Below are 57,012 nucleotides of genomic sequence, written 5' to 3'. Positions count from 1 at the left end.
GGCCCTCCGCCGCCATGGACGCGAGCCATGCCCTGAGGTCGGCGAGGGTCACGGTCGCGAGCGCATCGTCGATCTCCGCTCCCGCGACGTCCTCGGCGTCGGCGACGCCCAGTTGGCGAGTGGCGAGATGAAGGAGGTCACCTCGGTAGGCGCGCACGGTGTTCTCCGCGAGGCCGCGCTCGTGGCGCAAGTACCCCGCGAAGCGTGTGAGCAGACCGCTCACCTCATCTACTCCCGTGCCAGGCATGATGACACTCTGGCACTGTCACATTCGTCAAATCAACCCCTCCAGTCACATTTGTCACATCCGCATCGTGTTGGCGCGTCCTTTTGTCCGGTTTTATGATCATTTGACGGCGTGCAGGAGCCTCCCGAGGTGGGCGCCGTCAAGCCGTCGAGGCACCGTCACCACCCCGAGAAACGCCGCAAGGTGGCGAAGATCACACCCGAGGCTTCGTGACCCTTTGCCACGTTCCGGCCGCCTGCACCACGGCGCCGGAGAGCTCGAGGCGGCCCAGGCTCGTGAGCGCCTCCGTCACCGTCAGGCCGGCCCGTGAGGCCACCTCGTCGGCGCCGCCGCCACGCCCGCCCACCGCATCGAACGCGGCACGGTCGTGGGGGTGGGCAAAGTCGATGCCGTCGCCTGTCGACTCACGGTCGGCCTCGCCCAGGAGCGGCCCGGCGAGCTCGCGCACGTCGGTCGCGTCGCGCACCAGCACCGCGATGTTGTCCCGTAGCAGCTCGTGGCACCCGCCGGACGTCGACGCGGTAACGGGTCCGGGAACCGCCCCGAGAGGCCGGTAGAGCGCCGCCGCATGGCGGGCGGTCGACAACGCACCGGATCGTCGAGCCGCCTCCACCACGATGGTGGCCGCCGCGGCGGCGATGAGGCGGTTGCGCGACAGGAAGCGTGCACGGTACGGCGCGTGGCCTGGCGGCATCTCCGACACGACCGCGCCGGTGGCGGCGACGCGCGCGAGGAGGTCGGCGTTGCCAGCGGGATAGAACTGATCGATGCCGCCGGCGAGCACCGCGATGGTCGTGCCGCCCACGGCCAGCGCCGTGCGATGGGCGCGCGCGTCGATCCCGTAGGCCCCGCCCGAAACGATGGCCCGCGGTGCCGCTCCGTGCGTGCCCTCGGCGAGCCCGGCCGCGATGTCGGCGGTCACACCCTCGCCGTACGACGACGCGGAGCGCGAGCCCACGAGGGCGATGCCGCCGGCCCATGCCGCATCGAGATCCGCCTCTCCGCGCACCCAGAGGGCATACGGCTCCTGGGGGCCGAGGTCGGCCAGGGCGCGCGGCCATCCGTGATCCCCGCGCACCATGGCGTGCGCACCGCACACCTTCGCATTCCGGAGCATGGTTCCCGGGTCCGCGCGGTCGAGCCTGGCGGTCCATCGCGGCACCGCGGCGATGGCCTTGTCGATCAGTTCCGGTGGCGCGTGACGCGCGAGGTGCGCCGTGGCTGCCACCGGATTGGCCTGGGCCTCACCGGCCCAGGCGAAGGCGGCCGCCGGCCCGAGGGTGTCCACTAACCACGACGCGGCCTGGTCGCTGGCCTCGGCAAGCACGCTCCAGCGCAGCAGCGCTTCACGGTCTTCGTTCATGCGAGCTCCCTGGTGCGCAGGGCGAGGGCCTGGGCGACGTGCGCGGCATCCGGGGCAGGCTCACCGGCGAGGTCCGCGAGCGTCCACGCGACGCGAAGGGTCCTGTCCGCGCCGCGCACGCTGACCACGCCGTGGTCCAGTGCCCGCCACAGGTCCGTGCACGCGGCCCGCGGCGTGTGGTCGCGCAGCCACCGCCCGTGCGCCTGGGCATTGGATCCCCATCCGTGTTCGGCCAGGCGGGCGCGGGCCCTCTCACGCGCCTGCGCGACGCGCGCCGCCACCACTGCGGTCGACTCGGCCGGACCGTCGTCGACCCGCCTTACGGGCCTCACGTCAACGTGAAGGTCCACGCGGTCGAGTAGGGGCCCTGATAGTCGATGGAGATAGGTCCGCCGCACGTGCGGCGTGCAGGTGCACTCGGGATGGGGGCCGTAGTACTTCCCACAGGGACAGGGATTGGCGGCCATCACCAACTGGAAGCGTGCGGGATAGCGCGTCGCACCAAGCGCCCGGTGCAGCACCACCTCCCCGCGCTCAAGCGGCTGCCTGAGGGTTTGCAGCACCCGGGTGGGAAACTCGGGCGCCTCGTCGAGGAACAACACCCCTGCGTGGGCGCGTGAGATGGCGCCGGGGCGCGCGAGTGCCGCCCCGCCGCCCACGATCGCCGCCGCCGACGCGGAGTGGTGCGGCGCCTCGAACGGCGGTCGCGTGAGGAGCCCGACGGACGGGTCAAACGTGCCCGCGAGGGAATGCACCGAGGTGACCTCGACCGCGTCGGCCGGGGAGAGATCCGGCAGGAGCCCGGGCAGGCGTGTGGCCAGCATGGACTTGCCGACCCCGGGCGGGCCCGTCATGAGCAAGTGGTGCCCTCCGGCGGCCGCCACCTCGAGTGCGGCGCGCGCCTCGGCCTGACCGCGGACGTCCGCGAGGTCGGCCATGACGTCAGGGCTGGCACTCCCGGGCTCGGGCGCCAGCGGGGCCTGCGTGGCGAGCGCGGCAAGCTCGTGCGCGTCGGAGTTGCCGTAGGCGGCCAACAGCTGCGCGAGGCTACGCACTCCCCTGACCTCCACGCCGGGCACGAGCGCGGCCTCGGCGACGCACTCGTCTGGCACAACGACCACGCGCGCGCCAGCCTTGGCCGCGGCGGCGACGGCCGGCAGCACTCCCCTGACGGCCCGCACACGACCGTCGAGGCCCAACTCGCCCAGGTGGACGGCACTCATCCCTGCATCGGCACGGATGAGTCCCGCGGCGGCGAGTACCGCAACAGCGATCGCGAGATCGGTGCCGGCGCCGGACTTGGGAAGCGATGCTGGGGACAGGCTGACGGTGACCCGCCGCGCGGGCCAGGTCAGCCGCGAGGACGCGACGGCCGCACGCACCCGCTCGCGCGCCTCGCTCAGTGCCGTGTCGGGAAGGCCCACGAGGGTGAACGATGGGAGCCCAGGGGCGACGTGCGCCTCGACCTCGATCACGTGGCCCGCCAGGCCCGCGAGCACCACGCCCCGTGCGCGCCCGATCACTCGACGCCCCGGAGATGTTCGACGCTCGCGGCACCCACCCGTGCCAGCCGCACCGCGAGGACGTCGACGCGGACGTCGCTGTAGCGCCGGGGGTCGTCGGCGAGCCACGCCCCCGCGATGCGTCTGAGGCGCGCCACCTTGTCGCGGGTCACCGCCTCCTGCGGGCTGCCGAACGCGGCGGAGCGGCGCGTCTTCACCTCGACGATCACGAGTGCGGTGCCGTCGCGCACCACCAGGTCGGCCTCGCCCTGCGTGCACCGCCAGTTGCGCGCGAGGACCTCCCAGCCGCGTTCCTCACCCCAGCGCAGGGCGATGTCCTCGCCGTGGCGTCCCACTTCCCGTGTCGCTCCCATGAAGCACCTCCGCGCTCAGGCTCGCGCGTCGCGCCGTCGTCGCCGAGCGGTACGTGACGCGTCGGGGACACCGACTACCCCCGCGAGGGGCTGGGAACGACGGAAGCCGGCCACGGCATCGGCCATACACAAGGGCGCCCTCCCCCGCAGGGAAGGGCGCCCGAAAGCGATCCTGTTAGCGCGCGATGGCCTCGAGCTGCTCCTCGAGCTCGTCGGTGTGACCCGACTGTGCGAGAGTGGTCGCGAGGCGCGATTCCTTGACAAATGCGAGCAGGATGAACGAGCACACTGCGAGCGGCAGCAGCCACAGGTACACGGGCGTCAGGGCGTCGTTGTAGGAGCTCACGATGATGTCGTGCATCTGCGTCGGCAGTTCGCTGACCGCCTCGGGCGTCAGCGAGTTGAGGTCGTCCATCGAACCGCTCGCGGACGCGGGCAGGCGCTCACCGAGCAGGTCGATGAGGCGATCGGTGAACACCGAGCCCACCACCGCGGCGCCAAGCGAGGCACCGATCTGGCGGAAGTAGTTGTTCGCCGCAGTCGCCGTACCGACCATCGTGATCGGGAAGGTGTTCTGCACCACGAGGACCAGGATCTGCATCGTCATGCCGAGGCCGATGCCCATGAGGCCCAGGTAGATGCACGTCACCCAGATGGGCTGGGTCCAGGTCATGGTGGACAGCAGCACCATCGCCGCCCCCAGGAACATCGCACCCACCATGGGCAGCCACTTGTAGCGCCCCGTGCGGGTGACGTAGCGGCCGCTGATGATGGACGTGACGAGCATGCAGCCCATCATGGGGATCATGAGGAGGCCGGCCTCCGTCGCGCTCACGCCCGCCACCATCTGCAGGTAGGTGGGCATGTACGCCAGGGTGCCGAACATCACGATGCCGGTCAGCAGGCCCGCGGCGGTGGTGAGCACAAAGTTGCGCTTGGTGAACAGGTGCAGCGGCATGACCGGCTCGGCGGCGGAGCGCTCGACCAGGACGAACGCCAGGCCCGCAAGCACTGTGAGGGCGAACAGCCCGATGATCTGCCACGAGCCCCACGGGTAGGTGTGGCCGCCCCACGAGGAGGCGAGGACCAGCGCCGCCGAGGCGATGGCGAGCAGCAGCATGCCGGCGACATCGATGCGGGCCTTGGAGCGGTCAGGCGTGGGCAGCTTCAGGAACAGCGTCGCCGAGACCAGCGCGATGATGCCGAGCGGCACGTTGATCCACATGCACCACTGCCAGCCGATCGACTCCGTGAACCAGCCGCCCAGCAGCGGGCCGGCGACGGACGCGAGCGCGAACACGCCGCCCATCACACCCATGTAGCGGCCGCGTTCGCGCGCAGGCACGACGTCGGCGATGATCGCCTGCGACAGGATCATCAGGCCGCCGCCACCCAGGCCCTGGATGGCGCGTCCGACGATGAGTTCGGTCATGCCCTGCGACAGGGCGCCGACCACGGACCCCACCATGAACAGCGAGATCGCGATCATGAACAGGCTCTTGCGCCCGATGAGGTCGCCCATCTTGCCGTAGATGGGCATCATGATGGTCGCGGCCAGGATGTACGCAGTGGTGACCCACAGCATGTGGTCCACGCCGTTGAGGTCGCCCACGACTGTGGGTAGAGCGGTGGCGAAGATGGTCTGGTCGAGGGCCGCGAGCAGCATCGCGGTCATCAGGCCGATGAACATCAAGAGGATGTGGCGTCGGTCGGGCGCCTCGGTGGCCGGCGAGGACGCCGACACAGGGGTGTCAGTCATGGGGACTCCTTGGGACATGCGGCGCCGCCGGTGGGAGGCGCGTGGTTATGAGGCGTCGGCGGGCCGCGTGAGCCGGCGGACGCGAGGGAAAAGCTCGTGAATCAGCGCGGTGAGATCCGCGTCACGCGCGTCAGTCGAGGACATCCAGTCCTTCGCGATCGCCTGGATGGCACCCATCGCGATCGCCACCGTGAGCGTGGACTCGAGTTCGAGGTCGTGCTCGGTAAGGTGCGGGTAGTGCACCTCGAGCCGGCGCCGCACGAGCCCGGCAAAGTGTGTGCGGGACTCGGAGATGCGGCCGATGTTCACGCCCGCCAGCTCCGGGTTCGCGTCGATCACGGCACGGCGCAGACGGAATAGGTCGCGGTCAGGCTCGCTTGCGGCCCATGCCTGCGCCATCATCAGCGCGAAGGCCTCGACGTCCGAGCAGTCGTCCCGAGCGATGAAGACCTCGAGCGCCTCCTCTGTCGGTGTGGGCTTGGCCTCGCCGAGCAGCGCGGCCTCGCGCGACGGAAAGTAGTTGTAGAACGTGCGCGGCGAAATGCCCGCGCGGTCCGCGATCATCTCTACCGTGACGGCCGCATACCCATGCTCGGCGCACAGCTCGAGGCCCGCGCGCTGGGTGGCGAGCTTGGCCTCGCGCAACTTACGCTCGCGCCGACCCTCCGGCGCGGCGCACTGCTCGACTTCTTGCATAGCCTGCATTCTTGCACGTCATGCAATTTTGCACAACCTGCAACTATTGAGACAGGTGCTCCGTCGACGCACCCATCTGCCGTTCGAGCGCGGACACCTCGGCCACGGGCGCGGGGGGCGTCGCTGACGGAAGAGCACAACGGGCGCGGCGCCGATGAGGCCACGCCAGCGGCGCCGAGAGCGCCGTGCAGGGTGAAGCCCGGGTCAGCGGCCCCGGAGCTGACGAATATCCGGCATGGCGTCATCATTCGCGGACAGTTCCTCGATGTTGACGTCCTTGAACGTCACGACACGCACGGACTTCACCAGGCGCGCCGAACGGTACACGTCCCACACCCACGCATCGGTCATGGTGACCTCGAAGTAGACGTCTCCGCCCGAAGCCATCACCTGCATCTCCACCTTGTTGCACAGGTAGAAGCGGCGCTCGGTCTCCACCACGTACTGGAACAGGCCCACGACGTCGCGGTACTCGCGGTACAGGGCCAGCTCGGCCGCGGTCTCATAGTTTTCGAGGTCGTCACTGCTCACCGGACCATCATGGCCGCTTCGCGGTGGGCGTGCGAATCCGGCGCGCCGGAGTGGGGCCCGGGGTCAGGCGGGCTCGTGGGCCGGCAGGGACCACGACCGGCGGTGCAGGTCGCTGGGCCCGTGCATACGGATCGCGTCCAGGTGAGTGGCCGCGCCGTAGCCCTTGTTGCCGTCCCACCCGAAGTGCGGGTACTCGGCATGCGCGGCGACCATGATGGCGTCGCGCTCGACCTTGGCGAGCACGGAGCCCGCGGCGATCGACACGCACGCGTCGTCACCCTTGATCACCATCATCACCGGAGGGGTGCGGGGGGCCGATGCCGTGGCGGGGTCATCGAACAGGCTGGCCGTGGGTGGGGTGAGCCAGTCGTGCTTGCCGTCGAGCAGGATCGCCTCCACGACGATGCCCTCGGCCTCGATCGCCGCAAGGGCGCGGTTGCCCGCGAGGCGCAGCGCGCCCACGATGCCGAGCGCGTCGATCTCCTGAGGCGAGGCGTGCGCGACGGCGCGTGCGACGCCGAACCCCGCCAGCGCATCGGCCATCGCCTCGCGGCGCCGCGCGGTCAGGCGCTTGGAATCGGCAAGCCCCTCGGGCCAGCCGTCGCAGCGGCTCACCGCGCAGACGCCCACGGTGACGGGGCCGGCGAGCGCTCCCCTGCCGACCTCGTCGATGCCGGCGACCACGCGGGCACCGGCATCCCACAGGGCGCGCTCGTGATCGAAGGAGACGGCCACGGGCTCAGTACTGGGCGACGGCGGGGTCGTCGTACGGGTTGGTGAGGGTGTGGAAGTTTTCGAAGGGCCACACGGTAATAAAGGCCGTGCCGACGATCGAGGAAATGGGAATGGCGCCGCCACCGGGGTCGCCCATGTGTGCGCGCGAATCCGCGCTGTGGGGGCGGTTATCGCCCATGACCCAGACGTAGCCCTCGGGCACGGTGGTCTCGAAGTCCGTCAGCGACGGGTCGATGTCGGCGGGCAGGTAGTCCTCGTCGAGCGGCTCACCGTCGATCGTGATGTTGCCGTCAGCGTCGCAACACACCACGGTCTCGCCTGGAAGGCCCACGACACGCTTGACGAGGTGCTCTCCGGCGTCCTCGGGCAGCAGCCCCGTGAAGGTGAGGATGTTCTTACCGACGGACTCGAGCGGCGTGTCCTCGGTACCGGAAGCGGGTGTTCCGCCCAGCCAGTTGAAGGTGTCGTGGAAGACCACGATGTCGCCGCGGCGCAGGTCCAGCGGTTCCGGGCGCCATTTCGAGACGAGGATGCGGTCGCCCTCCTCAAGTGTGGGGATCATCGAGCCCGACGGGATCCAGAAGGACTGGAAGAAGAACGTCTTCAGGATCAACGACAGCGCGAGCGCGCTGAAGACAATGATCAGGACCTCTTTGGTCCATCCCCACAGACGACGACCGGCGGAGGGGGAAGCCCCCTCCGCCGGCGCGTCAGCGGTGTCGCTGATCTCAGTTCTCGCGCTTCTCGCGGATGCGGGCGGCCTTGCCGCGACGCTCACGCATGTAGTACAGCTTCGCGCGACGGACGTCGCCGCGGCTGACCAGCTCGATGTGGTCGATCGTGGGGGCGTGCACCGGGAAGGTGCGCTCGACGCCCACGCCGAACGAGATCTTGCGGACGGTGAAGGTCTCGCCGATGCCCTGGCCCTGACGGCCGAGGACGAAGCCCTGGAAGACCTGGATACGCGAGCGGTTACCCTCGACGACCTTCACGTGAACCTTCACGGTGTCACCCGGGCGGAAGTCCGGGACGTCGTCGCGGAGCTGGCCCGCGGTGATGCTGTCAAGCTTCTGCATGACTGTTTCTCCACACGCACGCCACAGGTCATACGTGGTTCTTGCCTGATGGCAATCGGTAGATGTCAGCGCGTCACGGTCGTTGCCCGGCCCCCTGTGGCAGACCTGGGCACCGCGCGCACCGAGGGACTATTCTGCCACACCCGCCCCGGGATCTGCCAAGAGATCGGGCCGACGCGCACGTGTGCGCTCGACCTGCTGCTCGTGACGCCATGCGGCGATCTTGCCGTGGTGGCCGCTCAGCAGCACCTCGGGCACGTCGAGTCCGCGCCAGCTGGCCGGACGCGTGAAGCTCGGGTATTCCAGCAGGCCGTTCTCGTGAGATTCCTCGACGAGCGACTGGGCGTTGCCCATGAACCCGGGAATGAGCCGCGTGATCGCCTCGATCATAGCGACGACCGCGACCTCTCCCCCGTTCAGCACGTAGTCGCCCAGAGAGATCTCGGAGACCGGGTGGCCCTTGTCGGCGTAGTGCTGGGCCACGCGCGCATCGATGCCCTCGTAGCGCCCGCATGCGAACACCAGCTGGTCCTCGTGGCTGAGCTGCGCGGCCCTCGCCTGAGTGAAGGGAACGCCTGCTGGGCTCGGGATCACCAGGTGGGCGCCCGGTTCCATGATGTCGTCGAGCGCCGCGCCCCACACGTCCGGCTTCATCACCATGCCGGCACCACCGCCAAAGGGGGCGTCATCGACCGTGCCGTGGACGTCGTGGGTCCAGTCGCGCAGGTCGTGGATGCGGGCGTCCACCAGTTCCTTGGCGCGCGCCTTGCCCAGCAGCGACAGATCCAGGACCGAGAAGAACTCGGGGAAGATCGTGACGACGTCGAGCCTCATCCGCGGGTCTCCCCCGTGTCTTCGGGCGTTTCCCCCGCGAGCAACCCATACGGCGGGGTCAGGGTGACGGTGCCGGCCTCGAGGTCGACCTCGACGACGAACTCCTCGACGAACGGGATCATCGCGCGGTGGCCGTTCGGCTCCTTCACTACGAGGACATCCTGGGCGGGCATGCTGAGCAGGTCGACGACCTCGCCGATCGCCTCGCCGCCGGCTCGCTGAGCCGTCAGTCCCACCAATTCGTGGACGTACCAGGCATCGTCCTCATCGGACTCGTCGCCGTCGATAACGAGCTCGACCCCGCGCGCCCCCTCCGCAGCCTCGCGCGTGGCGATCTCATCGAACTTGAGATACCAGCGACCCGCCTGCGTGCGGACGTTGGCGATGGTGAGCGGGCCGGCGCTAGCGGGCTCGGTCTCGTAGCTCTCGCCTGGCACCAGGCGGTCCTCGGGAATGTCGGTGCGGACCTCGACGGTCACCTCACCCTTGAGCCCATGGGCGCGGCCGATGCGCGCGACGGTCAACTTCATGGCTCCAGCGTACGGGGCGCCGCGAGGGCCGCAGCATCGGCGAGACCCCATCCCTTGAGGCTGCGATCGTCACGTGCGGCTCGGAGGTGACCATCACGGCCTCGACGAGGAATTCGTGGAGGGGCGTACGTCCCCGGGGAGGCGGGCCCGGAGCAAGCGCCTAGCCGGTTCCCAGGCCTCTCCCAGGGATGACTGGTGCAGTAGACGTCATCAGATCCCTGGAAAGGACCCCGCATGAAACTGCCCGCCGCCATCACCGCGAGCCTCCTCGCCGGTGCGCTCGTCCTCACCGGATGCTCCGTCAGCGACACGACGGATACCTCCGGCACGAGCGACACGACCGTCACCGAGGCGAACGACGCCGTCGCCACCGACTCCGCCACCGACTCGACCACCTCGGAGACCACCGCGACCGTTGCGAGCGAGGACGACGTCGACTGGGATGGCTTGCCCACGACGGATGTGACGCTCACAGATGAGGGCCTCACCATCACCGAGGCGGGCACCTACGTGCTCAGCGGAGAGTCGTCCGGCCAGGTCGTCGTCGACACCGACGGCGCCGTGCGGCTCGTCCTCGACGGCGTGGACATCGCGTCGGCGGACGGCGCCGCCATCCAGGTCGACAGCGCCGACCTCACCGTCATCGAGCTCGCCGACGGCTCCACGAACACCGTCACCGATGCCTCGACGCGCGCCGACGAGGAGATCGACGGCGCGATCTACTCCGCCGACGACCTGGTCATCACGGGCGACGGATCGCTCGACGTCACCGCCATCTTCGCCGACGGCATCGTGGGCAAGGACGACCTCACCGTCGAGTCAGGCAACGTCAGCGTCACCAGCGTCGACGACGGCATCCGCGGCAAAGACACGCTGACCATCACCGGCGGCACGGTGACGGTGGACGCCACGGGCGACGGCCTCAAGGCCTCCAACAGCACCGACCTGGGTGAAGGCGTGCTCACCATCGCCGGCGGCGACGTCACCGTCTCGTCGGGAGACGACGCCGTGAAGGCCGAGCAGCAGGTCTCCATCACGGGAGGCACGCTCGACATCGTCGAGTCGGTCGAGGGCATCGAGGCGCCCGTCATCGTCATCGACGACGGCACCATCACCCTCAACGCGAGCGACGACGGCATCAACGCCGCGACCTCGGACATCATCACAAGCGGCCTGAGCATCACGATCAACGGCGGCACCCTCGAGATCACGATGGGTTCGGGCGACACCGACGCCATCGACTCCAATGGCGACCTCACCATCACCGGGGGCACCCTCACCATCACCGCCCAGTCGGCGTTCGACTACGACGGTTCCGGCACCCTGTCAGGCGCCACGGTTACCGTCAACGGCGAGGCGGTCACCGAGATGACCAACCAGATGATGGGCGGTGACATGGGCGGCGAAGGCGGCGGCATGGGTGGCGGCCCCGGCCGCCGCTAACGCGCCTGGAGTAAGCGCCGCATCGGCCCCACCAACGACGACACCCCCGCCACCCTGATGGGTGACGGGGGTGTCGTGATGGAGTGAGGCGTTACGCGACGTCCACGATGTTGACCCGCACGTCATCGCGCGCGATGGCGTCGATAACGGTGCGGATCGAGGTCGCGGTGCGGCCGCGGCGGCCAATCACTCGGGGAAGGTCATCGGGGTGCACCACCACGTTGAGGGTGATGCCGCGACGGCCCGAGCGCTCGGTCACGGTGACATCGTCCGGGTTGCGGACAATGCTCTTGACCAGAAACTCGAGGGCGTCGACGACCACGATTACTTCTCCTCGGACTCAGCGGCCTCGTCGGCGGCGGGCTCCTCGGCGGGAACCTCAGCCTCGGCGGCCTCGGCCTTGGCGGCCTCCTCGGCCTCCTTCTTGGCCTTCTCCGCAGCGGCGGCCTTGTCGGCCTTCAGCTTCTCGGCGGCGTCGGCCTGAGCCTTGATCTGGTCCTCGGCGGAAGCCTTGCCAGCGGCAACCTTGACGGTGCTGGTGGCATCCTTCTCGCCCTTGAACTTGCCCCAGTCGCCGGTGAGCTTCAGCAGCGCGGCAACCTGCTCGGTGGGCTGGGCGCCCACGGACAGCCAGTACTGCGCACGCTCGGAGTCGATCTCGATGACCGAGGGCTCCTCGGTGGGGTGGTACTTGCCGATCTCCTCGATGGCGCGGCCGTCACGCTTGGTGCGCGAGTCCATCACCACGACGCGGTAGAACGGGGCGCGCTTCTTGCCGAAGCGCTTGAGGCGAATCTTCACAGCCATGGCTGTTCTCCTTTATTCGGTGTGAGCCGGCTCGCCGGTCCCGGGGAAATCGGGTCAGGTCCGCTAGCAAGACGAATAGCTGGCCGCGGGTAGAGGGCCGCGTCAGCCAACGCACTATTATGCCAGACGCGCGGCGCTGGCGGAAATGCGTTAGGCGACGTTCGTGGCCTCAGGCTCGATGACCTGGACAATCAGCCCGTCCTCGACGACGATCCACACGCCGGCCGACTCGCGCTCGCCGAGCTGCGTGCCCTGGGAGAGGGCGGTCTGCGCGTCGACGGGCCGCCAATCGAAGGTGGCAAGGTACGCGACCACGTCGGGACTCGTGGTGATCTGCACGCGGTGAACCACATCGTTCGTGACGACGTGGTTGGCCCAGTCCCCCTCGGCGCCCTCGCGGGCGACCTCCCATTGCTCGGAGCCCTCGCCGAACATGCACGCGATGTCCACCTCGGCGCCCTCAGCAGTGACATGGGAGACGAACACGTACCAGGTGCCGTCGGGAACCACATCATCTTCCTGGGGAGCGCACCCGGAGCCCATGGTGCCGTCGTCGTTTTGCGCGGCATTGAGCTTGATCAGGCGGGCGATGTCCGACTGGGTGTCGTCCGCGAGACCCACGGGGGCGGTGCCCGAGGCCGGGGTCGCGAGGTGTTCCGCGGGCGGGGACGCTGTCTCCACCACGGTGCTCGTCAGTGTCACGTCGCTCGCCATCGAGCTACAACCACCGAGCGCCAGCGCGCCCCCCAGCGCCAGAGCCGCGGCGGAAAGGATGCGCTGTGCCATCGTTCCCTCTCGCCAGGACCTGTGCCGGACACAGTAGCGCACGCCGGTGAACGGACGTCAGGAGCCTGTGGATCGCCAGCCCGCGGTGCGCGAGGCCCTCACGGCGCCCTCCACAATGCTGAGCGCCTGCACCTCGACCCCGTGACGCTGGGCGGCGCGGGCCGCGGCCTTGCCTCCCACGACGACAGCGGTGGCCCACGCATCGCAGCGCACCAGGTCCTCGCCGATGACGCTGGCCTGGGCGATCTGAGCGGCCGGCTGACCCGTCCGCGGGTCCCAGATGTGGCCACTGCGGTGCGCGAGACCCGACGTGGCGAGCGCATGCATGCCGGTGGCGGCGGGCCCGCCCGCGCCGAGCGTGACGACACCGACGACGGGAACGTCGGGCCCGGGGGCGTGGCGAGGGTCAGCGAGGCCGATGCGCCAGCCGGCCTCCGTAGGAGCCCGCCCCGCCACCGTGACGTCGCCCGAGCACGCCAGGCGCCAGCCATCCGCGCCCAGCAGGCTCAGGCGCCACCGCGAGCGCTCGAGGGCCCACGTCTTGACGATCCCGGTGGGGTCGATGCGCCCGTCGGGCGTGCGGGCATCGAACAGGCCGTCGGTTTCGTCGCGGAAGCTCTCGCACAGGTCGAGCACCTCCGCGAGCGCGGGCGGCGCGTCCGCAAGGCTCGCCTCGCCGCGGTTGATGCGGCTGATCCAGCTGTCCTCGCGGTAGGTGGAGAACACGCTGTCGACCCAGGCGAGGTCGGTCTCGAGGTGATGAGACAGGGCGTCGACGGTGGTGGGCTCCACGTCGCCGACGATCTCGAGGTCGACGTCCATGGCCATCGCGACGAAGTGGCGGCGCTCGCTCACCGGCCCGCCTCCGCGAAGGCCGCCTCGGCGGATTCGATCATGGCGGGCGACGTGTAGCTCGCACCGGAGACGTACTCGACGTCCCAGTCCTGCGCCGCGAGCATCTCTTCCTCGAGCACCGGCAGGGACTGCTCATTGATGACACGCGATTCGGGGGCGTCGGTGCCCGCGACGGGGAACGCGACGTCGACCAGCACGCCGTCCTCGAAGGTGAGGCTCACTTGGTAGTCGCCGCGAATGTTGGTCACGACGGGGCCGTCGAACGTGCCGGTGACGCCGGCCCCGGCGCCCGCGTCTGGGGTCGCGTCGCTGGACGCGCCGCCATCCGTGCCTGCGGGTGTGGGCGTCGCGTCGGTGTTACCGCCCTGCCCGGTGGCCGTGGGGTCGGCGTCACCGTCGAGCGCACCGATCATTTCCGGGGCGGCGACGACTCCGGCGGCGAGCATCACCGCTGACGCGCCTACCACCATCGCTCCTGCCGTGGTCCTCATCGGTTCACCATCCAAATTCTTCGCGGTGAATCGCATGGGCGGGAAGACCGCTCGCCGCGGCATCGGCCGCCACCTGCAGCGCCCATGCGCGCGGACCGCACACGTACACGTCGGTCGTGGCGGGCTCGTCGACGAGGTCACGCACCGCCAGGGGCTGCTCCGCCGTCCCCCACGTGGATCCTCGCGGCCCGAGCGCGACGATGAGTCGCGCCCCTCGCTCGCTCGCGAGCGCCTCGACCTCATCGAGAAGCGGCGCCTCCTCGCGCGAACGCGCGCGCACCACGACGGTGACGTCGTCGCCTGGCTCGCACCGCTCAAGCATCGCCCTGATGGGTGTGATGCCGATGCCCGCGGCGACGAGCACGAGCGACGATCCCGTCCTGGTGCCGTGGTGGAACACGCCCAGGGGTCCCTCGACCATCACGCGCGTGCCGGGGGTGAGGTGCGCGAGCGCCCGCGAGCCGTCGCCCGAGGCCTTGGCGGTGATACGCAGGCGCTCCCCCGGCGCCGCGGACAGCGAATAGGGGTGCTGCTGCGTCGCGAGCCCGTCGCCGAGGAACCGCCACAGGAAGAACTGGCCGGGCTGCGCGCCCAGCCGGTCGAGGTCGCGTCCGGTCATCGTGACCGTCGCGGAGCCGTCAGGCAGGCGCTCGACCGACTCGACGGTGAGGCCGTGGCGCGCCATGAGCACGAGGGGACGCGCGAGGCGCCACACCACGAACGAACCGATGGACACGGTCCATAGCGCCGCCCAGAACCACCAGGCGAGCCCGCCGGAGCGGAAGGTGGAGCCCTCGAGGAACTGGTGAGGCACCGCGAAGGCGACGCCCACATAGACGAGCATGTGCACCGCGTGCCACCGCTCGTACGGCCAGCGCAGACGGACTGCCGTCAGCGATGTCAGCAGCACCACGAGGAACGCGATGCCGGCCACGAGCGCGAGCAGCATCCACCAGCCGTATTGCGGCCAGGTCAGGACCTGCTCGAGCGCGGAGCGGCCGTCGTAGGAGGCCGTCACGGTCGTCATCAGCGTGAGGTGCACGAGCATGAGCACGATCGCCACCTTGCCCAGGCGGGTGTGGGTCGCGATGGCCCGATCATGGCCCATGGAGCGCTCGACGAACGGGGCGCGCGAGGCGAGCAGCACCTGGGCCATCATCAGCACCGCGGCCACAATGCCGAGCGCCCGGCCGAAGACATAGAGCCAGTCGGCGGCCGTCGACGCATACGCGAGGCCGCCCGAGGCGATCATCAGCGCGATGCCCGCCACGGCGGCAAGCCATACGGCGGCCTCGAGGGCATCGGCCCACCAGGCGCGGCGCGCGGTCATCCGTGCGCGGGCGGCGGTCTGCACCGTCGTCATGGTCCTCCTCGGTCGGGTGTCACCAGTATCCCGGGTGCGTGGCGCGCGGTCCACGTCCCCGACCTATTCCTCAGGACACCGCCATCTTTTGCGCAGCGCCTACCAGGCGAACACCTCGCGGTGGAAGCTGTCACGCGCCAGCCCGGCTGCCCGAGCATCGGCCTCCAGCGCATCGACCCAGCCTGTCGGGCCGCACGCGAACACGTCCGATGACGCGAGGCGTGGAATCAGGTGGCCGATGCCGGCGTCGCGTCCTGCGGGCGCCCATCCGTCGCCGCGAGGGCCCGTGAGCACGTACAGCGTGGCGTCTTTGGCGGCGGCGAAGCGACGGATCTCGTCGAGGTGAGGGATGTCGCGCTCCGTTGAGCCACGCACGATCACGGTGCAGCGACCGCCGTCGGGCGCATCCTCGAGCAGGCCGATGAGGGGCGTCACCCCCACCCCAGCACCCGCGAGCACCAGGTGACCGCCCCGCGCCCGGTCCGCGGTAAAGATCCCCAAGGGCCCCTCGACGATGACGCGGGTGCCCACCGGAACGGCCGCAGCGGCCCGCGACGCATCGCCCAACGGCTTGACGGTGACGCGCCACCAGTCGGGAAGCGGCGCACGCGACAGGGAGTACGGGTGCGCCTGGCCCCACATGCCCGGCGCGAGGAACCTCAGCAGCACGAACTGCCCGGGCCGCGCCTTCATCCGTGACAAGGCGCGGCCATGCAGGACGAGATCCACCGACCCGTCCCCGACGGGCTCGACGGCGGCGACGGTGGTGCGGTGGCGGGCGGCGCGCACGAGCGGACGGATCACGCGAAACACCAGGACTGCACCGACGGCGAGGGACCACAGCACGACCCAGTACCACCACGCGAGTCCCCGGGTGAGGAACGTCTCGCCGTCGGTGAGCTGATGTGGGAGGCTCAGGCCGATCGCGAGGTAGCTGAACACGTGGACCGCGTGCCAGTTCTCGTAGCGCCACCGCGAGCGCACCACCGCGTACGAGGTGACGACCACGGCGATGAGGACGGCCAGTCCGGCCCAGGCCATGAACAGGGGTCCTACTGAGCCGACCATCAGCTCCCAGGTTTGGGCGACGATTCCCTCATCGCCGCTGGCGGCGTAGCCCAGGACCGTGAGCGCCACGTGGGCGAGGATGATGAGAAATCCCAGGCGCCCCAGGCGGCCGTGCAGCACGGCGGCGCGGTCGTGGCCGAGCGTTTGCTCCACCAGGGGTACGCGGGCGATGAGGACCAACTGCACGAGGATCAGCGTGGAGGCGGCCATCCCGGTGACGCGGGCCGCGGCGATCAGCGCCCCCGCTGCCGTCGTCACGTCCACGCTGCCCGAGGCGAGCATGCACGCCACCGCGATGACGCCCACCAGCCACGCGGTGGCTTCCAGCGTGTCGCTGCGTCGCGAGCGGCGCCGCGCCACCCGGTCGCGGCTCGACGGCGCCGTCCTGACCATCACCGGCGCGCTCATGCGAGGCCGGCCTGCTCGAAGGCGGATTGCACGGCGTCCTCCACACCCTGCGAGGTGTAGCTCGCGCCCGAGATGTAGCCGACGTCGATGCTCTGCGCCTCGAGGATCGCTTCCACGAGGGCCGGCACGGCAGTGTCGTTGATGCGTTGCGAGTGCGGGTCGCTCTCGCCTTCCTGGAGCCAGGCGATGTCCGTCACGACGCCGTCCTCGACCGTGACGCGGGCTTGGAAAGCGCCGTAGCGGGTCTGAACCGCGGCGCCGTCGTAGGTCGCGGCGCCAGCCTCGGAGGTGCTCGCCTCCGTCGTCGCCTCGGCGGCGGTGCCGGAGCCTGTGGTGGCGGAGTCTGTCGTGGCGGAGCCGGTAGTGGCGGAGTCTGTGGTGGCGGGCGTGTCCGTGGCCGGGTCGGTTCCCATGACGGCCGCAGGCGAGGTGGCGGCGGCGCTCGCGCCGATCGTGGTCTCGGCCGTCGACAGAAAGCCGGTGCCGAGGACGGCACCGGTGGTGAGCATCGTGGCGGCGAGGCCCGTGACGATGATGCCGGAGGAGAGCTTCATGCCTCCCATCCCAGTCGCGAACGCTGGGAATGGCCCGCCCGTCGTCTGGGAGTTTCCTGGGAGTCAGGCCACGCGTGTGCCGCGCAGCACCACGGCGGCGGGACCCGCTAGCGCGCGGATGTCCTCGCGTGGGTCGGCGTCGTAGACCACGAGGTCCGCGCTCGCGGCCTCGGTCAGCGTGTCGACGCCGAGGAACGCGCGCGCCTTCCAGGTGGCGGCGGCCACGACGGCCGATGCGGGAATCGCCTTGGCCATCTCGCTCGCCTCGCGCGGCAGCAGGCCGTGGCCGAGCGTGCCGCCCGCGTCCGTCCCCACCAGCAGCGGCACCCCGGCGTCGTGCAGGTCACGCACGTGCTCGTAGCGGCGGGCGTGCATGCGGCGCATGCGTGCCGCGTAGGCGGGGAACTTCGGCTCCCCTGCGTCGGCGAAGCCCTGAAAGTTGTCGACCTGCAGCAGGGTGGGCACCACGGGGATGCCGCGCTTGGCGGCGGTCTCGATGTGCTCAGCGGTCATGCCGGTGCCGTGCTCGAGGCAGTCGATGCCCGCCTCGAGGAGCGGGCCGATCGCCTCGGTCGAGAATGTGTGAGCGGTGGCCCGCGCGCCGGCGGCGTGGACGCCAGCGAGTGCCTCGGCCAGGAGTGCGGGCTTCCACAGTGGCGTGAGGTCACCCGCGTCGCGGTCGATCCAGTCGGCGATGAGCTTGATCCAACCGTCGCCCTTGGCGGCCTCCTCGCGCGCGACGTTCGGCAGTTCCTGCGGCTCGATCTCGCGCGCATAGCCCCGGAGGTAACGCTTGGGACGCGCGATGAAGCGCGCGGAGCGGATCAGGCGTGGGAGGTCATCGCGTTCGTGCACAAAGGCCGTGTCGAGGGGGCTGCCGGCGTCGCGAATCAGGAGGGTACCGGCGTCGCGATCCACGCTTGCCTGCTTGACCGCGAGCTCACGGTCGGTGGCACCGCCGGAGTCGAGGCCGATGTGACAGTGGACGTCGACCAGCCCGGGAAGCACCCAGCCGTCGATGCGTACGGGCGTGCCGGAATGCATCGGCCGCTCGAAGGTGATGCGGCCGCCCACCACCCACGCCTCAGCGCGGACCGTGTCGTCGTCGACGAGGACCGGCCCGGTGAGGTGAAGAACGTCACCTCGCCCAGGCATCGGCCCCGCCCTCATGTGCCTTAGCGGCCCAAGTACTTGCCGAGGTCGGACTCGAGCTTGGACGGGTCGAAGTCCTCGGGCTGCTGGCTCAGGCCGAACGCGCTACCGGCGGGAGCCTGCGGCGCCGACGACTTGTTCCTGGCCGCCGCCTCCTGCTGGGCGCGCTTGGCGGGGTTGCCCGACTTGCCCTTGACCTTCTTCTGCGGCGCCTGCTTGCCCTTGGACTTCTTGCCGCCGGGCATGCCGCCCCACGCGCCCGGACCGCCACCCTGGCCGGGAAGCTGCGGCATGCCGCCGCCGCGGGCCATGGCACGCATCATCTGCTGGGCCTGCTCGAAGCGCTTGACCAGGGAGTTCACGTCGGCGACGGTGACGCCGGAGCCCTTCGCGATGCGCGCGCGGCGCGAGCCGTTCAGGACCTTGGGGTTGTCCCGCTCGAGCGGCGTCATGGACTGGACGATGGCCTCGGTGCGCACCAGCTCGCGCTCGTCGAAGTTCTCGATCTGCTCGCGCATGGCGCCCATGCCCGGCAGCATGCCGAGCATCTTCTTCATAGAACCCATGTTCTTGAGCTGCTGCATCTGCGCCAAGAAGTCGGTGAACGTGAAGTCTTCACCCTTGGTGACCTTGGCGGCCATGCGCTCGGCCTCGGCCTGGTCGAACTTCTTCTCCGCCTGCTCGATGAGCGTCATGATGTCGCCCATGTCGAGGATGCGGCTCGCCATGCGGTCCGGGTGGAAGACCTCGAATTCGTCGAGCTTCTCGCCGGTCGATGCGAAGAGAATCGGCTTGCCGGTCACCTCGCGCACCGACAGCGCGGCACCACCGCGGGTGTCGCCGTCGAGCTTGGTGAGGACCACACCGGTGATGTCCACGCCCTGGTCGAAGGCCTGCGCCGTGGCGACGGCGTCCTGACCGATCATCGCGTCGATGACGAACAGGACCTCGTCGGGCTCGATGGCCTTGCGGATGTCCGCGGCCTGCTTCATGAGCTCCTGGTCGATACCCAGGCGGCCGGCGGTGTCGACGATGACCACGGAGTGCTGGCGCTGCTCGGCCTCCTTGAGGCCCTTCTTCGCGACCTTGACGGGGTTGCCCTTGACGCGCTCGCCCTCGCGGGTCACACCCGGCTCCGGAGCGAACACCGGCACACCGGCGCGCTCGCCGACCACCTGGAGCTGGTTGACGGCGTTGGGGCGCTGAAGGTCGGCGGCGACCAGCAGCGGCGTCTGGCCGTTCTCCTTGAGGTGGTGCGCCAGCTTGCCCGCGAGGGTGGTCTTACCCGCACCCTGCAGACCGGCGAGCATGATGACCGTCGGGCCCGACTTGGCGAAGTTCAGGCGACGCGCCTCGCCACCCAGGATCGCGACGAGCTCCTCGTTGACGATCTTGACGACCTGCTGGCCAGGGTTCAGGGCTCCCGAGACCTCCGCGCCGAGCGCGCGCTCGCGGATGTTGCCGGTGAACGTGCGGACCACCGGAACGGCGACGTCGGCGTCCAACAGGGCGCGACGGATCTCGCGGATGGTGCCGTCGATATCCGCCTCGGTGAGGCGGCCCTTGCCCCGGAGGTTCCGGAACGTCGAGGTCAGGCGGTCGGAGAGGTTGGCGAACACAGGTGTCCCTTCGAAAACGTGCGGCCTCAAGCCTACCTGGGGTCGGCGACGGCGCTCCGCGTCCTGTCCCTCTCATGCCGCAAATGCGGCCATTACCGTCACGAAACGCACTCTGGAGCCGCAAATGCGGCCATTTGCGCATGGGCGGGGAGGGCGGCCGATGCCGTGGCTTAGGTCAGCGCGGCCCGCGCCTTCGCGGTGAGCGTGTCCGCCAGGCTCGCACGCCAGGTCGTCCACACCTTGGGGCCCGCCGCGTGCGAGTCCGCCTCCGTCAGCGCGCGCAGGGTCACCAGGAGGTCCTCGCGGTGGCCGAGCGCATCCAACAGCTCCCCGACGGTCGCGGGGTCCTCCGCGTCACGCGTGGTCGACAGGATCGACAGGAGCAGGTGGTGGCGCACCAGCGTTTCGACATCGGCCGTGAACTGCGGAGACCAGCCGAGCCGGGCGCCGATCGCCGGCACCAGGGCCGCACCGTCGATCGAGTGGTCCGTGGACCCCGCCCGCTTACCGATGTCGTGGACCCACGCGGTCGCGAACAGCAGGTCCTGGTCGGGGACGTCGCGGCGGTGTTTGGCGGCAATCACGACCGTCTCGATCATGTGGCGGTCGACCGTGTAGCGATGGATAGGACTGCGCTGAGGCCGGTTGCGCACCCCCGCCCACTCGGGCACCCACCGCACGGCGAGTCCGTGCAGGTCCAGCGCCTCCCACACCGCGACGAGGTGGTGGCTGCCGCGCAGCAGGTCGCGCAGGTGGGTGCGTGCGGCCTCCGGCCACGGCTCGGGAAGGTCGGGGGCATTCTGCATCGCGTCCAAGAGTCCCGGAGTGAAGGGCAGGCCCGTCGTCGCGGCGGTGGCCGCGGCGCGCAGCGGCAGCAACGGATCCGCCTTCGCGTCGGCGCTAGGCGCGAGCGCCAGTTCACCGTCGACATCGATCAGTCCCTCGGCCACGCTGACGTGCCGGGGCGCCTTCGACAACCGTCGCGCCTTCCACGCCACGGAGCCGATGCCGGAGCGTTCGAGCGAGCGGCGCGCCCCCCTTTCGGTCTGGTCGAGCGCGTAGGCGACGGTGCGGCCGGCGTCGGCAATCGACGCAAGCAGGTCGTCGGGGTCGCCGTAACCCAGGTGAGCGGCGACGTCGTCCGCGAGGTGGCGGCCCAGCACGTTGACGGGCCGGCCCGCGACGAGGTGGAGGGCGTCGCGCACATCGCGCAGGTGCTCCCCTGCGGCATCGACGACACCGTGCGGACGGTCGGTGAGCCACGTCGCGCTCAGCGCGGACAGGCTCGTGTAGTCGCGCAGGCCTCCCCTGGCCTCCTTGAGGTGCGGCTCGATGAGGTACGCGAGTTCGCCATGACGCTCGGCGCGAGCGCGCGAGGCGGCGAGAAGTTCGGGCAGGCGCTTGCGCGAGGCGGCGCGCCAGTCTTGATAGATGGCGGCGCGGGCCTGGGCGACGAGGGTGTCGTCGCCCGCGACCGGCTGGATGTCGAGAAGTCCGGCGGCCGCGGCGAGGTCCTTCGAGGCCACCTGGCGGCATTCGGTGAGGGAACGCATCGAATAGTCGAGCTCGAGCCCGGCATCCCAGATGGGGTACCACAGGCGCTGGGCGAGCTCCGCGAGGGCGTCCTTCGACTGGGTCTTGCCGTCGTGCAGCAGCACCAGGTCAAGGTCGGAGAGCGGGCCGGCATCGCCGCGGCCCAGCGATCCGACGGCGCCGAGCGCGATGCCTTCGGCGGGGCCGGCGGCCTCGTTCCAGTGCGCGACGAGCGCGCGCTTGACGAGGGCGGTGAGACGACGGCGACGTTCCGGCCCGGTGACGCCGTCGGACGTGAGCTGCGCCGCGGCATCGGCCCTCAGACGCTTGAGGTCCCGCACCCCGGAAGGGTGCGGGACCTCAGCGTCGGAGCCCTCAGCAGCGCTGGGGATGTGCTCCATTGGTGTGCGGCGGCTCCTTACAGAGCGTCGGCGCCGTGCTCACCCGTGCGGACACGGGCCACGTCGTCGACCGGAACCGTCCAGACCTTGCCGTCGCCGATCTTGCCGGTCTGCGCGGCCGAGACGATGGCCTCGGTCACGGTGGCGGCGTCGGCGTCGTCGACCAGCACCTCGAGGCGGGTCTTGGGCACCAGGTCCACGGTGTACTCGGCACCGCGGTAGACCTCGGTGTGGCCCTTCTGGCGGCCGTATCCGGCTGCCTCCGAGACCGTGACGCCCTTGACGCCGGCGGCCTCGAGTGCGGCGCGGACCTCGTCCGTGCGGTGCGGCTGAATGATCGCAGTGACCAGCTTCATTGCTACTTCGCCTCCTCGTAGGCGGTCTCACCGTGCTCGGCGAGGTCGATTCCGGAGACCTCGACCTCCTCGCTGACACGCAGACCGATGGTGTACTTGATGAGCAGTCCGATGATCAGCGTAGCGATCGCGGAGTAAACGATGGTGACACCAGCGGCCGCGGCCTGGACACCGAACAGGGTGATGCCGCCGCCGTAGAACAGGCCGGCGTCGCCGTTGATGGTGCCGTTGGCCAGCAGGCCGATCGCCAGGGTGCCCCAGAGGCCGGAGACCAGGTGGACACCGACGACGTCGAGCGAGTCGTCGTAGCCGAACTTGTACTTCAGGCCCACCGCGAGGGCGGACAGGGCACCGGCGAGGAAACCGACAATGGCGGCGCCGATGGGGTCAAGCGAGGCACAGGCGGGGGTGATGGCAACCAGACCGGCGACCACACCGGAGGCGGCACCGAGCGAGGTGGCCTTGCCGTCGCGGATCTTCTCGACGAGGATCCAGCCGAGGATCGCGATGCCGGTGGCAACGGTGGTGTTGACCCACGCGGTGGCGGCGAAGCCGTCAGCCGCGAAGGCGGAACCGGCGTTGAAGCCGAACCAGCCGAACCACAGGAGCGCGGCACCCAGCATGACGAAGGGCAGGTTGTGCGGTCGCATGGGCTCCTTGCCGAAGCCCTTGCGGACACCGAGCAGCAGGGCCATGACGAGACCGGCCACACCAGCGTTGATGTGAACGACGGTACCGCCGGCGAAGTCGTACGGGCCGGGCAGCGAGCCGAACCACGGGCCGTCGGGGCCGAGCAGGGCGGCGAAGCCGTCGCCCCACACCCAGTGCGAGACGGGCGCGTAGACGAGGATGACCCACAGGAAGGCGAAGAGCAGCCAGGAGCCGAACTTCATGCGGTCGGCGACCGAACCCGAGATCAGGGCGACCGTGATGATCGCGAAGGTCGCGCCGAAGCCGGCGGAGATGATGGCCATCGCGTCGCCACCCTCAAGGGTGTCGATGAGGCCGAAGTCGTACATCGGGTTGCCGATGATGTCGCCCATGGTGTCACCGGCGGAGATCGAGAATCCGAAGGTGATCCAGGCGAGCACGCCGACGGCCATGGCGCCGAAGCTCATCATCATCATGTTCAGCACCGACTTGCCGCGCGACATGCCACCGTAGAAGAACGCCAGACCAGGCGTCATCAGAAGCACGAGCGATGCAGAGGTCAGGAGCCAGGCAATGTTGCCGCTATCCATTCTGCTTCTCCTTAAGTCCCGCCCCTCGGCGAGTCGTAGACAGCCTGGCGAAGAAGTGTTGCCCCTGAAACACCGGCATGTTTCGCATCCGTTAACAGGGCCGCGCGGAGGTAAAACCCTTGTTGCGAGGGCCCCTGGCCGGGATCATCCTGCGGTCTTTGTCCGTTGTGGGCCGCGGATCCAGGCGCCGGCGAGACGCACGAACGCCGGTCCACCCTGGGGGCGGACCGGCGTCGGCTTCCGGAATCTGCGAGGGCCGTCAGGCGCCCAGCAGGCCGTCCACGAATTGCTCGGCGTCGAACGGGGCGAGGTCGTCGGCGCCCTCGCCCAGCCCGATGAGCTTGACCGGCACGCCCAACTCGCGCTGCACGGCGACGACGATGCCGCCCTTCGCGGTGCCGTCCATCTTGGTCAGCACGATGCCGGTGATGGGCGCGACCTCGGCGAAAACCTTGGCCTGCGTCATCCCGTTTTGGCCCGTGGTGGCGTCGAGCACCAGCAGCACCTCGACGGGCTCTGCGACCTTGGACGAGACGCGGATGATCTTGCCGAGCTGATCCATCAGTCCGGCCTTGTTCTGCAGCCGGCCGGCGGTGTCGATAAGGACCACGTCGGCCTGGTCGTCACGCGCACGCGAGGCGGCATCGAAGGCCACGGAGGCGGGGTCGGCCCCGTCGATCTCGGATCGCACCACGGGTACTCCGACCCGGGCGCCCCACGTCTCGAGCTGGTCGGCGGCCGCTGCGCGGAACGTGTCCGCGGCGCCCAGCACCACGCTGCGACCCTCGGCCACGAGCACGCGCGCGATCTTGCCGACCGACGTGGTCTTGCCGACTCCGTTGACGCCGACCACCACGATGGGTTCGTACTTCCCCTCCCCCGGCGCCGCGAGCCTCAGTTCACGGTCGAGGGTCGGGTCGACGATCTCGAGGAGGACGGCGCGCAGGGTCGCGCGCGGGTCGGCCTCGGGGTCGGCCTTCAGGCGCGCGCGCAGGGCATCCAGGATGTCGTCCGTGGCGGCGGCACCCACGTCGGCGAGCAGGAGCGTCTCCTCGAGCTCGTCCCAGTCGTCCTGACCGAGCGAGCCGCGCGAGAAGATCGCCAACAGGCTCGCACCTAGTCCGCCCGCGAGGCGTCCACGCAGGCGCGCAAGACGGGTGTCGGCGGACTCGGGAGCCTCGGTGACGACGGCCGCCTCGGCGGGCAGCGTGCGGGTCGGCGCCTCGGTAGGCGCGTCGCCCGCGTCCTCGTCTGCGGTCGGTGTGGCCGTCGGCGCGGTCGGCGACGCTGGGGCCTGCGACTGCGCACGGTGGGCGCCCTTGGAGCGGCGGCTGACGCCGAAGATGCCGCCAATGACTGCGACGGCGGCGATGATGACGACGACGAGGTCGGCGTCTCCGGGAATCCAGGTCACATCCATGGCACCAGTGTGTCAGGTCGCCGGGCAGGGGCCGCGAAGGGTGGGCCTAGTGGCGGTGCAGCGCGATCTCGCCGGTGGTGGCGGCCGCCTCGACGTCGCTCGCGCGAAGCGCCTGGATGCGGTCGCGGGCCGTCAGCGCCGCCTCCTTGGCCTCTGCCGCGGCCTCGCGGGCCCACGCCGCGGCGCGCTCGCTGCCGGAGACGGCCTCGGGCTCGGAGTCGATGCCGTGAAGGAGGTCCCAGGCGTTGTCCTCGCGCTCGATGTCGTCGTACACGTGCTCCATGCCGCGACGCTCGTCCACCCGCAGCACGATGCGCATCAGGTGCTGGCCGCGTCCCTCGGCAAAGGCTGCGATCACGAACACCACGGCAGCCAGCACGACCGCAATGACGAGGCCAGAGATGAGGGAGGACGGCATGGAGACTCTCCTGAGCACAGAAGCGGACAAGACGGACATTCAGCGTGAACGGCCGACGGTAACAACGCAAGGACCGAGGCGGCGATTCCCACGGCCGTCTGCCATCAATGGACCCTCACGCGCACGGTGTGGACGGGCTCGGATCGGTCGGGGGTTTGTCGCCTCGGCGGGACCCAGGGTCGACCGCACGGACGGTGGCAACGCTGCCATCGGCAGTGTAACCGGTGCACGTTCACAGGTCGCTGAGAGCCCCGGCACCGTCGGCCGCTGTGCGACGGCCCCGAGGCCGGCTCACCGTTACGCCGCGTCCCCGTCGCGCAGGCGCTGCGAGATGACGGTGGTGACGCCGTCGCCGCGCATGGTGACGCCGTAGAGGGCGTCCGCGATCTCCATGGTGCGCTTCTGGTGCGTGATGACGATCAGCTGCGAGTCCTCCTGGAGCTCGCGGAAGATCTCCAGCAGGCGACCCAGGTTCACGTCGTCCAGCGCGGCCTCGACCTCGTCCATCACGTAGAAAGGGCTGGGGCGGGCCTTGAAGATCGACACCAGCAGCGCGACCGCGGTGAGCGATCGCTCGCCGCCGGACAACAGCGACAGCCGCTTGACCTTCTTGCCCGCGGGGCGTGCCTCCACCTCGATACCCGTGGTGAGCATGTTCTTGGGGTCGGTCAGCACCAGTTTGCCCTCGCCGCCGGGGAACAGGCGCGGGAAGACGCGGTCAAACTGCGCCTTGGTGTCCTCGAAGGCCTGGGCAAAGATCTGCTCGACGCGCTCGTCGATCTCGCGCACGATCTCGAGGAGGTCCTCGCGCGACTTCTTGATGTCGCTCAGCTGGTCCTGAAGGAACTTGTGGCGCTCCTCGAGCGCGGCGAACTCCTCGAGGGCGAGCGGGTTGACCTTGCCCAAGTGGTTCATGGCACGCTCGGCGGCGCGCAGGCGCTTCTCCTGGCGCTCGCGCACGTACGGCTCGGTGCGTTCGCCGGCTTCGCCCCCGGCCTCGCCGTCCGTGTCGCCGTCCGTCTGTCCGGCCGATGCCGTGGCCGAGTCGTCGCGCACCGGCACCGGCAGGTGGGGGCCAAACTCCTCGATCAGCTGGGCCGGGTCCATGCCGAGCTCGTCGACGGCGCGCTGCTCGAGCTGTTCGAGGCGCACCGACAGCTGGGCGCGCGCCACCTCGTCGCGATGGGCGTCGTCGGTGAGGCGGCGGTGCTCGTCGGCGTGGGCCTCGACCAGCTGACGCACGTCGCCCAGCTCTCCCGAGCGCTCGGCGCGAGCCTGCTCGGCGGCGGCGCGCTGGTCGTCGGCCGCGGCGACGGCGATGTCGATGGCGGCGAGCGCGTCGGCGCAGCCGGCAATGACCTCGCGTGCGGCGGCGGCCTGGCGCGCGCGTCGCTTCGCAGCCTCCTCGGCGCGGGCACGGGCGTCGCGCTCGGCGATCACGGCACGCTCGAGCGACTCGGCGCGCGCGGCAAGCGCCCGCGCGCGTTCCTCGGAGGTGCGCAGCTGCAACCGCGCCTCGGTCTCGCGCGCTCGCGCGGCCACGGCGGCCTGGGCGTCCTCGTCGCGTTGCGTCTGCGCCTCGACGGTGTCGGACTCGGTTTGCTCGGGCTCGGCCTGAGCCGCGGCCAGGCGCTCGGCGAGCGACTCGAGCTCCCCCGACTGCTCGGCCATGCGCTCGTGGGCGGCCTCAATCTGGGTCTCCAGGCGGGCCGCGTCGTCCTTCGCGGCGCGGGCGGTCGCGCCCAGGTGGCCCAGCTGTTCCGCGACGGCGGCCATGCGGGCGTCGGACTCGTTGAGCCGCTCGAGCGTCGCGCGCTGCGCCGCCCTGGCCGTCGACTCCCGCTCCTCCGCCTCGCGCAGGGCAAAGCCCGTGCGCTCCACGTCGGCGGCGGCGCCGTCGCGCTTGGCCTTCGCCTCGTCGAGGGCCGCCTGCATGTGCAGCACGCTGGGCGCGTCCCCCGCTCCGCCCGACGCGCTCCGCGCCCCCAGCACGTCGCCGCGGCGCGTCACCGCCGTGACCTCAGAAAGCGATGCCACGAGCGCGCGGGCCGCGGCGAGGTCGTCCACGACGGCCACGCCCGACACGAGCGCCCGCACGGTGTCGACGATGCCGCCGGCGCCGGAGACCAGGTCCGAGGCCCATGCGGCCCCCTCGGGAAGTGTCACGTCGGGGTTGGCAGGCCGCGCCGATGCATCGGCCACCAGGAAGCGGGCTCGGCCCGCGTCCTCGTCGCGCAGCCACCGGATGGCGTCCACCGCCAGCTCGACCGAGTCAACCGCGAGGGCGTCCGCGAGCGGGCCCAGGGCCGCGGCGATCGCGTCCTCGGCCTCGGCCGCCACCTCGATGAGGGCCGCCACCGAGCCGCGCACCGCGGTCGAGCCGGAGGCGAGCAGCTCGCCCGCGCCGTCCTTACGGGTCAGCGACAGTTCGAGCGCCTCGGCGCGCGCGGCGTGAGTGTCGCGCTCGCGGGTGGCGGTGTGCATGGCTTCCTTGAGCGCGTCGAGGGCGGTCTTCGCCTCGTCCCACTCGGCGGTCGCGGACTCGTGCGCGGCGTCGAGGTCCTCCTCGCCGTCCTCGACGGACGCGACGGAGGTCTCGAGGTGCTGGAACTCGGTGGTGGCCTCGTGTGCGCGCTTCTCGGCGGCGGCCTTGGAGTCGCGCAGGCGACCAATCTCCGCCTCGGCGGCCTCGACTCGCGAGCGCCGGGCGGCGACATCACCGGCGAGCCTCGCGACGCCCTCACGGCGGTCCGCGACGGAGCGCAGCAGGTTGGCGAGGTGGCGCTCGGAGGCCTCGGCGACGGCCTCGGCCTCACGACGGGCCGCCTCGGCCTCCTCGAGCCCCACGCCCGCCGCGGCGACCTCGGCATCCAGCTCCCGGGCGGCGTCGCGCGCACGCTCGAGCTGCTCGTCGAGGTCCACGAGGTCCGTCGGCGGGGTCGTGTCTCCCGCGGTGCCGAGCATCCGCAGGCGCTCCTGCGCGAGGGACTCGAGGTTGCGCAGGCGCTCGCGCAGCGCGGACAGGCGGTAGTAGGTGTCGTTGGCGCGTGTGAGGGCCGGCGTCGCCTCGGCGGCGGCCTGCTCGAGCGAGGCGAGCCGGGCGCGCGCGGCGGCCAGCTCCTTCTCGACCTGCTCGCGGCGCTCGATCAGCGCGGACTCGTCGGCCTTCTCCTGCGCCAGGCGTCCCTGCATCTGGGCGAGGTCGTCGGCGAGCAGGCGGGACTTCGCATCGCGCACGTCGACCTGGATGAACTGGGCACGGCGCGCGACCTCCGCCTGCTTGCCCAGGGGTCCCAGCTGGCGGCGGATCTCCGCCGTCAGGTCCTGGACGCGCGTGAGGTTGCCCTGCATCGCGTCGAGCTTGCGCAGCGCCTTGTCCTTGCGCTTGCGGTGCTTGAGGATGCCGGCGGCCTCCTCGATGAAGTGGCGTCGGTCCTCGGGGGTCGCACGCAGGACGGCGTCGAGCTGGCCCTGGCCCACGATGACGTGCATCTCGCGGCCGAGCCCGGAGTCGGACAGCAGGTCCTGGATGTCGAGCAGGCGGCACGCGGAGCCGTTGATCCGGTACTCGGAGCCGCCGGTCCTGAACAGCGTGCGGCTGATCGTCACCTCGGTGTACTCGATGGGGAGGGCCCCGTCGGAGTTATCGATGGTCAGGGACACCTCGGCGCGGCCCAGCGGCGCACGTCCCGAGGTGCCGGCAAAGATGACGTCGTCCATCTTGCCGCCGCGCAGCGTCTTGGCGCCCTGCTCCCCCATCACCCAGGCGAGGGCATCGACCACGTTCGACTTACCCGAGCCGTTCGGGCCCACCACGCAGGTGACGCCCGGCTCGAACTCGAGGGTCGTCGCGGACGCGAAGGACTTGAAGCCGCGAAGCGTCAGCGTCTTGAGATGCACGGGGGTCAGCCTAGCGAGCCACGTACGGAGGGTGGGTGAGGCTGCCCCGGCCCGTGTGGCATCGGCCGTCCTGAGGGAGGGCCGATGCCGTGGCGGGGTTTACAGCGAGGGGAACCAGATCGCGATCTCGCGCGCCGCAGACTCCTCGGAGTCCGAGCCGTGGACGAGATTCTGGATGACCTTGGTGGGCCAGTGGCGGCCCAGGTCGCCGCGGATGGTACCGGGGGCGGCGGCGGTGGGGTCCGTGGCGCCGGCGAGGGAGCGGAAGCCCTCGATGACGCGGTCGCCCTCGGCGACGATCGCGAGGACGGGGCCGGACAGCATGAAGTCCACGAGCGGCTGGTAAAAGGGCTTGCCGACGTGCTCGGCGTAGTGCTGCTCGAGCAGCTCGGGGGTTGCGCTCTTCAGTTCGGCGGCCACGAGGGTGTAGCCCTTGGCCTCGACGCGGCGCAGGATCTCGCCGGACAGGCCGCGCTCGACGCCGTCGGGCTTGACAAGAATGAGGGTGCGTTCGGTGGGGACGGTCATGGCCGCGAGGATACCGTGCCCACCTGAACACCTGGCACGGCTGGAGACTCGGTATTCGTGGGACCATGGAGCACGTGATCACGCTCGCCGACTTCGACACGTTCCCCGACTTCCCCGTCGAGGGCATCCTCTTCTACGACATCTCCCCCATCCTCGCGGACCCCGCGAAGTTCAAGGAGGCCTGCGACGCGCTGACGCCCGCCGGTGAGATCGATGCGGTGGTCGGTGTCGACGCGCGCGGCTTCATCTTCGCCCCCGTGGTCGCGCAGTCCAAGGGCGTGGGCATGTCGATGGTGCGCAAGAAGGGCAAGATGCCCGGCGAACTGCTGGAAGCCGATGCGACGATCGAGTACGGCGCCTCCGAGCTCGTGGTGAGCCCCAACGGCCTGGCGGGCAAGCGTCTGCTGGTGATCGACGACGTGCTGGCCACCGGCGGCACCGCGCGCGCCGTGGCGGACATGCTGGAGCGCGCGGGTGCGGCGAGCGTGCAGTTCGCGTTCCTCATGGAGATCGCGGCGCTGCCCGGGCGCGAGCGCCTCGAGGGCTACGAGGTGACGTCGGTCGTCACGGTCGACTGACCGGACGGCCCTACAGGCGCGCGCGGCGGTAGCCGGGCGCCCAGCGCACCGACAGCGGCACCAACGGCACGAGCATGAACAGCGCCGCCGACACCTGGAACAGCACGTAACCCTGGCTGGGACGGCTGGGTACGGCCGCGAGGTCGGCGATGTACGCCGTGTGCACCACGAGCCCCGCGATGAGCGCGATCGCGCCGATCACGATGACGACGGTCAGCAGCCACGCGGGTGCCTGGGAGTCGCGGGGGTGTCCGCGCAGGTGAATAGACCAGCGCCGCATCGCGTCGAACATCGCGCCGGCCCCGAGCACCAGGCCGCCGAACAGCATGAGGTACGTGGTGAGGGCGAGCTCGGCCTCACCGCCGTCACGGGCCGCGGCGGCGCTGACCAGGAAGATGGTCTCGAGCGCCCAGAACAGCATGACGAGGCCCGTGAGCCCCACGACGGCGTCGGCGAACAGGCGCCAGCCCAGGCGACTCACGCGGCGTCGCCCTCGCCCGCCGCGCGGGCCGCGGCGGCGTCACGCTCGGCGCGCTCGCGGTCGATGCGCCCGCCCAGGCGCACACCGACGATCCACACGATGAGGTACACGACGCCCATGATGGTGATGGCCGTGTCGACCACGCCCGCGGCCAGGAGCGGCAGCTGCATGAGCCAGCCGACCCAGATGCCCCACGACCGCTTCTGCACGCCCGACGCCCATCCCATGAGGACGGTCAGCGCCAGGCCGCCCACCAGGATCTGCGTCATGGTGGCGTCGACGAGCCCGCCACGCACCAGGCCGTAGCCCAGCAGTGTGGCGAAGAACATGGTGAACGCCTCGCACAGCAGCACGGTCTGGCGGAACACCAGCGACGCGGAGCGCTGCTTCTTGGGGGCGGCCGATGCCTCGGCGGGCTCGGTGTCGGGCGCGTCAGTTGACGCGGGCTCGCGTTCGGGGGACGCGGTCATCGTGCCTGCCCCGTTCCCTTGCGCTCGTCGGCGCGCATCAGGATGCGCGTCTCCGCGACCACCGTGATGGAGCCCACGGCGATGACGCCCGCGCCCATGTCGTGGTCGCGCTCGGCACGCTGAACGGCCTCGTCGATCGCGTCCGGCAGGCTGGCGGCGACGGTGACACGGTCCTCGCCAAACAGCGGGATCGCGATGGCCGCGAGGTCGTCGGCCGGAACGGCGCGGGGCGAGCGTGAGGAGGTGATGACCACGTGGTCGAGCACGGGCTCGAGCCCGGCGAGAATGCCCTCGGCGTCCTTGTCGGCAAGGACACCGACCACGCCCACGAGCGCCTCGAACGTGAAGGATTCCTCGAGCGCCTCGACCAGGGCGTCGATGCCCGCGGGATTGTGTGCGGCGTCGACGAGCACCATCGGAGACGTACGGACCGCCTCGAGGCGTCCGGGAGAGGTGACGGCGCCAAAGCCGGTCTCCACGGCATCGGCCGCCAACGATTGCGGCTCTCCCCCGTCGGCGAGCAACAGCTCGACGGACGCGAGCGCGAGGAGCGCGTTGTGGGCCTGGTGCTCGCCGTATAGCGGCACGAAGATGTCCTCGTAGGTGGCCGCCGCAGTGCGCAGCGTCACGAGCTGTCCGCCCACCCCGGGCTGGCGGTCGACGACCTCGATGGCGTCGCCCTCCCAGTAGCCGCGCGCGTTCGCCGCGGCGACGGCCTGGAGCAGCACGGGCTCGACCGACTCGCTCTGGTGGGCGATCACGGCCGCGGCGCCCTCCTTGATGATGCCCGCCTTCTCCGTGGCGATCGCCTGCAGGGTGTCGCCCAGCCACTGGGCGTGGTCCATCGCGATGGGCGCGATGACCGCGACATCACCGTCGGCCACGTTGGTCGCGTCCCACACGCCGCCCATGCCCACCTCGATCACGGCGACATCGATGGGGGCGTCGGCGAACGCCGCATAGGCGAGCACCACGAGGACCTCGAAGAAGGACATCCGGGGTCCGCCGACCTCGACCGCACGGGCGTCGACAAGGTGGATGATGGGCGCGACCTCGCTCCACAGGCGGATGAAGTCGTCCTGCGCGATGGGCTCGCCGTCGATCTGGATGCGCTCGCGCACGCTCGTGAGGTGCGGCGACGTGAACAGACCGGTGCGCAGCCCGTGCTCACGCACAAGGGACTCCGCCATGCGGGCCGTCGACGTCTTGCCGTTCGTCCCCGTGAGGTGAATGCTCTTGAACGAGCGTTGCGGGTCGCCCAGGAGCTCGCAGGCCTCGCGCACGCGCTCGAGCGTGGGCTCGAAATCGTGCTCGGGATTGCGGGTGAGGATGTGCTGGTAGATCTCGCGCTCGGCCTCGTCGGGGGTGAGCCCGCCGAGCACCAGGTCGTTGGCGTCAGACATGGGGTCAAGTCTCCCACGCCTGCGCCACACCGCACGGCGCGCGGCCGAGTACACGTGCACTCGGCCGCGCGCCGTGCGGGTCCGCCCTGATGGGGATGGCGATCAGGCGGGGATGGTCTCCGTGGAAGACTCGCCCGCGTCGGCCAGGCGCGGCGGGACGATGCGCACCTCGGCCATGTGGTCGCGCTGGACCACACGGCGCGCGGCGGCGACGAGGGTGATCGAGCCGGCCACCAGCACGCCGGCCTCGGGGCCAGCGCCGAGCGCCATCTCGGTCGCGACGTCGACGGCCTCGGCGACGGTGGGCGCGATCGTCACGCGGTCGGCGCCCCACACGGCGGTCGCGGCTACCGCCAGCTCCGCCACCGGGGTAGCGCGCGGGGAATCGGTCTGCGTGACCACGACATGGTCGACCACACGCGCCAGGCCGGCGAGGATGCCCTCGCCGTCCTTGTCGGCAAGCACCGCGACCACGCCCACGGTGGTGGAGAAGCCGAACGCTTCGGGCAGCGTCGCCGCAAGCGCCTCGACGCCGTGGGGGTTGTGCGCGGCGTCGACGACGATGGTGGGTTGGTCGGAGATGACCTCGAGGCGCCCGGGCGAGGTGGCGCCGGCGAAGCCGCGGGCGACGGCCTCCGCGTCGAGCGCCTCGGCCGCGGTAACCCCGAGGAAGCGCTCGAGGAACGCCTCGGTGGCGCCCAGCGCGATCATGGCGTTCTGGGCCTGGAAGTCGCCGTGCAGCGCCACGAGCGCCTCGGACACGGCCCCCATGGTGCGCATGCGCACCACCTGGCCGGCGGGGTCGGCGGCGCGGCCGAGCACCTCGTGGTGCACGCCCTCCCAACGCATGACGGCGCCGGCGCTCGCGGCCGCACCGCGGATGATGTCCTCCGCGACCTCGGGCTGCATGGCCGAGACGACCGTCGCGCCGGGCTTGATGATGCCCGACTTCTCCGCCGCGACGCCGGTGATGCCGCCCACAAAGTAGTTCGAGTGGTCCTCGGCCATGGGCGTGAGGACAGCGACCTCGCCGTCGCCCACGTTGGTGGCGTCGCGCGAGCCGCCGATGCCGACCTCGATCACCGCGACGTCCACGCCCGCATCCGCGTACGCGGTGAAGCCCAGCACGGTCAGGATCTCGAAGAACGACATGCGCGGGCCGCCTATGGCCAACGACTCGTTGTCGACGGCCTGCACCACGGGCGCGACGCGCTCCCACAGGCGCACGAGCGCCTCCTGGGCGAGGGGTTGCCCGTCGATCTGAATGCGCTCGCGGAAGGTCGTGAGGTGCGGCGACGTGAACAGGCCCGTCGTGAGGCCGTGGGCGCGCAGCAGCGACTCGATCATGCGGCTGGTGGACGTCTTGCCGTTGGTACCGGTGACGTGAACGATGCGCAGCGTGCGGTGGGGATCGCCCAACCGGCTGAGGGCCGCGGCGACACGGCGAAGCTTCGCCGCGTGGTCCGCCTCGGGGCTGCGGGAGAAGATCAGAGCGTCGATCTCACGCTCGGCGTCTGCAGGGCTGAGGCCTGCGATGGAGGGGTGGTTCACGGAGATATTGTGCGGCACGAATCGGGCTCCTCACGACCGTTTCGACCACCAATTTTCTTGACCCTCTCTTTACCGTGTTTACCAGGGGTGATAGCCGACTTTTCGGACTTACGGAACCGTAGCCTTCCGCCGCCCACGCCGCGCTGCTAGCGTCCGGGTTGAGGGGGTAGACCATGACCGAGACAAGCACACCCGCGGGCTGGTACCGCGACACCCACACCGCCGGCCAGATGCGCTATTGGGATGGCGCCGCCTGGACCGCGCATGTGGCACCCATCACGAGCGCACCGGCGCCTGTGGCGGCTCCCGCGAAGCGCCGATCGGGCGCGACCGTCGCGCTGATCGTCGTGGGCATTGCGCTGGGCGCGCTCATGATCATCGGCCTGCTCGCCGCCATCGCGATCCCCCTCTTCCTGAACCAACGGTCCGAGGCGGAGGAGGCGGCCGCCAAGGCCGATGCCGCGACGCTCGGCATGGAGATCGCGACCTTCTCCGTCGAGACCATGAGCCAACCCGACGTGGAGTGGGACGGTGCGAACTATCTGGTCGGCACCGCCGACTGGGGGTACGTCACGGTTCCCGCGTCGGCGGGCGTTACGCTCGCCTCGTTCACCGTCGACGGCACGGACTTCTGCGTGGCTACCTCGAGCAAGAACAGCATCGTTCACTTCGACAGCCTCAGCGGCGTGGGCGACGGACCCTGCCCCTGAGGCGGCACGCCGGCCAATGAGATGATGTCCACGTGAAGGACAAGCACGGACGTCGTCAACTCTCGACCGGATGGTCGCTGGTGCTCGCGGGCGTGGCAGGCGTCGCTGGCATGGCGCTCGTGGCCGGGATCATTGTGCTGAGCCGTTCGCTTGGCAGTTAGCGGCCCTACTCCCCCGTCGCGACCTCACGTCCGGGAGTGTTGGACCACTGCGACCACGAGCCCGGGTACAGGGCAGCCGTGACGCCAATCGTCTCGAGCGCGGCTACCTGGTGCGCGGCCGTCACGCCCGAGCCGCAGTAACTCGCGACGGGAGCGGAACCGTCGACACCCACGGCCGTGAAGAGACCCTCGATGGCCTCGGGAGCCTGGAAAGTCCCGTCGGCGTGGAGATAGGCCGCCATGGGCACGTTGACCGCGCCGGGGATGTGACCGGCCCGAGGATCCATGGGCTCGACCTCGCCGCGGAAGCGCTCCCCTGCGCGCGCGTCGAGCAACACTCCACGGGACGGGAACGCCGCGGCCTGGTCGATGTCAATGACGCGCATGCGCCCCCAGTCGAGGGTCACCGTGCCGGGCGTGGGCACCACGTCGCCGGCCTCGAGCGCGCCACCCGCGGCTGCCCACGCGGCGAGCCCTCCGTCGAGGATGCGCACGTCCACGCCCGCGTGGCGCAGCAGCCACCAGGCGCGGGCGGCCGCGAGCGACGTGGCGGCGTCGTAGACCACCACGGTGTCGCCGTCGCTCAGGCCCCAGCGGCGGGCCGCGGCCTCGAGAGCCGAGCGCGACGGAAGCGGGTGGCGCCCGTCCTCCGGCGCGCCGTGCGAGGACAGCTCATCCTCGAGGCTCACGTAGACGGCACCGGGCAGGTGCCCCGCCAGGTACGCGTCGCGCCCGTCGGGTTCCGCGAGCGTCCAGCGCACGTCCAGCAGCCGGATGCCGAGCCCGTCTCTCAGGCGAGAGGCGAGCCCGGCGGCGGTGATGAGGGTCATCAGTTCGCCACGGTCACGGAAGCGGCGAGCTCGTCACCGGCGGTCACCGTGACGCGCGCGTCGCCCGTGGCGGGGTTGACCGCGAGGGTGTCGGCCGCGATGAGCTCGGCCCAGGTCTCCACGGCCTCCACCCGCTCGGCGGGCACCGTCAGCGCCAGCTCGATGCGGTCGGATACCTGCAGGCCCGAGGCCTTGCGGGTGTCCTGGACGACGCGGATCACGTCGCGGGCGTAGCCCTCCGCCTCGAGCTCGGGCGTCAGGCCTGTCTCGAGCAGCACAAAGCCTCCCGAGGTCAGCACCGCGGCGGCCTCATCCGCAGCCTCGTCCCCGCCACCGATGACCGTGGCGAGCTCGTACTCGCCCTCGACCAGCGCGATGCCACCCGAGACCACGGCGCCGTCGGCGACCGACCAATCGCCCGTCTTGGCGCCCTTGATGGCTGCCTGGACGTCCTTGCCGATGCGCGGGCCCGCCGCGCGGGCGTTGACGGACAGGCGCTGCTCCACGGGGTGGGCGGCGGTGAACGCGGCCTCGGAGACCACACGCACGGCCTTCACGTTGAGCTCGGACGCGATCAGGTCGGCGTACGGCTCCAGACCGGAGGCGTCGGCCACGGCGACCTCGAGCGCCGCCAGCGGCTGGCGCACGCGGATCTTTTCCGCCTTGCGCAACGCGTGGGCGGCCGAGACGACCTCACGCACCTGGTCCATCACGCCACCGAGCGACGTGTCGACCCACGCGGGCTCGACCACGGGGTAGTCGGTGAGGTGCACAGAGCGCTCGCCCGTGAGGCCGCGGTAGATCTCCTCGGTCTCCAGCGGCAGCAGCGGAGCGGCCAAGCGCGCCACCGTGGTGAGCACGGTGTACAGCGTGTCGAACGCCGCAGCGTCCTCGTCCCAGAACCGGTCACGCTGGGTGCGGATGTACCAGTTGGTGAGCAGGTCCATGAACTGCGTGAGCGACTCGGACCCCCCGGGGACGTCGTACGCCTCGAGCTGCGCGCCCATGGTCTCCACCAGCTCGGCGGTCTTGGCAAGGACGTACCGGTCCATCGTCGGCAAGCCAGCCACGGCATCGGCCGCAACCGGCGTCGCCGTATAGCCAGCCGCGCCGTTCGCGGCGCCCGCGTACATGGTGAAGAAGTAGTACGAGCTCCACAGGGGCAGCATGACCTCTCGCACGCCCTCGCGGATGCCCTCCTCGGTGACGACCAGATTGCCGCCGCGCAAGATGGGGCTGGACATGAGGAACCAGCGCATCGCGTCGGAGCCGTCGCGGTGGAACACCTCGTTGACGTCCGGGTAGTTGCGCAGGCTCTTCGACATCTTGCGGCCGTCGGAGCCGAGCACGATGCCGTGGGAGATCGACGTCGAGAACGCGGGGCGGTCGAACAGCGCCGTCGCGAGCACGTGCATGACGTAGAACCAGCCGCGGGTCTGGCCGATGTACTCGACGATGAAGTCCGCGGGGTTGTGGGTGTCGAACCAGTCGGCGTTCTCGAAGGGATAGTGCACCTGGGCGAACGGCATGGAGCCGCTGTCGAACCACACGTCGAACACGTCCGTGATGCGGCGCATGGTCGACTGCCCGGTCGGGTCGTCCGGGTTGGGGCGCGTCAAGTCGTCGATGTACGGGCGGTGCAGGTCGGGCTCGCCGTCCTCGTTCAGGGGCAGGCGGCCGAAGTCGCGCTCGAGCTCCTCGAAGCTGCCGTACACGTCGGTGCGCGGGTAGGCGGGGTTGTCGGAGACCCATACGGGGATGGGCGTGCCGAAGTAGCGGTTGCGGCTGATGGACCAGTCGCGCGCACCCTCGAGCCACTTGCCGAACTGGCCCTCCTTGATGTGCCCGGGCACCCACGTGATGTCCTCGTTGAGTTCCACCATGCGGTCGCGGAAGTCCGTGACCTTGATGAACCACGACGAGATGGCGCGGTAGATCAGGGGGGTGCGGCAGCGCCAGCAGTGCGGGTAGCTGTGGTCGTAGGTCTCGTGGCGCAGCACCAGCTCGCGGGCCTTGAGGTCCTTGATGATCGTGGGGTTCGCGTCGAAGACCTGCTCGCCCACATAGTCAGTGATCTCACCGGTGAACCGGCCCTTGGAGTCGACAGGAACGACCGTGCCGATGCCGTTCTCGGCACACACCGCAGCGTCGTCCTCACCGAAGCCGGGGGCCATGTGGACGATCCCCGTACCGTCCTCGACGGACACGAAGTCCGCGACGAGCACGCGGTGGGCGTTCTCCATGCCGGCGAAATACCCGAAGGGAGGGGTGTACGACAGCCCACCCAGTTCTGCGCCCGTGACCGTCGCGACCACGGTCGCGTCCTCCCCCAGCTCGCGCGCGTACGCGGCGAGGCGGGCCGAGCCGACGATGAGGCGGCGGCCCGCGAAGGCGGACTCCGCGCCGGGCTCCACGACGGAGTACTCGATCTCGGGGCCCACGGCGACCGCGAGGTTGCTGGGCAGCGTCCACGGCGTGGTGGTCCAGATGAGAATCTCGGCGCCGGCAAGGTCGCCGGGGCCGTCCACCAGCGGCATCGTCACCGTGAGCGCGGGGTCCTGGCGCGACGCGTACACGTCGTCGTCCATGCGCAGCTCGTGGTTGGACAGCGGCGTCTCGTCGCGCCAGCAGTACGGCAGCACGCGGTGGCCCTCGTAGGCCAGGCCCTTGTCGTACAGCGACTTGAAGGCCCAGATGACCGACTCCATGAAGGTCGGGTCGAGCGTCTTGTAGTCGTTGTCGAAGTCCACCCAGCGCGCCTGGCGGGTGACGTACTCCTGCCACTCGTCCGTGTAGCGCAGCACCGAATCGCGGCACGCCTTGTTGAACGCGGCGATGCCCATCTCCTCGATCTGGGACTTGTCGGTGATGCCGAGGATGCGCTCCGCCTCGAGCTCGGCGGGCAGGCCGTGGGTGTCCCAACCGAAGCGGCGCTCGACCTTCTTGCCGCGCATCGTCTCGAAGCGCGGGACGACGTCCTTCGCATAGCCGGTCAGCAGGTGGCCGTAGTGCGGCAGGCCGTTCGCAAACGGCGGGCCGTCGTAGAACACGAACTCCTCGGCGTCCGCGCGGTTGTCGATCGAGGCCTGGAAGGTGCCGTCTTCCTTCCAGTACGCGAGCACGTCCTCCTCGAGGGAGGGAAAGCTCGGGGACGCGGGAACCTCGGCGGACGGCCGATGCTGGGGGTACGTGCTCATATGGGGTGGTCCTCGTCGGGTCGCTAGCCTTCGTACGAGGACGCCTCGCCGTGCGTGTCTCACGGCCGCTGCGCGGTACCACCTCGCTTGCACCCTGACGAGTGCCACTCATGCCTCCGCTGCCACGAAGACGCCGCTGTGACGGGCTGCCCGTGCGGTTCTACTGGGGACGCCGTCAACTGCGCATCCCTTTCTTCCGCAAGCTCACCGGTGATGGCCGGGTCGACGCTGGTGCGTTAAGTGTACGACAGACGAGGGCCGATGCCGCGGCCGGGCGGCGAGGTCACCGTTATCCCGTGGTGATGATCACCACCGCAGCGCCGGCCACCACCGCGGCGGGCGCCAGCACGGCGCCGTACAGGACGTAGCGCCGCCACGGCACCTCCACCCCCGCCGCCACCAACTGACGATGCCACAGCAACGTCGCGAGCGACGCCCACGGCGTGATGAGCGGGCCCGCGTTGACGCCCACGAGAAGCGCGGTCAGCAGCGCCGGGGTCGAGCCCAGCGGCTCGAGCAGCAAGAAAGCTGGCAGGTTGTCGATCGCGTTCGCGCCCACCAGCCCCGCGCCCGCGGTCGCGAGGATGGCTCCCGTCCCCGAGCCGAGCTCGGGCACCGCGAGCACGTCCGCGAGAGCGGCGTGGACGGCGGCCGCCGCCCCGAACAGTCCCGCGGCGAACACGAGCACCGCCCACGGGACGTCACGCCACCAGGCGCGGAAGGGCGCCCCCTGGTCGCGACGCGCCCACGCGGCCACGCTCATGACGACAGCGGCTACCGTCGCCGGGATCCACGGCTCGACCGGCAGGAGCAGCGCGGGCAGTGCGACGGCGAGCACCGTGGCGCACGCGCGCCACAGGACCGTGTCGCGCGGCGCCTCGAGGACGGGCTGCGCGAATCGACCGGCGACGGTGCCGCGGGACACGACCGCGAGCGCCACCACGGTGACGGCGATGGTCGCCGCCCCGGCGGGCGCGACGTCCCGCAACCACGTCGCAGGGCTCGGGTCTCCCAGGGCGTCTACGGCCAGCAGGTTCGTGAGGTTGGACACGGGCAGCGTCAGGGAGGCGGTGTTCGCGAGCCACACGGTCGCGAGAGCGAACGGAAGGACCGCGGACCCGGTGCGGCGCGCCATCACGACCACGACCGGCGTGAGCAGCACGGCCGTGGTGTCGAGCGACAAGAAGGCCGTACACACCACGGCGACGAGGATCACCAGGGCAAAGAGGCGCCGCCGGCTGCCGCGGGCCGCGCGCGTCACCCCATGGGCCGCCGACTCGAAGACGCCGGCGCGCGCGGCGACGTCGGCCACCACCGTGATCGCCGCCGCAAAGGCGAGTACCGGGGCGGTCCGGTGCATGGTCGCCACCACGGCATCGGCCGTCAGGACGCCGAAGGCGTACGCGAGGGCCGTCAGGGCGCTCAGGGCGAGCCCCAAGCGAAGGATCACAGCGCACATGGTGACACGTCGCGCGCGCCGCGCGCGACGAGCGCACACTGGAGGTCACGGCAACGACGCACCTCGGGAGGTCCCCATGCTTGACCACAGCACCGCGTCCAGCGCCTTCTCCACCGACTCCGTGGCGAAGGCGGCGACGTTCTACCTCGACACCCTTGGCCTCGACGGTGAGGAGTTCGACGCCGGCGGCCCCATGCTCCGGCTCCACCTGCCCGGCGGCGGCACCACGCTGATCTATGAAAAAGAGGACCACACGCCCGCGAGTCACACCGTGCTCATGTTCACGGTCGGCGACGTCGCCGCGACCGTGCGCCAACTCGCGGAGCGGGACGTGCCGCTTGAGCGCCTCGACTGGTGCGATGAGGACGGGATCGCGCGTGACCCCGACGGCGACATGCCCGACATGGCCTGGTTCAAGGACCCCGCAGGCAACTGGATTCACGTGATGGGGCCCATGACGTAGGCGGTCGACTCCGGGCCTCACCGGAGCATGTCGCCACGGCGCGGGTGTGGCCGGGCTCGGCCTGCTGGCAGGAACATCTGAGGGTGCGCCATAGTTGGCTCAGGGGAACGTTCCCCTCGTCACTCGGCTGGCTCTGTCGCGCCTGGTGAGAGGGGTCATCGGTCGTGGAAAAGGAGGCCCCGTGAGCGACCCTCGCGCCCCGCAGGATGGGACGCCGGACGAGCCGGACACCACGGCGGACACCTATGAGCCGCCGGCCGATGCGCTGACCATGACGCTCGACCTGCCCCTCCTGGGCGAGGAGGAGGCGTGGGCCGAGGAGCACGGCGGCGGCACGTGGTCGTTTGCGACGCCAAGCGAGGACGAGGACGCCGCCCCCGGCTCCGAGGCCGGACCCGCCGCAGAGGGCGAGCCGAGCGACGAGGACACGCTCGCTGACGACGACGTCTGGGCACCCGTGCCCGTGTATGACCCCGAGCCCACGACGTTCTCGCTGCCGGTCCTGGGAGGCTCGCCCGAGGCCGTCGTCCTCGATGAGCCGCTGGCCGCCGAGCGTGACGAGGCCGCCCTCTCGCTCACCCCGCGGCGGGCACGCATCGCGATGATGGTGCTCGCGTTCGGGGCGTTCGCCGCCGGCGTGAACGAGGGTGCCGTTGTCGCGCTCACACCCGCCATCGCCGAGGGGCTGGGCGTCTCGGTCGCGACCGTCGGGCTGCTCGCCACGGCGTTTGCCCTGACGGTCGTCGCGGCGGCGGTACCGCTCGCGCTCGCGACCAAACGCGTGAGCCGCCGCGTGGCGCTGACGGCGGCCTTCGCGGTGTGGACCGTGGGGGTCGGGGTGGCGGCGGCCGCGCCGAGCATCGAGGTGCTGGCCGTGGGCCGCGTGCTGTCCGCGGGCGCGCACGCCCTGTTCTGGGCGATGGTCGCTCCCACCGCGGCGAGCCTGTTCGCGCCTCACCTGCGGGCACGCTCCGTGACGGGCATCATGCTGGGCTCCGCGGCGGCGGGAGTACTCGGGACGCCCGTGGTCACGGTGATGGGCGCCGCGATCGGCTGGCGGCTGCCGTTCTTCGCGCTCGTGGCCACCGGCGTCGTCGTCACCGTGGCGCTCGCTCTGTCGCTGCCGGCCTCGCGCGGCTCCACGGGCGGTCCGGCCGTCCTGGGCGACCTTCCGAACCGCAACGCCTTCATCCGCGTCCTCGCGGTGGCCTTCCTGGTCTCGGTGTCGATGAGCACCACGTGGACCTATGTAGTCCCGTACTACACGGGCGTGTCGAGCCTGCCTTCCGGGATGGTGCCGGTGCTGTTCGCCATCGGCGGCCTGCTGGCCGTGGGGACCACGCTGGCCATCGGCCCGTTCCTTGCCCGTCACGCGGTGCGCACCGTGGCGGTCGGCAGCGCGATCCTCGCGCTGGCCTGGGTGGTGCTCGCGCTGGCCCAGCCGTGGTCGGCCATCGCCGCGCAGGTGCTGCTGTCCTCCGGCTGGGCCGTGCTCGTCGCCGCGTTGCTCAACTGGGCAATGCGTCACGCGCCCGTGCGCACCGACCTCGCCGGCGGGGTCTACACGTCTACCGCCAACGCGGGTTCCGCACTCGGGCCCATCGTGGGTGCCTGGGTCGTCGCGACGTTCTCCACGGCCGTGCTGCCGTGGTTCTCGCTGGTGCTCACCGCGGCCGCCGGCGTGGTCGTCGCGACGGTGGACCGCCGCACCCTCGTCATGCTGTCGGTGCCACGCCACATCCGCATGGCGCGCGTGAGCATGTACGAGGTGCAGCAGCGCCGCCGCGAGTGGCGTCTACGTCAGCGTGAGCTGTCCGATGCCGACCGTCAAGAGGCCGCCGCACACCGTCACGAAGCCGAGGAGCGCTGGCGTCAGGCCGCCAGCACGTCCTCCGTGCCGCTCGACCGCGCGCTGTACATGCGCTAGCGAGGCCGCCCCACCCCGCGGCGGTGCGGCTAAAGCCCGGGTGAGACGTCCGGGACGACCGCGACGTTGATCTCGACGCGCTCGGTACCGTCGCGGCGAGGGCGATCCTCATACTTCGCGAAGAGTGCCGCCAGCTCCCCGGTCAGGTCGTTACGCTCGGCCTCAGTGAGCCAGCTCATACCGTGACGCACGGAGAAGCGCGACTTCTTCCACGAGCCGTCCTCGTGTGAGGCGACGAACCGGGCGGTGGTGGACACGATCTGGTCGGCGAAGGCCTGGATGGTCGCGAGGAATTCCTCGGCGGTGCCGGACGTGAACTCCTCTTGCGTCATGATGCTCTCGCGCGGCACGGCGCGGTAGGTGCGCTCCATGGCACCGCCGCGGCGTTCGGAGCTGACGACCTCGATCACGCCGGCCTCGTGGAGCTGCGAGATAGCGCGGTACAGGGAGGCCTGCGGGACCTCCGGCATGATCTTCTGGAGGTCGCGCGTGGTGAGCTCCTCGCCGCTCAAGGCGATGACGACGCGCATCCGCACCGGGTGAAGCAAGAGTCGCGCGCGGTCCGTTCCCATACGGACACTCTACCGGCGACATACGAGGCCTGTCGGTCTTTTCGGACACCACCGCTGGCGCCGATTACCTCGCCTTGCCCAGTCCCGGCAGGAACTTCCCGGTGCGCGCCGCGTAGGCGTCATACCCGGGGTAGGCGACCCGTAGGTAGCGTTCCTCGGCGCGCGTCTTGATCTCGAAGAACACGTCGAGCGCGGCCACCGCGAGGTAGCAGGTCCAGTTCCCGGAGCCCACCGCGACGCCGAGGCAGATGATGACGAGCGCGGTGTACATCGGATGGCGCACCCAGCGATACAGGCCCGAGCCCACGAGCCCCACGCCGTTGGGCACCGGCGACGGCGTGAGCGAGCCACCCAATGACCTCCCAGTCCACAGCACGCCGGCCGAGCCCACCACCACAAGCACGAGCGACACCCACAGCGACTGGGGGAAGTCCGGGCCGGGGGCGGGCAGCAGCGCCGTCACCGCCACGGCGAGGAACATCAGCCCCTGCACGGCGACCATGCCCCATCGGCCGTCGCGGACGAACTCCCGCGCGCGGGCCGCGAACGACTCAGCCATGTTCTCCTCCTCCCGCATGCGTGCCGCGTCCGGCCCGCACGCGGCGAGGCTCGAGCGGCTCGGGCTGGTGGTCATCGATCCAGTCGTCCACCCGCTCCCACCAGTCGTACAGCCACGCCTCGCGTGCGTCGCGACCGGCCGGAATCTCCTCGGGCAGCGCGGTCCAGCCCTTGAGGGTGATCTTCTTATCGACGGGCAGCTCGCGCCACACGTCGGCGACGGTCGAGAGCCTCTCGAGGCCGGTGTGCGCGACGACCATCACGGCGGCCTCGGGGCACGCCTCGATGGCGGCCAGCACGCCGCCGGGATGCGGCGGCATGACGTGCGGCATGGACTCGGCACGCTCGGCGAGGGCCTCCCTGCCCGCCGCGCGTAACTGTGCGATGCGCTTGGCGCGGCGCCCGGGAGTCGCATTCGCGCCCTCGGGGAAGATCAGCAGGGCGTCCTCGGCCTCGAGCTCACTTGCCATGGAGGCGATGGACAGCGCCCCGCCGGGAGCGCCCCGCTTCCGTGAGCGCCGCGGCGCCACGAACCGAGTGGGCACGCGGTTCAGCAGCACGTCGACCGCCGGGTCCCACTGCAGGGTGTCCTTCAGCACGATGGCCGGCTCGCGCTGGAACCGATTGATCAGGGACTCGACGATGATGAACGAGTCACCGGGTCCCGCATGGCGCGAGACGACGATGAGGGGCCGTCCCACCGCGACGGCGTCCACATCCCATTGCTCGGTGTCGATGTCCAGGCGCAGCGTCCACTTGGCGGCTCGGAACAGCGAGCGCAGCATGGTGCCCGCGAGCGCGTAGTGCTGGCGCTGAAACCATGGCGAGTTGACCTTCCAGCCGAACCCGGAGATCACCCACAGCCCCAGCATCCACACCAGCGCGAGCGCGTCCCACAGCAAATACAGCCCCGCCATGAAGATCACGCGCAGGATGCGCACGCGGCCAGGCAGCGCCCACGCCACCACACCGGCGACGACCACGACGAGCCATGCCGTCATGGGTAGCCACACGAACGCCAGGAGGACGATGGCGGGGGCGATCACGCAACGGCGCACCCACACGGGCGGCAGCCTCCAGTAGCGTCTCACCCGCGCGTCACCCCTGCTTCCTCCAGGTACGCGGCGGTCGCCGTGTACGCCGCCTCCATGCGTGCCCCCACCGTATCGAGCCGGCGAAACGCGCCCAGCTTTTCGTCTCCGTCCTGAGCACCTCCGTAAGGCAGGACGTGCACACGGACCCCAGCGGGGACATCGGCCATATCCCTCGCGAACCGGTGGCGCCGCGAGATCTCGAAGGCAATCTTGGCGACGTCCGAGGGCTTCTGAGGCGCCTCCAACGACTCCTCGATGCGTCCCACCTGCAACACGAACACCTCGTCGGCGCCCCGCCGGATCGCCTCGCCGAGCGGGATGGAGTTCACGATGCCGCCGTCGACGTAGTGCTCGCCGTCGATGACCGTGGGGGGCAGCGCCGCGGGCACGGAGGCCGAGGCGAGCACCGCGTCGATCACGGGGCCCGTGTCGAACCACGTCTCGGCGGCGCGTTCGATCGAGGCCGCACACACCGCAAACGGCACGGCAAGCGCCTCGAACGTCGCATCCTCCCCCACGAGATCCACGATCATGTCGCGCAGCGGGGCAGGATTGTTCAGATGAGTCTTGGACTGCGCGAGCCGTCGCAGCTGACGCGGCCACCATTCGCCATAGATGGCCGATGCCGTGGGCGAGTTCCACGCCGCCTCCAGCGTGGCGATCACGCTGGGGCTCGGGTCGTGGGCCACCGCGGCGCCGTTGAGGGCGCCGATGCTCGTGCCGACGATGAGGTCCGGTGTCACGCCGGCCTCGAACAGCGCGCGCAGCATGCCCACCTCGGTGGCGCCGCGCACCCCGCCGCCGCCCAACACGAATCCCACGGTCATACCGCCAGGCTATCGGTGAGGTCTGGCGCACGACCCAACCGCGGCATCGGCCGCAACGAATGCCTCGCATGATCACCCTTGTCGCCGTCGGCCTGGTGTCGGGCATCATCACGGCCCTCAGCCCGTGCGTGCTACCGGTGCTGCCGGCGATCCTCACGTCGTCGATCCAGGACGGCGCGCGCTCGCGCCGGCGCCCGCTCGTGGTGGTCGGCGGGCTCGTGACGAGCTTCGCGTTCTTCACCCTGCTCGGCGGCATCCTGCTGTCGTCGCTCGGGCTGCCCGACGCGCTCCTGAGGTGGACCGGCATCGTCGTGCTCGCCGTGGTGGGCCTGGGGCTCGCCATCGAGCCACTGGGTGAACTGCTGCAGCGCCCGTTTGAACGCATCCGGCCGCTGAAGATGGATCGCGACGGTAACGGCTTCGTGATGGGCCTGGCGCTCGGGTTGGTGTTCGTGCCGTGCGCGGGGCCCATCCTCGCGTCGATTACCGTGCTCGCGGCGACCAACGGGTTGTCGTGGGGCCTCGTGGGCCTCACCCTCGCGTTCTCGGTCGGCATCGCGATCCCGCTGCTGGCGTTCGGGGTCGCTGGCCAGGCGATGGGCTCGCGGATTCGGTGGGTGCGCGAGCACCTGCGGGCCATCAGGATCGGCTCCGGCGTGGTGCTCGTCGCGACGGCCCTGGTCATTGCCACCAACGTGGCCGAGCCTCTTCAGCGCTGGGTGCCAGGGGTGTTGGCCGATGCCCAGTCGGCGATCGAGGATAACGACGCCGTGCGTTCCGAGTTGGACGATCTCACCGGGCGCTCGGATGCGGCCGATGCCACGGCCGCCTCGGGCGACGCCCTCACCTTCGACGAGTGCGAGGCCGGGGATCCCGGTGTGCTGCAGGACTGCGGGCCCGCGCGCGACCTGGTCGGCATCCAGGAGTGGCTCAACACGGCGGACGGGGAGGCGCTCTCGTTGGACGACCTCGACGGCCCCGTGCTGATCGATTTTTGGACCTACTCCTGCATTAACTGCCAGCGCACCTTCCCATACCTGACCGCGTGGGACGAGAAATACCGCGACGCGGGGCTCACGATCATCGGCGTTCACTCCCCCGAGTTCGCGTTCGAGAAGGACGTGTCGAACGTCGCGGATGCGGCCGAGCGCTACGGGATTGATTACCCCATCGCCATCGACAACGACTTCGAGACGTGGCGCGAATGGAGCCAGCGCTTCTGGCCGGCGCACTACCTGATCGACACGGACGGTAGGGTGCGCCAGGTCCACTACGGCGAGGGGGCCTACGCCGAAACCGAGCAGCTGATCCAGGAGTTGCTGGGCATGAGCGGCGGCGCCACTGTGGAGGCGGACGCCGGCAACCACACCGAGGGGCGCACCCAAGAGACCTACCTGGGCTACGGACGCCTGCAATACGCCGACAACGCCGGGCAGGTGGTGGAGGACGAACCGGCCAACTACGGCCACGATGCCTTCCCCCAGCCCGACCACTTCGCCTACGTCGGCCCGTGGACCGTGACCGAGGAGTATGCCGAGGCGGCCGGCGAGGGCTCCATGCTGATGCTGAACTTCTACGCGGCGGACGTGCACCTGGTGATGGCGGGTGAAGGCGAGGTGCGCGTGACGCTGCGCGGCGACCAGGACTACGAGCGGGTCGTCGAGGTCGACGGCACCTCGGACCTCTACGACCTCTACGTCGGCTCGCCGCTCGACGACGTCATGATCCTGGAGTTCACTCCGGGCGTGCAGGCATACGCGTTCACGTTCGGGTAAGCACGCGGGGCGCGGAGGGCGCGGCGAGCCTGTGAAGTTTCTGAGGACGGTTCACCCGTTGAGGCAGTGACGGGCCAAGGCGGCCCGTGACGTGAAGGAGGAACCGACGATGGATCTTCGTAAGGCAGCTATCCCCGCCGTCATCCTGGTGGGCGGATCGTTCCTGGCCGCGTGCGGCGACACGACCGCCGAGGACCCCACCGCTCCGTCCGAGGAGATGGGGTCGACCATGGACCCGGGCATGGAGTCCACGATGGAGCCCACGGGCTAAGTCAACCCATTCGCGATGGAGCGGGGGCGGCCGAATGATCGGCGGCCCCCGCTCCTTCCGCGTCCCGGGCCGGTGGCGCCGCTGCGGTGCGCCCCCCTTGCGTGGCGCCCGCCACCACACCTGATGCGCGACGCTGTCGGGCCGACCCATCCGCCACGACACGCGCACCGAACACCACGTGACAGGCCCCACGAGGGGGCTGTGATGACAGACTGACGGACGATCAGCGGCATCGACACACGACGGAGGGCTCGTGACCGACGGACAGGAGGACGGCATGGACAGGCATTTGCGCGCCGTCCCGCCACCGATGCGCCCGGGGCCGAAGCCCGAGGACGATCCGGGGGCACGGATGGCGACCTTGCTTGAGAGGACGGCGCTGGGCGACGGCGCCGCCTACGAGGAGCTCTACGGCCTCGTCGCGGGCTCGGTGTTCGGGCTGGCCCTGCGCATCGTGCGCGACCGCGATATGGCCGAGGACGTGGCGCAAGAGGCGCTGGTCGAGGTGTGGCGGCGCGCCGCCCGTTTCGACCGCCAGGCCGGTTCGGCGCGGGCGTGGATCCTCACCATCGCACACCGCCGCGCCGTGGACCGCGTGCGCTCGGAGCAGGCGCACACCACACGACTCCAGACCCATGCGGCTGTAACGGACGTCGACCACGAAGGACCGGAAGACGTCGTCGATACGATGCACGGCGAGTGGCAAGCGGCACGGGTCAAGGCCGGGCTGCAGCAGCTCACCGAGCGGCAGCGCGAGGCTCTCGACCTGTGTTTCTACAAGGGCTTCACGCATCGGGAGGCGGCCCACGCCCTCGATATCCCGCTGGGCACCTGCAAGGCCCGCATCAGAGACGGCTTAATCAAACTACGCGACGCACTGGGGGTGGAGCGATGACTGAGAACCTACACACGCTGGCGGCTCCCTATGCCGTGGGCGCCCTCGACCCCGCGGAGCTGAGCGCCTTCGAGGACCACCTCGCCACCTGCGCCGACTGCCAGGAGGAGGTCGCGTCACTGTCCCTCGCGACCGAGGCCCTCGCCGACTCCCACGCTGCGGCTCCCCCGCCGTCGCTCCACGCACGGGTCATGGATGAGGTTGCACGTACCGCACAGCTACCGCCGGTGCTCGACCCCGCCGGGACTTCCGCGACGACGTCGAAAGGCCCGACACCCGCCGGGCCGTCAGAACCTGCCAGCGGTGACGCCGACGTGCTGACCTTCTCCCCTGCCGCGCGGCGTCGCCGCTGGTGGATCGCCGCTCCGGTAGCGGCGGCAGCGGCCGCGGTGCTGGTCGTGGGCGGCGTCATGATCGCCGATGTCCGTGCCGACCGTGCCGCCGAACTCGCTATGGAGAAGGACGTCATGTCCGTCGCCGCCTCCGAGGACATGGAGGCCGTGTCGCTCGGCCTCGGCAGCGGCAAGGTCATGGTGAGCTCCGAGATGAACTCGGTGGCACTGATGGGAACCGAGGCCGCCATGCCCGACGACGGCAAGGAGTACCAGCTGTGGCTGGTGATGGCGGACGGCACCATCCAGGCCGGGCCCACCTTTACTCCTCGCGAGGATGGCGTCTACATGTCGGTCTCGGAGGTCGATGTGGCCCACATGGCTGCGGTGGCCCTGACGGAGGAGCCGGAGGGCGGTTCGGACGCCCCCACCATGGAGCCCTTCGCGGTGACGGAGATGCCCACCGAGGCCTGATGTCATCGCCGGGTCGGCGCAAGCGCACCCAGCGGCGCCCTTTCGACGTGCGAAGGGGCGCCGCTGGCGCGAGACTGGGCATATGGCGCAGATCCTGCTGTTTCACCACGCACGCGGCCTCACGGAGGGGCTGTGTGCGTTCGCGGATCGCCTGCGGGCCGGTGGCCACACCGTGTACACCCCCGACACCTATGGGGGCCGGGTCTTTGACAATGACGAGGACGGCGTGCGTCACGCCGACACCATTGGGCACGACGCCGTTGCCCACGTCGGGATGCGGGCCGCCCGCAAACATCCGGGGGCCGATGTCGTGATCGGCTTTTCGCTCGGAGCCATGCAGGCGCAGTTGGTTGCCCAGCACCGCCGAGGCATCCGCGGGTGCGTGCTGATGGGCGGCGCCATGCCACCGGAGCACCTGGGCGGACCGTGGCCCGCACACCTCCCGCTCCAGACCCATGTGGCGGACCCGGACGACTGGTGCACCACGGACGACATCGATGCGCTGCGTCGCGGGGCGCCACACGCCGAAGTCTTCACGTACCCGCACCGGGGCCACCTGTTTGTCGACCCGACGTTGCGCGATTACGACGCCGATGCGGCCGATGTCTTTGAGGAGCGGGTCAGCGAGTTCTTGGCCCGGATCGACGCAGGCCAGGCGGAGCCCGCCCGCGTCACGCTGTAGCGCACGGACTGTAACCGGTCACGGTGACGCGTCAGTAAAGCTCACATTGCGGGCAGGTTTCGAAACGCCCATCTCCGACCAAAGTGTGACAAATCTCTCGCGAAAGCGGTCACGACCGTGTAGCGTGAGTCGAGTCAAAGGACCGATGAGGGGGCCCCGGTCGTGACACCGGGGGCGAGGGCGACGGCATTCGCGAAACCCTCTCATCGCGAACGGGGCAGTACTCACGCGAGGGGGCTCAGAGTGAGACAACGGACGTGCGCACGCAGTGCATACGTGCACCCCGACAGAGATCGGATGGCCTCCATCGCCGATCCACCGACAGGCCGCCACGGAGCGACGAGCCGGAACGACACGCACCGACTCCCGACGTCGCGGCACCACAAGCCGGCGCCATCAGCGGTCCGCCATCATCCGCCAAGCGCCACGAGAGGTCCCTGGGGAAGCGGCAGTACTTCATTGTCACTCAGCGAATGGAGCCCGGCCGCGACAACGACTCTCGTCTGAGGTCACCTAGGGCCCTAAGGGGGAAAAGGGCCGCGGCGCGGGTCACTCGGGGGGAGTGGGCAAGCCCGCGTCGCGGCACCCCCATCATGGCGCACGACCAGGCATGATGACCAGACCCAGGGCACAGGAAGCTCTCTGTCTGGCGGGTAGCGGTCGTGTTACCGCGCCACGCGAGCTATCGATCGCCCACAGCGGCTAGGCAGGCTCGGTCACGTCGGCCACGGCAGCGTCGAGGACCTCGACAAGCTGCGACGGGTGAAGTGACGCGGCAACGCCGTGCGCTCCCCCGCCGATCGATACCGGGCCCTCGCGTGACACGATGAGCCGGTCGGCGACCACCGGCCAGGCCGTGGTGGCGCCGAAGGGCGTGATGGTGCCGCGCTCGTAGCCGGTGACGTCGCGTGCCACGTCCTTGTCCGGCATGGACAGGCGGCTAACACCCAGGTGCTCGCGGAGCTTGGGCCACGAGATCTGGCGATCGCCGGGCACCAGGACGAAGAGGAAGTCACCTTCTCCGCGGCGCACCACGAGGGTCTTCAGGACCTGCGAGGGTTCGACGCCCCGCGCCGTGGCCGCCTCCTCGAGCGAGCGTACGGGGCCGTGAACCGTGACCTCGTGGTCGATACCGAGGTCCGCGAGGGCGCGCAGGGCGGGAGTATCGGGCGAGTCCGTCATTCCTTGAGGCTAGCCTCAGCCGGCCGATGCGGGAACACCGCCCGCGCCCCCGGCGTCGGGCACGATGTCGATCGCGAAGTACGGTGCGATGTCTCCCGCCCACCAGGTGGACAGGGCCTCGGCGCCCATGCCGATCCACCCTCCCGCGAGGGCGACGTAAAGCAGGGCGAGCAAGCCGCCGATGACCGCTCCACGCACCACCATGGACGCGATGTCGACGCCCACCCGCGTGTCAAAACGCGCCCATGGCGTCAGGTGGGTGGCCGCGGTGTGCGCCGGCGCCACGTGCGCGACGGTAGGGCTTTCATCGGTGACGGGCGCGGCCTCGTCGAGCCATGTCGCACTGGGCGCGGGTGCCACGCTGCGGTGCGCGGGGCGCGCCTGGACTGCACGGAGCGAGAGCTCTGGAACTGTCACGTTTCCTCCAAGGTCTGGGGATTGCGTGCCATCACGTCAACTCTTCCACCGCGGCGAGCATTCCTCCTGTCGGGATACGGAATCGTGATGTTCCAGTTTTGAGAGTGTCGAAATCGGGCGAAACGGATGCCGTTGCACGGCACGCCCGTCCGTCGGCGGGCCGAGCGATCACACGCATCGTTACCGCTAGGGTGCGTGCCATGGGGGCACTACTCTTTGGCGCGGCCGCGCTCGACGTCATTCCGCCGCCCCTGGTGCCGTCACCGGCGACGACCGCCGTGCCGGAGACACCGGATCTCGAGTGGGTCTTCACGGTCGGCGGCTGTATCGCAGGTGCCGGAGCCTTGCTGTTGCTCTTCGGCATCTTCATCAAGCCCTTGCGCCGCTGGTCGGGGAACTGGATCTGGCTTCCCCTCGTGATCCTGGGATTCTTCGTGCTGATGATTCCGCCGGTCGCCGAGATCCCCCACAAGGTCCTGATCTCGAAGGCGTGGGAGGCGCAGGCTGACGAGGTACTTCAGTACAACCGCGTGGGCGACGAGACCGCCCGGGTCTACGGGCGCGACCCCGATGGCGCCGTGGTCTATTGGTCCTTCGGGGACCAGGACGTCATCCTCGACATCAACGAGGAGTCGGAAGTTGTGTGTGACTCCACCTGGGATGACGGCGAGGACTCCACCTGGAGGGACGACTGGCCCACCGGCGTCACCTGTCCCCTGCCGCGGGTCGCACCGGCGCCGGACGCGGATGCGGCGGTGCTGCCCGCGCTCGCCCAGGGCGTTGTGGTGCCGCCGCGCGAGGACCCCGATCTACGGGCGCCCAGCACCTGGGACCGTTGGGCGCTCGCGTGGCTGGCACTCGCGGCGCTCGGCACCGTGTGGATGCTGTGGAGCATCGGCGCACTGCTGTGGTACTTCAAGATCAAGCGCTGGCGCTCCCCCGAAACCGGAAAGCAAGTCTTCTCCATGGGGTTCGCGACCACCGGCGTCATCGCCGGGACTCTGATCGCCATGTGGGCGGGTTTCACGGGCGTGATCCTCTTGCAAGACATGGCACAGAGCGACCACTCCGTGCGCGACGGCTACGAGCGCTTGCTGCTGCGTATCCGGGGTGTCGACCCGGACGACTCGTATGAGATGGCGTGGACCCGCCAGAACGACGACACCGCCAGCGCCTGGGTGGATGAGGTGAAGGCCGATGCCGGCGTGTGGCTCTCGTACGTCCCTCGCGGCACCCAGTTCGACGGCGGCTACGACACCCCTGGAGTGCTCCTCACCGGGACCGCGGTCGACTGCCACGTCGACGACGCGCCCGGGTGGTCAAACGACTGGATCGTCACCTGCGCACGGAGTGGCGATGGCTAAGACGGCGTGGTCGCGGTGGCGGGCATGCTTGCCGTCGTCGACGCGGCCCTCCGCTCGCACGAGCCGCTGAGCCAGGCGTGGCGCGCCGACACCTCTAGCGAGGTCGCCACATGCCCGCCCTGTGTGGACCTCCGCTACTGCCCCTCTCCCGCCTCGAGCTGCGCGAACTTCGCGGCCATCGTGGGGTTGCCGCGGGTGAGCTTCTTGATGGTGAGGTCCTCGGCCTTGTCGTTGGCCAGGCGCAGGTTGTTGGCGGACTTGTGCAGGGCCTGCTTGGTCTTTTCGAGGTCCTTGATGGCCTCGTCGATGCGCTTGACGGCCTCCTCGAAGCCGTCCGAGGCCAGCCGCCAATTGCGGCCGAAGCGGTCCTTGAAGTCCTCGAGCTCAGACTCGAAGTTGGTGATGTCGATGTTCTGGGCGCGCACCAGCGCGAGCTCCTGCTTGTAGGCCAGGGCGCTTTGGGCGGCGTTGCGTAGCAGCGTGATGATGGGGATGAAGAACTGGGGGCGCACCACATACATCTTCGGGTAGCGGTGGGAGACGTCGACGATGCCCGAGTTATACAGCTCGTTGTCGGGCTCCAGCAGAGTCACGAGCACCGCGTACTCGCAGCCCTTCTCCTTGCGGTCCTTGTCGAGCTCCTTGAAGAAGTCCTCGTTCTTGTGCTTGGTCGCCGTCGTGTCGGACTCGTTCTTCATCTCGAACATGATCGAGACGACCTCGGTGCCCTCGGCATCGGCCTCGCGGAAGATGTAGTCGCCCTTGGAGCCGCTGGACGCGTCGTTGTCCTTTTCGAAGTAGGCGTTCTGGAAGCCCATGGAGCGCATGCGGTTGAACTCGTACTCGCAGTGCTGCTCGAGCGTCTCGCCCACCATCTTGGTCGACAGCCGCGCCTTCATGTCCTTGAGCCGCTCGATGGCGTCGTCGCGGTCCTTGATCTGGATCTCGCGCGAGGCGAGCTCGGCGGCGTGCTTCTCCTTGAGCGAGGACTCGGCGTGCGACTTCTCGAGGCTCGCCTTCTCGAGCGCGTGCTTGAGGTCGGCGATCTGGGACTCCTGCGCCGCGACGGCCTTCTGCAGCTCGGAGGCCAGCTTGGCCTCGGCGAGTTCGGCGGCCGATGCCGAGGCCGCCTTCGCCTGCGACAGCTCGCTCGCGAGGGAGTCGCGCTCCTTCTCGATCGCCTTGAGCGCCTCGGCGACCGCGAGTTGCTGCTGCGTTCCGGAGGCGTCGAGTCTTGACTTCAGCTCCTGGATCTCGGCGTCCTTGGCAGTGGCGGCCTTCAGGGCCACCTGCTCGGCCTGCGCCTTGGCGAGCTCGACCGCGGACTTCTTGTCCGCATCGGCCGCATGCAAGCGCTTCTCCAGCTCGGCGTCGAACTCCTTGGTACGGACCTGGTTCAGGATGTCGGCGTAGCCGGCCTCGTCGACCGTGAACGCCTTGTGGCAGTGCGGGCAGGTGATCTCATGCATGCCTAGCTCCCTCCTCGTTGCCTGCGAGTGTAGGCGGGCGCCGGCGGCGGCCGCGTCGCGCAACTGCGGCGACGACGGGCCCTCGCTCGTGGTCCAGATCGGGACTGGCCCCTTAATCCTGGTCGCCGAGCGGACATCTCGCCCAGGCGCCGTCGTGCTGATGCGCCGGGCGTCGCGGGAGCCACCTCGCGGTCATCGTCGTAGGCCTCGTCCGCGAAGCCCTCCCCCGCGTCGTCGAGCCACGCGGCCTCGACGTCCTCCGGCTCGACCTCTACCCGTCCGACGAGATACGGCTGCGGGATAGCAAGCGCGCACTCGCGCGAACCCTCATTGGGGTCGCCTCGGTCCGGTGAGGTCGTGGTCTGAGGCAAGATCAGCGATTCAGATCGCTCGGGCAGTCCAGAGCGCTCCGGCGGTTCCAGCGGATACGCGTCGAAGAGTCGTCTGCCTCCCGGCCGCCGTCGCCTCGCCGGATCGACCTCTGCGGGTGGCGTGAACCACACCTCGGTCGGAGTGGCGTCAATCTTCCACTCTGCTCGGTGGACGTCGTGGTGACACCGCACGCAGAGAAGCACTCCGTTGGCCAGGTCGGTCAGCCCTCCGTGGGACCAGTAATCAATATGGTGAGCGTCGCACCATGACGGCGGAGCTCCGCACATCGCGCACCCGCCATCGCGCTGCGCGAGAGCAATCTTCTGCTTGCGGGTGAAGCGCCGCTTCTCGACTCCCTGGTCGAGAAGCTCGGACTTTCCACCGAGTACCTGCGGGATGATGCCCGCCGACGCCGCGGCCCGGCGCAAGGCGCCGGCGTCCAGGTTCGCCGCGAGCCCATCGATGGACGCCCCGCCCAGCCCTTTGCGAAGGTCTTCCAGGGAGGTGCGCACCACCAGGCGCGCCCGATCGTGCGGCAGCACGTCGACGTCGCATCCCTGGAGGTGGCGGGCGAAGTCGCCCATGGCATCGGCCCGAACCTGGTCTGGCGTGCGTTCGTCGACGACAACGGACTCCCCCTTCTTCGCCGCCTCCTTCATGCGGACGCGCAGCCGGAAATGCTGGTTCACCATCACGTGCATGACCGCCATGAGGGGTGCGCCGTTCTCCGGATCCAGCCGGCCATTGATGCTCACCATGCCGTCCGGAGTCTCGCCGATGCGCAGGAAACGCCGGTCGCGCCGCTCCTTTGCGAGCTCCTCGAGATGCAGCGCGTCCAGCCGCTGCTCCGTGCGAGTGATGAGGTCGCGCAGGCGCTCCAAGCGCATGAAGCGCGATGAGGACACGAGATCATGTTCGGCAGTCGCCAGCGCCGCGGCATCCACCCGCGAGCTCACGCGCTTCAGCATGCGAATGATGGCCGTGGAGGCCTCCACACTGAGTCTTCCGTCCTGCACTGCCTGGGCGACCTCGGGGAACACCGGCATGGGCGCAGGCGCGTCAGGAGCCGTCTCCTGCGGCGCCCCAGAGTCGTCGCCGCGCTGAGCTTTCTCCGCGTCGCGCAGCGTCTCCCCCAGCTCAATCAGCCTCGTCGCCTCCGCGCCCGAGCCGCCGGTCTGGCCTGAGACGATCCCCCGCTCATCACCCTTGCCCCGTTGACGCGCGAGGCCCAATTTCTTCGCCTTCGCCCGCGAGCGCTCGGCTTGCTCCGCGGCGACGACGGCCATCATGCGGTCCGCGTCACGCCGGACCACGCCGAGCGCATTACCCAGCGCGACGAGATCCTCGTCGCCCATCGCGCTGACGCCGGCGTGGGTGAGCGCGCGCTTCTCGGCCAGCGCCGCACGGACGCGGGCATCCCAGTCGCGAGGCGCGTCAGCATTCGACGCCTCCCCCGCGGGGACCTTCCGCACCGTCGTCGTGGTCATGAACCCATCACACCAGAGGGG

Annotated in this window: 56 protein-coding genes (1 of these 56 only partly in view); 12 read left to right on the top strand and 44 right to left on the bottom strand. The window is 70.1% G+C overall.

From position 1 onward, the window contains the following. The 12 genes from B7K24_RS08405 to rimM form a co-directional block, all read right to left on the bottom strand. Positions 1-247, bottom strand: partial view of a tyrosine recombinase XerC gene (locus tag B7K24_RS08405; RefSeq protein WP_084129895.1) — the 5' end (the start) only. 704 nt of this gene lie to the left of the window's left edge; only the first 247 of its 951 coding nucleotides appear in the window; the start codon lies at positions 245-247; the stop codon falls past the left edge of the window. A gap of 193 nt (positions 248-440) precedes the next feature. After that, positions 441-1,610: a DNA-processing protein DprA gene (locus B7K24_RS08400; RefSeq protein ID WP_084129894.1), complete on the bottom strand. Its 1,170-nt coding sequence runs from the start codon at positions 1,608-1,610 to the stop codon at positions 441-443. Beyond that, a complete protein-coding gene (locus B7K24_RS08395) occupies positions 1,607-3,133 on the bottom strand; it encodes a YifB family Mg chelatase-like AAA ATPase (protein ID WP_084129893.1) in 1,527 nt (508 codons plus the stop codon). Before B7K24_RS08395 ends, B7K24_RS08400 begins: the two co-directional genes overlap by 4 nt. Continuing rightward, positions 3,130-3,486, bottom strand: coding sequence for a YraN family protein (locus B7K24_RS08390; protein WP_084129892.1), 357 nt, complete (start codon positions 3,484-3,486; stop codon positions 3,130-3,132). Before B7K24_RS08390 ends, B7K24_RS08395 begins: the two co-directional genes overlap by 4 nt. Before the next feature lie 175 nt (positions 3,487-3,661). Then, a complete protein-coding gene (locus B7K24_RS08385) occupies positions 3,662-5,245 on the bottom strand; it encodes an MDR family MFS transporter (RefSeq protein WP_084129891.1) in 1,584 nt (527 codons plus the stop codon). Positions 5,246-5,290: 45 nt separating this feature from the next. Next, on the bottom strand, positions 5,291-5,941 hold the full coding sequence (locus B7K24_RS08380) for a TetR/AcrR family transcriptional regulator (protein WP_234986637.1): 651 nt from the start codon (positions 5,939-5,941) through the stop codon (positions 5,291-5,293). A 204-nt stretch (positions 5,942-6,145) separates the two neighbouring features. Beyond that, positions 6,146-6,472, bottom strand: a complete 327-nt coding sequence (locus tag B7K24_RS08375; RefSeq protein ID WP_084129889.1) for a DUF2469 domain-containing protein — start codon at positions 6,470-6,472, stop codon at positions 6,146-6,148. Between the two features lie 63 nt (positions 6,473-6,535). Continuing rightward, positions 6,536-7,207, bottom strand: coding sequence for a ribonuclease HII (locus B7K24_RS08370; protein ID WP_084129888.1), 672 nt, complete (start codon positions 7,205-7,207; stop codon positions 6,536-6,538). 4 nt (positions 7,208-7,211) lie between these two features. Next, positions 7,212-7,985, bottom strand: a complete 774-nt coding sequence (gene lepB, locus B7K24_RS08365) for a signal peptidase I (protein WP_144268211.1) — start codon at positions 7,983-7,985, stop codon at positions 7,212-7,214. Beyond that, positions 7,936-8,283 carry a 50S ribosomal protein L19 gene (rplS, locus tag B7K24_RS08360; protein ID WP_084076825.1) on the bottom strand — a complete coding sequence of 116 codons (348 nt, stop codon included), beginning with the start codon at positions 8,281-8,283 and terminating at the stop codon, positions 7,936-7,938. The genes lepB and rplS overlap by 50 nt, the downstream gene beginning before the upstream one ends. A 129-nt stretch (positions 8,284-8,412) precedes the next feature. Next, complete coding sequence (gene trmD, locus B7K24_RS08355; RefSeq protein ID WP_084129887.1) at positions 8,413-9,117, bottom strand: tRNA (guanosine(37)-N1)-methyltransferase TrmD; 705 nt, start codon at positions 9,115-9,117, stop codon at positions 8,413-8,415. Beyond that, positions 9,114-9,647, bottom strand: a complete 534-nt coding sequence (rimM, locus tag B7K24_RS08350) for a ribosome maturation factor RimM (RefSeq protein WP_084129886.1) — start codon at positions 9,645-9,647, stop codon at positions 9,114-9,116. Before rimM ends, trmD begins: the two co-directional genes overlap by 4 nt. Positions 9,648-9,881: 234 nt before the next feature. Between rimM and B7K24_RS08345 the strand changes: the two genes are divergently transcribed. Then, the gene (locus tag B7K24_RS08345; protein WP_084129885.1) at positions 9,882-11,090 is read left to right on the top strand and encodes a carbohydrate-binding domain-containing protein; all 1,209 of its coding nucleotides are present in this window, start codon (positions 9,882-9,884) and stop codon (positions 11,088-11,090) included. 91 nt (positions 11,091-11,181) lie between these two features. Here the strand turns inward: B7K24_RS08345 and B7K24_RS08340 are convergent, their stop codons facing one another. From B7K24_RS08340 to ndk, 17 genes are all read right to left on the bottom strand, one after another. Next, positions 11,182-11,412, bottom strand: a complete 231-nt coding sequence (locus B7K24_RS08340; RefSeq protein ID WP_084129884.1) for a KH domain-containing protein — start codon at positions 11,410-11,412, stop codon at positions 11,182-11,184. A 2-nt stretch (positions 11,413-11,414) separates the two neighbouring features. After that, on the bottom strand, positions 11,415-11,897 hold the full coding sequence (rpsP, locus tag B7K24_RS08335; RefSeq protein WP_084129883.1) for a 30S ribosomal protein S16: 483 nt from the start codon (positions 11,895-11,897) through the stop codon (positions 11,415-11,417). 150 nt (positions 11,898-12,047) lie between these two features. Further along, positions 12,048-12,683, bottom strand: a complete 636-nt coding sequence (locus B7K24_RS08330) for a hypothetical protein (RefSeq protein ID WP_084129882.1) — start codon at positions 12,681-12,683, stop codon at positions 12,048-12,050. Between the two features lie 57 nt (positions 12,684-12,740). Next, entirely contained in the window at positions 12,741-13,538 is a 798-nt protein-coding gene (locus B7K24_RS08325; protein WP_084129881.1) for an FAD:protein FMN transferase, read from the bottom strand. Then, positions 13,535-14,029, bottom strand: a complete 495-nt coding sequence (locus tag B7K24_RS08320) for a hypothetical protein (RefSeq protein WP_144268210.1) — start codon at positions 14,027-14,029, stop codon at positions 13,535-13,537. The genes B7K24_RS08325 and B7K24_RS08320 overlap by 4 nt, the downstream gene beginning before the upstream one ends. Before the next feature lie 4 nt (positions 14,030-14,033). Further along, positions 14,034-15,392 (bottom strand): ferredoxin reductase family protein, encoded by a 1,359-nt coding sequence (locus tag B7K24_RS08315; protein WP_084129879.1) that lies wholly within the window; start codon positions 15,390-15,392, stop codon positions 14,034-14,036. 99 nt (positions 15,393-15,491) lie between these two features. After that, the gene (locus B7K24_RS08310) at positions 15,492-16,868 is read right to left on the bottom strand and encodes a ferredoxin reductase family protein (RefSeq protein ID WP_084129878.1); all 1,377 of its coding nucleotides are present in this window, start codon (positions 16,866-16,868) and stop codon (positions 15,492-15,494) included. Next, a complete protein-coding gene (locus B7K24_RS08305) occupies positions 16,865-17,422 on the bottom strand; it encodes an FMN-binding protein (protein WP_159449195.1) in 558 nt (185 codons plus the stop codon). Before B7K24_RS08305 ends, B7K24_RS08310 begins: the two co-directional genes overlap by 4 nt. Positions 17,423-17,485: 63 nt before the next feature. Then, positions 17,486-18,577: an amidohydrolase family protein gene (locus B7K24_RS08300; RefSeq protein ID WP_084129876.1), complete on the bottom strand. Its 1,092-nt coding sequence runs from the start codon at positions 18,575-18,577 to the stop codon at positions 17,486-17,488. A gap of 20 nt (positions 18,578-18,597) precedes the next feature. Continuing rightward, positions 18,598-20,193, bottom strand: coding sequence for a signal recognition particle protein (ffh, locus tag B7K24_RS08295; RefSeq protein WP_084129875.1), 1,596 nt, complete (start codon positions 20,191-20,193; stop codon positions 18,598-18,600). A gap of 170 nt (positions 20,194-20,363) precedes the next feature. After that, entirely contained in the window at positions 20,364-22,127 is a 1,764-nt protein-coding gene (locus tag B7K24_RS08290) for an HD domain-containing protein (protein ID WP_084129874.1), read from the bottom strand. A gap of 17 nt (positions 22,128-22,144) precedes the next feature. Beyond that, a complete protein-coding gene (locus B7K24_RS08285; protein WP_084076838.1) occupies positions 22,145-22,483 on the bottom strand; it encodes a P-II family nitrogen regulator in 339 nt (112 codons plus the stop codon). 2 nt (positions 22,484-22,485) lie between these two features. After that, entirely contained in the window at positions 22,486-23,724 is a 1,239-nt protein-coding gene (locus B7K24_RS08280; protein WP_084129873.1) for an ammonium transporter, read from the bottom strand. Between the two features lie 259 nt (positions 23,725-23,983). Continuing rightward, positions 23,984-25,144 carry a signal recognition particle-docking protein FtsY gene (ftsY, locus tag B7K24_RS08275; RefSeq protein ID WP_084129872.1) on the bottom strand — a complete coding sequence of 387 codons (1,161 nt, stop codon included), beginning with the start codon at positions 25,142-25,144 and terminating at the stop codon, positions 23,984-23,986. 46 nt (positions 25,145-25,190) lie between these two features. Next, a complete protein-coding gene (locus B7K24_RS08270) occupies positions 25,191-25,562 on the bottom strand; it encodes a hypothetical protein (RefSeq protein WP_084129871.1) in 372 nt (123 codons plus the stop codon). Positions 25,563-25,859: 297 nt separating this feature from the next. After that, complete coding sequence (gene smc / locus B7K24_RS08265) at positions 25,860-29,462, bottom strand: chromosome segregation protein SMC (RefSeq protein WP_084129870.1); 3,603 nt, start codon at positions 29,460-29,462, stop codon at positions 25,860-25,862. 99 nt (positions 29,463-29,561) lie between these two features. After that, on the bottom strand, positions 29,562-29,990 hold the full coding sequence (gene ndk / locus B7K24_RS08260) for a nucleoside-diphosphate kinase (protein WP_084129869.1): 429 nt from the start codon (positions 29,988-29,990) through the stop codon (positions 29,562-29,564). A 74-nt stretch (positions 29,991-30,064) separates the two neighbouring features. Here ndk and B7K24_RS08255 point away from each other — a divergent pair, with 74 nt between their 5' ends. Further along, positions 30,065-30,568 (top strand): adenine phosphoribosyltransferase, encoded by a 504-nt coding sequence (locus B7K24_RS08255; RefSeq protein ID WP_159449194.1) that lies wholly within the window; start codon positions 30,065-30,067, stop codon positions 30,566-30,568. Between the two features lie 10 nt (positions 30,569-30,578). Here B7K24_RS08255 and B7K24_RS08250 read toward each other — a convergent pair whose 3' ends face one another. The 4 genes from B7K24_RS08250 to B7K24_RS08235 all read right to left on the bottom strand — a co-directional run bounded on the left by B7K24_RS08250 (position 30,579) and on the right by B7K24_RS08235 (position 34,473). Next, entirely contained in the window at positions 30,579-31,049 is a 471-nt protein-coding gene (locus B7K24_RS08250) for a hypothetical protein (protein WP_084129867.1), read from the bottom strand. Then, complete coding sequence (locus tag B7K24_RS08245) at positions 31,046-31,519, bottom strand: DUF4233 domain-containing protein (RefSeq protein ID WP_084129866.1); 474 nt, start codon at positions 31,517-31,519, stop codon at positions 31,046-31,048. Before B7K24_RS08245 ends, B7K24_RS08250 begins: the two co-directional genes overlap by 4 nt. Further along, on the bottom strand, positions 31,516-32,922 hold the full coding sequence (locus B7K24_RS08240) for a folylpolyglutamate synthase/dihydrofolate synthase family protein (RefSeq protein ID WP_084129865.1): 1,407 nt from the start codon (positions 32,920-32,922) through the stop codon (positions 31,516-31,518). The genes B7K24_RS08245 and B7K24_RS08240 overlap by 4 nt, the downstream gene beginning before the upstream one ends. Before the next feature lie 102 nt (positions 32,923-33,024). After that, on the bottom strand, positions 33,025-34,473 hold the full coding sequence (locus tag B7K24_RS08235; RefSeq protein ID WP_234986636.1) for a folylpolyglutamate synthase/dihydrofolate synthase family protein: 1,449 nt from the start codon (positions 34,471-34,473) through the stop codon (positions 33,025-33,027). A 173-nt stretch (positions 34,474-34,646) separates the two neighbouring features. Between B7K24_RS08235 and B7K24_RS13655 the strand changes: the two genes are divergently transcribed. Both B7K24_RS13655 and B7K24_RS13730 read left to right on the top strand, forming a co-directional pair. Continuing rightward, positions 34,647-35,183, top strand: a complete 537-nt coding sequence (locus B7K24_RS13655; RefSeq protein ID WP_084129863.1) for a DUF2510 domain-containing protein — start codon at positions 34,647-34,649, stop codon at positions 35,181-35,183. Positions 35,184-35,215: 32 nt separating this feature from the next. Then, positions 35,216-35,344 carry a hypothetical protein gene (locus B7K24_RS13730; RefSeq protein ID WP_255372784.1) on the top strand — a complete coding sequence of 43 codons (129 nt, stop codon included), beginning with the start codon at positions 35,216-35,218 and terminating at the stop codon, positions 35,342-35,344. A gap of 5 nt (positions 35,345-35,349) precedes the next feature. Here B7K24_RS13730 and B7K24_RS08225 read toward each other — a convergent pair whose 3' ends face one another. The 3 genes from B7K24_RS08225 to B7K24_RS08215 all read right to left on the bottom strand — a co-directional run bounded on the left by B7K24_RS08225 (position 35,350) and on the right by B7K24_RS08215 (position 40,830). After that, positions 35,350-36,174, bottom strand: a complete 825-nt coding sequence (locus B7K24_RS08225; RefSeq protein ID WP_084129862.1) for a sulfurtransferase — start codon at positions 36,172-36,174, stop codon at positions 35,350-35,352. Continuing rightward, positions 36,174-39,371 carry an isoleucine--tRNA ligase gene (gene ileS / locus B7K24_RS08220; RefSeq protein WP_084129861.1) on the bottom strand — a complete coding sequence of 1,066 codons (3,198 nt, stop codon included), beginning with the start codon at positions 39,369-39,371 and terminating at the stop codon, positions 36,174-36,176. Before ileS ends, B7K24_RS08225 begins: the two co-directional genes overlap by 1 nt. Before the next feature lie 289 nt (positions 39,372-39,660). Then, positions 39,661-40,830: an SLC13 family permease gene (locus tag B7K24_RS08215; protein WP_084129860.1), complete on the bottom strand. Its 1,170-nt coding sequence runs from the start codon at positions 40,828-40,830 to the stop codon at positions 39,661-39,663. Between the two features lie 76 nt (positions 40,831-40,906). Here B7K24_RS08215 and B7K24_RS08210 point away from each other — a divergent pair, with 76 nt between their 5' ends. Together B7K24_RS08210 and B7K24_RS08205 are read left to right on the top strand one after the other, a co-directional pair. Beyond that, positions 40,907-41,293, top strand: coding sequence for a VOC family protein (locus tag B7K24_RS08210; RefSeq protein WP_084130027.1), 387 nt, complete (start codon positions 40,907-40,909; stop codon positions 41,291-41,293). Between the two features lie 181 nt (positions 41,294-41,474). After that, positions 41,475-43,220 carry an MFS transporter gene (locus B7K24_RS08205; RefSeq protein ID WP_084129859.1) on the top strand — a complete coding sequence of 582 codons (1,746 nt, stop codon included), beginning with the start codon at positions 41,475-41,477 and terminating at the stop codon, positions 43,218-43,220. A gap of 29 nt (positions 43,221-43,249) precedes the next feature. Here the strand turns inward: B7K24_RS08205 and B7K24_RS08200 are convergent, their stop codons facing one another. The 4 genes from B7K24_RS08200 to B7K24_RS08185 form a co-directional block, all read right to left on the bottom strand. Continuing rightward, entirely contained in the window at positions 43,250-43,792 is a 543-nt protein-coding gene (locus tag B7K24_RS08200; protein ID WP_084129858.1) for a helix-turn-helix domain-containing protein, read from the bottom strand. Between the two features lie 64 nt (positions 43,793-43,856). Beyond that, entirely contained in the window at positions 43,857-44,351 is a 495-nt protein-coding gene (locus tag B7K24_RS08195; RefSeq protein ID WP_159449193.1) for an isoprenylcysteine carboxylmethyltransferase family protein, read from the bottom strand. Next, entirely contained in the window at positions 44,344-45,396 is a 1,053-nt protein-coding gene (locus B7K24_RS08190) for a 1-acyl-sn-glycerol-3-phosphate acyltransferase (protein WP_234986635.1), read from the bottom strand. The genes B7K24_RS08195 and B7K24_RS08190 overlap by 8 nt, the downstream gene beginning before the upstream one ends. 41 nt (positions 45,397-45,437) lie before the next feature. Next, positions 45,438-46,271 (bottom strand): patatin-like phospholipase family protein, encoded by an 834-nt coding sequence (locus B7K24_RS08185; protein ID WP_084129856.1) that lies wholly within the window; start codon positions 46,269-46,271, stop codon positions 45,438-45,440. Positions 46,272-46,339: 68 nt separating this feature from the next. Between B7K24_RS08185 and B7K24_RS08180 the strand changes: the two genes are divergently transcribed. The 5 genes from B7K24_RS08180 to B7K24_RS08165 all read left to right on the top strand — a co-directional run bounded on the left by B7K24_RS08180 (position 46,340) and on the right by B7K24_RS08165 (position 50,700). Continuing rightward, complete coding sequence (locus B7K24_RS08180) at positions 46,340-48,046, top strand: cytochrome c biogenesis protein CcdA (RefSeq protein WP_159449192.1); 1,707 nt, start codon at positions 46,340-46,342, stop codon at positions 48,044-48,046. A 109-nt stretch (positions 48,047-48,155) separates the two neighbouring features. After that, positions 48,156-48,317, top strand: a complete 162-nt coding sequence (locus tag B7K24_RS13460) for a hypothetical protein (RefSeq protein WP_159449191.1) — start codon at positions 48,156-48,158, stop codon at positions 48,315-48,317. 253 nt (positions 48,318-48,570) lie between these two features. Beyond that, entirely contained in the window at positions 48,571-49,212 is a 642-nt protein-coding gene (locus tag B7K24_RS08175; protein ID WP_234986634.1) for a sigma-70 family RNA polymerase sigma factor, read from the top strand. Then, positions 49,209-50,018, top strand: coding sequence for an anti-sigma factor (locus tag B7K24_RS08170; protein WP_084129854.1), 810 nt, complete (start codon positions 49,209-49,211; stop codon positions 50,016-50,018). Before B7K24_RS08175 ends, B7K24_RS08170 begins: the two co-directional genes overlap by 4 nt. 82 nt (positions 50,019-50,100) lie before the next feature. Beyond that, on the top strand, positions 50,101-50,700 hold the full coding sequence (locus tag B7K24_RS08165; protein ID WP_084129853.1) for a dienelactone hydrolase family protein: 600 nt from the start codon (positions 50,101-50,103) through the stop codon (positions 50,698-50,700). A 702-nt stretch (positions 50,701-51,402) separates the two neighbouring features. Here the strand turns inward: B7K24_RS08165 and B7K24_RS08160 are convergent. Next, the gene (locus tag B7K24_RS08160; RefSeq protein WP_084129852.1) at positions 51,403-51,882 is read right to left on the bottom strand and encodes an aminoacyl-tRNA deacylase; all 480 of its coding nucleotides are present in this window, start codon (positions 51,880-51,882) and stop codon (positions 51,403-51,405) included. Positions 51,883-51,897: 15 nt separating this feature from the next. Beyond that, positions 51,898-52,299: a hypothetical protein gene (locus B7K24_RS08155; RefSeq protein ID WP_084129851.1), complete on the bottom strand. Its 402-nt coding sequence runs from the start codon at positions 52,297-52,299 to the stop codon at positions 51,898-51,900. A 200-nt stretch (positions 52,300-52,499) separates the two neighbouring features. On the opposite strand from B7K24_RS08155, the gene B7K24_RS08150 reads away from it, so the two are divergent. Further along, positions 52,500-53,663, top strand: a complete 1,164-nt coding sequence (locus tag B7K24_RS08150) for a hypothetical protein (protein WP_084129850.1) — start codon at positions 52,500-52,502, stop codon at positions 53,661-53,663. Between the two features lie 134 nt (positions 53,664-53,797). On the opposite strand, the gene B7K24_RS08145 is transcribed toward B7K24_RS08150, so the two are convergent. Both B7K24_RS08145 and B7K24_RS08140 read right to left on the bottom strand, forming a co-directional pair. Beyond that, complete coding sequence (locus B7K24_RS08145) at positions 53,798-55,132, bottom strand: DUF2130 domain-containing protein (protein ID WP_084129849.1); 1,335 nt, start codon at positions 55,130-55,132, stop codon at positions 53,798-53,800. Positions 55,133-55,134: 2 nt separating this feature from the next. Beyond that, a complete protein-coding gene (locus B7K24_RS08140) occupies positions 55,135-56,991 on the bottom strand; it encodes an HNH endonuclease signature motif containing protein (RefSeq protein ID WP_084129848.1) in 1,857 nt (618 codons plus the stop codon). Positions 56,992-57,012: the final 21 nt, after the last annotated feature.

Source organism: Demequina sp. NBRC 110055 (genome assembly GCF_002090135.1).
GTDB lineage: Bacteria > Actinomycetota > Actinomycetes > Actinomycetales > Demequinaceae > Demequina.
The sequence above is the reverse complement of the archived record's forward strand: the minus strand, read 5'-3'. Positions and strand labels throughout refer to the sequence as shown.

Coding starts and splice junctions, on each gene's coding strand:
- B7K24_RS08400 (WP_084129894.1), bottom strand. CDS start 1,610: ATGAACGAAGACCGTGAAGCGCTGCTGCGCTGGAGCGTGCTTGCCGAG.
- B7K24_RS08390 (WP_084129892.1), bottom strand. CDS start 3,486: ATGGGAGCGACACGGGAAGTGGGACGCCACGGCGAGGACATCGCCCTG.
- B7K24_RS08385 (WP_084129891.1), bottom strand. CDS start 5,245: ATGACTGACACCCCTGTGTCGGCGTCCTCGCCGGCCACCGAGGCGCCC.
- B7K24_RS08380 (WP_234986637.1), bottom strand. CDS start 5,941: ATGCAAGAAGTCGAGCAGTGCGCCGCGCCGGAGGGTCGGCGCGAGCGT.
- rplS (WP_084076825.1), bottom strand. CDS start 8,283: ATGCAGAAGCTTGACAGCATCACCGCGGGCCAGCTCCGCGACGACGTC.
- trmD (WP_084129887.1), bottom strand. CDS start 9,117: ATGAGGCTCGACGTCGTCACGATCTTCCCCGAGTTCTTCTCGGTCCTG.
- rimM (WP_084129886.1), bottom strand. CDS start 9,647: ATGAAGTTGACCGTCGCGCGCATCGGCCGCGCCCATGGGCTCAAGGGT.
- B7K24_RS08345 (WP_084129885.1), top strand. CDS start 9,882: ATGAAACTGCCCGCCGCCATCACCGCGAGCCTCCTCGCCGGTGCGCTC.
- rpsP (WP_084129883.1), bottom strand. CDS start 11,897: ATGGCTGTGAAGATTCGCCTCAAGCGCTTCGGCAAGAAGCGCGCCCCG.
- B7K24_RS08330 (WP_084129882.1), bottom strand. CDS start 12,683: ATGGCACAGCGCATCCTTTCCGCCGCGGCTCTGGCGCTGGGGGGCGCG.
- B7K24_RS08320 (WP_144268210.1), bottom strand. CDS start 14,029: ATGAGGACCACGGCAGGAGCGATGGTGGTAGGCGCGTCAGCGGTGATG.
- B7K24_RS08315 (WP_084129879.1), bottom strand. CDS start 15,392: ATGACGACGGTGCAGACCGCCGCCCGCGCACGGATGACCGCGCGCCGC.
- B7K24_RS08310 (WP_084129878.1), bottom strand. CDS start 16,868: ATGAGCGCGCCGGTGATGGTCAGGACGGCGCCGTCGAGCCGCGACCGG.
- B7K24_RS08305 (WP_159449195.1), bottom strand. CDS start 17,422: ATGAAGCTCTCCTCCGGCATCATCGTCACGGGCCTCGCCGCCACGATG.
- B7K24_RS08300 (WP_084129876.1), bottom strand. CDS start 18,577: ATGCCTGGGCGAGGTGACGTTCTTCACCTCACCGGGCCGGTCCTCGTC.
- B7K24_RS08290 (WP_084129874.1), bottom strand. CDS start 22,127: ATGGAGCACATCCCCAGCGCTGCTGAGGGCTCCGACGCTGAGGTCCCG.
- B7K24_RS08285 (WP_084076838.1), bottom strand. CDS start 22,483: ATGAAGCTGGTCACTGCGATCATTCAGCCGCACCGCACGGACGAGGTC.
- B7K24_RS08280 (WP_084129873.1), bottom strand. CDS start 23,724: ATGGATAGCGGCAACATTGCCTGGCTCCTGACCTCTGCATCGCTCGTG.
- ftsY (WP_084129872.1), bottom strand. CDS start 25,144: ATGGATGTGACCTGGATTCCCGGAGACGCCGACCTCGTCGTCGTCATC.
- B7K24_RS08270 (WP_084129871.1), bottom strand. CDS start 25,562: ATGCCGTCCTCCCTCATCTCTGGCCTCGTCATTGCGGTCGTGCTGGCT.
- ndk (WP_084129869.1), bottom strand. CDS start 29,990: ATGACCGTCCCCACCGAACGCACCCTCATTCTTGTCAAGCCCGACGGC.
- B7K24_RS08245 (WP_084129866.1), bottom strand. CDS start 31,519: ATGACCGCGTCCCCCGAACGCGAGCCCGCGTCAACTGACGCGCCCGAC.
- B7K24_RS08240 (WP_084129865.1), bottom strand. CDS start 32,922: ATGTCTGACGCCAACGACCTGGTGCTCGGCGGGCTCACCCCCGACGAG.
- B7K24_RS13655 (WP_084129863.1), top strand. CDS start 34,647: ATGACCGAGACAAGCACACCCGCGGGCTGGTACCGCGACACCCACACC.
- B7K24_RS08225 (WP_084129862.1), bottom strand. CDS start 36,174: ATGACCCTCATCACCGCCGCCGGGCTCGCCTCTCGCCTGAGAGACGGG.
- ileS (WP_084129861.1), bottom strand. CDS start 39,371: ATGAGCACGTACCCCCAGCATCGGCCGTCCGCCGAGGTTCCCGCGTCC.
- B7K24_RS08215 (WP_084129860.1), bottom strand. CDS start 40,830: ATGTGCGCTGTGATCCTTCGCTTGGGGCTCGCCCTGAGCGCCCTGACG.
- B7K24_RS08210 (WP_084130027.1), top strand. CDS start 40,907: ATGCTTGACCACAGCACCGCGTCCAGCGCCTTCTCCACCGACTCCGTG.
- B7K24_RS08200 (WP_084129858.1), bottom strand. CDS start 43,792: ATGGGAACGGACCGCGCGCGACTCTTGCTTCACCCGGTGCGGATGCGC.
- B7K24_RS08195 (WP_159449193.1), bottom strand. CDS start 44,351: ATGGCTGAGTCGTTCGCGGCCCGCGCGCGGGAGTTCGTCCGCGACGGC.
- B7K24_RS08185 (WP_084129856.1), bottom strand. CDS start 46,271: ATGACCGTGGGATTCGTGTTGGGCGGCGGCGGGGTGCGCGGCGCCACC.
- B7K24_RS08180 (WP_159449192.1), top strand. CDS start 46,340: ATGATCACCCTTGTCGCCGTCGGCCTGGTGTCGGGCATCATCACGGCC.
- B7K24_RS13460 (WP_159449191.1), top strand. CDS start 48,156: ATGGATCTTCGTAAGGCAGCTATCCCCGCCGTCATCCTGGTGGGCGGA.
- B7K24_RS08170 (WP_084129854.1), top strand. CDS start 49,209: ATGACTGAGAACCTACACACGCTGGCGGCTCCCTATGCCGTGGGCGCC.
- B7K24_RS08165 (WP_084129853.1), top strand. CDS start 50,101: ATGGCGCAGATCCTGCTGTTTCACCACGCACGCGGCCTCACGGAGGGG.
- B7K24_RS08160 (WP_084129852.1), bottom strand. CDS start 51,882: ATGACGGACTCGCCCGATACTCCCGCCCTGCGCGCCCTCGCGGACCTC.
- B7K24_RS08150 (WP_084129850.1), top strand. CDS start 52,500: ATGGGGGCACTACTCTTTGGCGCGGCCGCGCTCGACGTCATTCCGCCG.
- B7K24_RS08145 (WP_084129849.1), bottom strand. CDS start 55,132: ATGCATGAGATCACCTGCCCGCACTGCCACAAGGCGTTCACGGTCGAC.
- B7K24_RS08140 (WP_084129848.1), bottom strand. CDS start 56,991: ATGACCACGACGACGGTGCGGAAGGTCCCCGCGGGGGAGGCGTCGAAT.